Genomic DNA, 56637 nt, shown 5'->3' on the forward strand with positions numbered 1-56637 from the left:
TCGAACTGGCTGACATCGCCGGCAACGTGCGCAAGGGCAAGTCCGCCCATGAGATATCGCCTGTCGCGCTTGAGGCTGTTGCCCGCATTGATGCGCTCTTCGACCTTGAACGCGGCATAAACGGCATGCCTGCCGAGGCGCGGCTCGCAGCGAGACAGCAACATGCTCGTCCACTCGTCGAGGAGCTGCACGATTGGCTCACGGCCCAGCGTGCCCAGATGTCGAAGCACAATCCCGTCGCCAAGGCGATCAACTACATGTTCGAGAAGGACGGACGTTGGGAAGCCTTCACCCGGTTCCTCGACGACGGCAGGCTTTGCCTTTCGAACAATGCCGCCGAACACGCCCTGCGCGGTATTGCTCTGGGAAGAAAGGCATGGCTATTCGCCGGTTCCCAGCGCGGAGGCGAACGTGCTGCCTTCATGTATTCCCTGATCGTCTCGGCAAAGATGAACGATATCGATCCGCAGGCCTGGCTGGCGGACGTGCTCGCCCGCATGCCCAGCCTTCCAGTATCAAGGCTGCCGGAACTATTGCCGTGGAATTGGTCCGCCGGAAGCGCCCGGCAGGTGGCGGCCTGATGGCGCGCCCGACGCATGTCTACACGATCGACTATGTCGCCACGCTGATCGGTGAGAACATTGAACTTCTCCAGCAAATCGCCAGCAACTCGGACAACATCGATTACGGCGAGATGATCCATGCCCATGACGGCACCGAAGAGGGCATCACTACATTCACCGACCGGGGCGTCGAGAGCATGAAGGAGTTCCTCGCCGATATCCGCACCTGGGACGGGGGTGTAAGGCAGTTCCTTGTCGACGAGCAATGTGATCAGGAAAAGATCGAACGCATCATGACGGACGAGCCGAAATCATAACCCCTGCGGTCTACGCCGGATGGATACAAACAATCAGCAGCCTCGATTGAATTAATTCAAATTAAACGGACGTGCATTAAATATGACATGTCAATTTAGGGGGGGGGCTCCTACAGCATCGATACTCGTTGGTGGCGGCCATATGGCGATGCGCCAAGACTGTAACTGTAGGAACCGATTCCCGCAGCACTTGGAGTCGCTATGTCACTCTTCCGCATCTCCACCAGGCTTTATCTGCTGGTTGGACTATCACTGTTCGTCGTCACTCTTGCTATGGCAGTCACGCTGTCGACAACCGCTGACCAATTGCTCGAAGAACGCAAAGATCTTCTGCGAACAGTAGATGAAGTGGCCGTGTCCATCGTCCAGAAACGATTTGCTGACGTACAAAATGGAGCTCTCTCAGAAGATGAAGCACGCGAGGCTGCCTTAGCGGAACTCGCAGCGGTTCGCTACGGAGAGAGTGGGTACCTGTGGGTGAATGACCTTCAACAGGTTGTCCTGATGCATCCCATAAAGCCTGAGCTTAATGGGAAAGACGTCACGGACATGAAGGACCCAGACGGCAAAGCCCTTTGGGTTGAATTCGTCAATGTCGCAAAAGCTGAAAAGAGCGGTTTTGTAGATTATCGCTGGCCGAAGCCGGGCATTGATGAACCTGTTCGCAAACTGTCCCACGTTACTCTGTTCGAGCCATGGGGGTGGGTGATCGGCAATGGCGTTTACGTGGATGATCTGGACGCCAAGGTCTGGGCAAGTGCCAAGAAGACCGCTGCAATAGCAGCTGCAGGCTGCCTGTTTATGGTCATTGGAGCACTGTCTATCATCCGCTCGGTTACCCGTCCCATTCGGCACCTACAAACGGCGATGAACAAGATTGCTGCCGAGGATTTCGCAGCCGCTGTACCGGATGTAAACCGTGGAGACGAGGTCGGAGACATGGCAAGAACGCTTGTTTCACTGCGTGACTCCGTCAATGAGAGAGTTCAGGAGCGGCTTGCTGCGGCCGAACTCCAACGCCAGATAATCGATCGCGAACGCGAAGAGTCGCAGCGCTCCCAGGAACTGCATGCGCAAAATCTAAGCGTGGTCGTGCGAGAGCTTGGTGCCGGATTGAAGCGGCTCGCCGACTGCAATATTCGCATTACGATTGACGAGAAGTTCCCGGCCGACTTCGAGCCTCTCCGCCACGACTTCAACAACTCGATCGCCACCTTCCAGGCCACACTCGAGCAAGTTCTCCAACAGACTCAGGCCCTCCAGAACAACGGGCAAGAAATGCGCGAGGCATCTGACAATCTGGCAAAACGGACTGAGCAGCAGGCTGCAGCACTCGAACAAACCTCCGCGGCACTGGAACAAGTGTCCTCAACCGTTAAACTCTCGTCATCGCGCATGCAGGATACCAGCAAGCTGGTTGTCGACGCGAAGGCTTGCGCATCGGCCTCTGGAGTAGTTGTCCGCGACGCCGTCGAAGCGATGGGCCGCATTCAGGCCGCTTCAGACGAAATCACCCAGATCATTGGCGTAATCGATCAGATTGCTTTCCAGACGAACCTTCTTGCGCTCAATGCCGGCGTAGAGGCCGCTCGAGCTGGTGATGCCGGTAAGGGTTTCGCGGTTGTTGCCCAGGAAGTGCGCGAGCTGGCTCAGCGTTCGGCCGTCGCGGCCCGAGAGATCAAGGAGCTGATCGGCAAATCAGCGGAAGAAGTCGCGTCCGGTGTCCGACTTGTGAATGAAACTGGTACGGCTCTGAGTTCAATTGAGGAGTTCGTCTCTGAAATCAACAGCAACGTTGATGCCATTGCGACTGCAGCTGCCGAACAGGCGCTTGGACTGAGCCAGATCAGCGCTGCAGTCAGCAGTATCGACCAGATGACGCAACAGAATGCTGCGATGGTTGAAGAAACGACAGCCGTTAGCCACACACTGGCCGAGGGATCCAATTTGCTGGCCCATCTGGTGAACCGCTTCAAATTGAATAGAAGGGCCACCATCCGAGAAGGGGACCAGATCGTCGAACACAGGAATTCAGGCGACTTAGGTCTACGTGCCGCTTAGACAAGCAACGATGGGGCCGACAGCTAGAGCATGTCGGCCCATCAAGCTGCCCTAATTCCCGAAAACTTTCCTTCGGACTGAGGGAAGTGCTCAAGATGCGGAGCATGTGCCGCCGCTTTCTCGGTCAGATTCGGTCGACACTCCCGACAGCGCAATCCTCATGCATTCGCGATGTTTTAATCAGCGACTGCTAAAGCTGGTAGTATGCCTCCGGCGAAGGCCGTCTGCCGTGATTAGCTGATTGGCTTTAAGTCCATGCCTTATGTCATACGCTACAATCATTTCCCCCACTGAAGTCTTGTCCGCCGATGACCTTGGCCGTCGTCGGGATTGGTCGGACGAAGAGAAGGTCCGGATCGTCGAGGAAAGCCTGCAGGGTTTTCGGCAGGGTTCGGCGACGGCACGGCGTTATGGATTGTCGCGCTCACTGTTGACGACCTGGCGTCGTCAATACCGAAGCGGGCTTCTGAGCGTCTCCGCGTCAACAGGCTTCGTGCCGCTATCGATTTCGCCGCCGTCGGCGGCATCATCCGAGATGACCTCACCGCCGCAGCCTGAAGACGACAAGACGATCGAGATCGGCCTGCCGAACGGCCGACGGCTCACGATCCCGTCCTCGCTTGACCCAGCCATCCTTGCCCGCCTGTTGCCCGTCGTGGATGCCTCATGATCGCCTTTCCAGCCGGGGTGAAGGTATGGATCGCGGGTGGGGTTACGGACATGCGCTGCGGCATGAACAGCTTGGCGCTGAAGGTTCAGCAAGGCCTTGGCCGCGATCCTCATGGCGGAGAGGTCTTCTGCTTTCGGGGTCGCAAGGGCGATCTGATCAAGGTCCTGTGGCATGACGGGATTGGCATGTCGCTCTACATGAAGCGCCTTGAGGCTGGCAAGTTCATCTGGCCGGTAAGTCAAAATGGCTCCGCCGTGCCCGTATCGTCGGCGCAGTTGGGATATCTCCTGGAGGGGATCGACTGGCGCAATCCACGCTGGACGCAACGGCCTTCCAAGGCAGGCTGATCGCTTAGACTCCACTGTTTTTGTTGGGCTTTCGGCGTGTTCCATGATAGCTTTCGGCCATGGATGATGCTGCTTCGGAGATAGCCAGATTGCGCGCTGCGCTCGCGGCATCGGAAGCGCGTGCCGCCTCCGCCGAGGCCGATCTCGCACAGGTGCGCGCCGTCGTGACGACATCGGAGGCGATGATCCGGCACCTCAAGCTCGAGATCGCCAAGATACGTCGCGAGCAATATGGCCAGAGTTCGGAACGGCGTGCCCGGCTGATCGACCAGATGGAGCTGCAGCTCGAAGAACTCGAAGCCGATGCCACCGAGGACGAGATCGCGGCGGAACGCGTGGCAGCGAAGATCACAAATGTCTCCGCCTTCGAACGCCGCCAACCGACCCGCAAGCCGTTTCCCGAGCACCTGCCGCGCGAGCGCCTGGTCATCGAAGCTCCCACGCAATGCAACTGCTGCGGCTCGGCCCGGATCGTGAAGATGGGCGAAGACATCACCGAGACGTTGGAGATCATTCCGCGCCAGTGGAAGGTGATCCAGACGGTGCGCGAGAAGTTCACCTGCCGGGACTGCGAGAAGATCAGCCAGCCACCGGCTCCCTTCCATGCGACACCGCGCGGATGGGCGGGACCGAACCTGCTGGCGACGATCCTGTTCGAGAAGTTCGGCCAGCATCAACCCTTGAACCGCCAGGCTGAGCGCTACGCCAGGGAAGGCGTCGATCTCAGCCTCTCCACGCTGGCCGACCAGGTCGGGGCCTGCGCGACGGCGCTGCAGCCGATCCATGACCTGATCCGTGCCCATGTGCTGGCAGCCGTTCGGCTGCATGGTGACGACACCACCGTGCCGCTCCTGGCCAGGGGAGCAACACGGCAGGCAAGGTTATGGACCTATGTGCGCGATGATCGTCCGTTTGCAGGCGGCGCGCCGCCTGCGGCGCTCTTCTACTTCTCCCCCGATCGCGAGAAGACCCATCCCAATCGACATCTCGCCGGGTGGCATGGCACCCTCCAAGCCGATGCATACGGCGGCTATAACGATCTCTATCGTGCCGATCGAAGCCCGGGGCCGGTCAAGAGTGCACTCTGCTGGAGCCATGCGCGGCGCAAGTTCTTCGAACTGGCTGACATCGCCGGCAACGTGCGCAAGGGCAAGCCCGCCCATGAGATATCGCCTGTCGCGCTTGAGGCCGTGGCCCGCATTGACGCGCTCTTCGACATCGAGCGCGGAATAAACGGCATGTCCGTCGAGGACCGGCTTGCCGCTCGGCAGGAGCATGCTCGCCCACGCGTCGAGGAATTGCACGACTGGCTCAGGGCACAACAGGCTCAGATGTCGAAGCACAATCCCGTCGCCAAGGCGATCAACTACATGTTCGAGAAGGAGGGACGCTGGGAGGCCTTCACCCGGTTCCTTGATGACGGCAGGCTATGTCTGACCAACAATGCAGCAGAGCGCGCCCTGCGCGGGATCGCTCTCGGAAGAAAGTCCTGGCTATTCGCCGGCTCACAGCGCGGAGGCGAGCGTGCCGCCTTCATGTATTCTCTGATCGTCACCGCCAAGATGAACGACATCGATCCGCAGGCCTGGCTGGCGGACGTGCTCGCTCGCATGCCTGGCATCCCCGTATCGCGGCTGCCGGAGCTGTTGCCGTGGAACTGGTCTTCCCCAGGCCACGTCTGCCAGAAAGCAGCCTGATGGCGCGCCCGACGCATGTCTACACGATCGACTATGTCGCCTCGCTGATCGGCGAGAACATTGAACTCCTCCAGCAAATCGCCAGCAATTCCGACAACATCGATTACGGCGAGATGATCCACGCCCACGACGGAAGCGAAGAGGGCATCACGACATTCACCGACCGGGGCATCGAAAGCTTGAAGGAATTTATCGCCGACATTCGCACCTGGGAAGGCGGGGTCCGGCAATTCCTGATCGACGAGCAATGCGATCCGGAAAAAATCGAGCGCATCATGGCGGACGAGCCGAAATCATAACCCCCGCGGCCCTCGCCGGATGGATACAGCTGGTAGCCGGTCGCTTAGTCGGCAAATCGTCACTGGATCGCAGTTGTAAGTCAGCGCTTCCTGCGTGTCGCAATTGGGTTCGCAAGACCCGCCCTCGTTTCGGCGAGGTGGCCTAGGGACCTAGCTTGGCACGATCTTTGTACGCAAGGGTCGCCCAGCTTTTCTATTTCTCAAGTCGAGCCGGGACGCAGTACAGGCTCGGGCTCGACGAGGAGAAAGGCCTCATCGGATCATGATGATGTAAAACAATTACCGTGAGATTACCACTTACTACGCGTCTGGCCCCTCTTCGCGGCCTCTCTTCCGGATCAGGCGATTTGATGCGCTACGGACTGCGCATGCTCATTAATGGTTCAGGGCGTCCTTCAGGGCCTTCCCGGGCGTGAAGGTCAACTTCTTCGCCGCAGCGACCTTGATTGTCGCACCGGTTGCCGGATTGCGTGCTTCACGTTCCGGAGTGTGTTTCACCTTGAACTTGCCGAAGCCGGGGATGGAGGTTTCCTCTCCTGAGGTCGCCGCTTTCGTCACAGCTGCGAAGACTGCCTCTACGAGAGTTTTTGCCTGAGCACGCGAGAGACCGTGGGTTTCCGCGATGTTGGCTGCAATGTCATTGGTAGTGGTCATATCGTTCCCCTTTGGAATGGCCGCCCAATGTTCAATATATGCGGCCACTTGTCACGCACTCGCAGGGGATGATCGCGCACATCCACAACATCAGCTTGATTGATGGTCCAATGAAAGCGATGCGAGACCACGACGATCAGAGTTCGCTGGCAATCCAGCACTTCAGCTGCGCAATCATCTCCTCGTTCCGCCGGTACAAGATGGTGCTTCCGGCTCTGCGGGATGCAAGCAAACCGGCGCGCTGGAGAATTGCCAGATTCTGAGACGCTGCAGACTGAGAGAGACCCTGCAGCTCAAAACGTCCTGCCGGCACGCTACCTTGAACGTCTGCCGAAGTCAGCCCAAAGTACTGCTCCGGATGTTTCAGCCATTTGAGGAAATCGAGTCGACCCGGGTGTGCCAGTGCCTTCAAAGCTTCATGGATATCAAGTTGCGGTTCCATAAGCGCACGGCCGGTTAGCGCGTCAGCGCTGCGTCGGTCAACAAGCGTATGACGGTGTCATCGCTGCAGTGATAGAACACCGTTTGTCTATCCCTGCGTGAACGGACAATACCTGCCTGACGAAGCTTGCCCAGATGCTGTGAAAGTGCGGACTGGCTAATCTGAAGATCCGACGCCATTTCGTTCACAGACCATTCGCGCTCGATCAGCCGAAGGAGAACACCAAGCCTGACGGTATTGGAGAGGGCCAGGAAGACGAGCGCCGCTTTCTCAAGCGCAGGAGAGTTGGTCTGACGGCGCTGGGGCACGATATTTCTCGACACGACATTCATCCGCCGCCTCCGTCTCCATGAAGTCTGCTAATGTTGAATAGACGAATATGGTAAACGACCCATTAACACCCGGTGCAACTGGGGCTGTTACGCTACACCGTCATACTGGTCAGATCTTCAACGGAAGCCGCCCGCACCTTGTCTCTACCTGCGGCTTTCGCGGAGTAAAGAGCCTGGTCGCAGCTCTTGAGAAGTTGCTGAGGATCACTCATCGATCCGGTCACTGAGGCCAAGCCGATGGAGACGGTGACACGGCCCTTGGAGCTGGACAGATGGGGAATGTCCAACATCCGAACTGCGGCAGCAAGGCGAACAGCTACGTCATGCGCAACCTCTATAGAGGTTGTCGGCAGGATAACGGCGAACTCTTCCCCCCCGTAACGCGCCACCAGATCCAGCTCGCCCCGACAGGCGGACCGAAGGACCGCTGCAATCTGGCGCAGCACTTCGTCACCTGCCGGATGTCCATAGGTGTCATTGTAAGCCTTGAAGTTATCGACGTCGATCATCAGCAGTGAAAGGGATGTGGGGGACGACTGAGCTGTCCTGAAAGCCTCTGCCAGCCGCCGATCAAAGATGCGACGGTTTGCAAGTTCTGTCAGCCCGTCTTTGCTGGCTAGCTGTTCCAACTGTTGAACCGCAGCCTTCTTCTCGCTGACATCGGAATAGAGTGTCACCCACCCCCCGTCACTGAGTGTCCGAGTCGACTTCGAAACCCAGCGCCCGTCACTCAGCCTCAGGTCCGACTGTTGCGCAGATTGGCTGCGCTCCACCTCTTCGTGAACCCAGGAAAGAGGTGATGCGCCCGCCGGAAGCGTTAGGTCGCCGCGTAAAACGCCGGCAGTCAACAGCTCGGCAAGCGTTCTGCCCTGGCACGTTCGCTCGTCGACATAGGGGAAGAGCTCCAGATAGCGCCGGTTCCACATTACAAGACGCCCGTCGGGATCAAACATTGCCAGCCCATCAGCCATCTCTGACATCGCCGTCTCGAGAAGCACCTGTGTCGAAATGAGTTCCGCCTGAAGTGCCTTCTGCGACGTTATATCGGCTGTGTGGCTGACAATGCCTTTCAAGGCCCCCATCTCGAAATAGGGCGCCTTGATCGTGCTGAGCCAGACGGTCTGGCCGTTCCGTTCGAACTGCTGCTCAAGTGTCAGGGGCTTGGGATCCCGGATGAATGCCTGCTCCTGCTCCCAGAACAGCGAGGCTTCGGCCGACGTATAGTAGTCAAAGTCGGTCGTACCGACCATGCCGACGGCATTGGCTGCTCCCATGAGCTTTGCGGTCGCCTCATTGGCTATAAGAAAACGGCCCTGGAGGTCTTTGACGTTCAATGAGTCCGGGAGTGCACTGACAATTTGCCTATGTAGCTCATTCAGCTGCGCATTCTTGCGACGAATTCTGTCGATGCGAACGAAGAAACTTGAGATCAATGTGGCCAGGAAATTCAGCAACAGGAGTATGAGATGAGCATTCAGCTCTGTGAGCTGATCACGAACGTTCGCCGGCAACAAGAAAAGGATCAAGAAGGCTATCCCGGCATTTAGGGCGCTGAAGATCACGACATGGGGCGACCCGTTGAACCCTCGCTTGGCAAACGAGTATCCCAGCGTCGCGACTGCAAAAGCGAGCCCTATTCCGACCAACCCGAGCCAGACGCCGGCGCCGCCCAGCCAGACCCGGACAGCAGACGCGAGAATGGCTGCAACGGCAGCTCCGACCGGACCTGAAATAAGCCCCACAACAGCGATGGGGACAATGCGCAAGTCGAAACGAAACCCGTTGATCAGTTCACCCGGCATATTCATCAACAGCACCGCTGTGGCGCCAAAGAGTGCGCCGCTGGCGAACTTGCGCAGCAGGGTCAGTTCGCCCTGCACTCGGTCTCTTGCAAGCGAACATATCGTCAGCGTAAGGCTGATCACGCCGAGCTGCGCCAGAAACGTGATCAGCAAGCTGTGAGCTTCCATTTATGTTCACTTTGTCATGCGGCGGTTTTTGCTACTGCGATCCCTGACCCCTCGCCGCCGTCTCGCACCCTGGCTCGGCGATTGAGCACAAAGCTGTTCACCAGGGCAGACAGATGCGTCGAGGCGGCCGAGAGCGTATGGCTCAAAGCCGTCGTCTCTTCAACCATGGCGGCATTCTGCTGGGTCATCTGGTCCAACTCGTTGACGGCAATGCTGATCTGCTTCAGACCGGCGGACTGCTCGACTGCCGCAGTCGAGATGGCGTCGATATTCCTGTCGATCGAGGAGACGTACGTGTCGATCCGGGCAAGCGCATGCCCGGTGTCATCAACCAGCTTGACGCCGACATTCACCTGCTGACCTGAATTCGAAACAAGTGACTTGATCTCCTTCGCAGCCACCGCCGATCGCTGCGCCAGTTCGCGGACCTCTTGGGCGACTACGGCGAACCCCTTGCCCGCCTCCCCTGCCCTGGCTGCTTCAACGCCGGCATTTAGCGCCAGCAGGTTCGTCTGGAAAGCGATTTCGTCGATCACACCGATGATCTGGCCGATCTCCGCGGCGGATCGTTCGATGTTCTTCATCGCCTCAATGGCGTTTTGTACTACACGACCTGAATCTTCCGTGCAGACCTTCGCCTCGGCGACGAGCTTGCGGGTCTCAGTGCTGCGCTCAGACGCCTGTGCGACAGTGACAGCGACTTCTTCCAGGGCTGCCGATGTTTCTTCCAGCGCAGCTGCCTGCTGTTCCGTGCGCTTAGCCAAATTGTCGGACGCGGAGCGCATCTCGAGACCATTTTCGTGGATGGCATGGGTGGTATCCAGAACTTGCACGAGCGTCGTCTGGAAGGCCGCAAGCGCGTTGTTGAAATCGTGTCGCAGCGGCTCAAAGTCCGGCATGAAAGGATCGTCGATTGTGTATCGGATATTGCACTCAGCCAAACGAGCCAATCCGGCGCCAAGCGTCTCAACGACGTGTGACAAAGCCTGCGCCTGCTCGGCCATCGCGCTCGCGCGCCGTTGTTGCTCGTCGGCCGCAAGAGCTCGCAGTCCATCCGCCTCTTCACGCATGCGCTGGCGCTCAAGTGCCGCCTGACGGAAGATCTCGACGGACTGGGCCATCTCCCCGATCTCATCCGTCCTGTCGCCGAACGGCACCTCCCTACTAAGGTCACCGCCAGCAAGGTGGGCCATATAGCCGGAAATACTGGCCAGAGGTGCGATTGCTCGGCGACGGAAATACCAAATGCCGGCAATGAACATCAGAACAGACAATCCGCTGCCCACAAAGGCCATGCGCTCCAGCGAAGCAGAGGTAGCCGCTGCCCCCCTCTCCTCTCCCGCCAGATGAGTATTGGCCATCTCGACGAGTTCTCGCACTGCAGCGTCATGAGCCCAGAACTTCTCTCTCAGATCCCGAATTCCCGTTCCTGCAGCCTCCGCGTCACCATATGAAGCAATTTCAGAGAAACGCTCGTTGTAGAGCCTCCAGAACGCGTCACCCTTGATCAACACGTCCTCAGCAAGTTTCTGCTTCAAAGCCGCCGGCAGTTGGGAAGCCTGCCAGTATTGGCGTCGCGTCTGATAGTCCGAAGCCAGTGTGGCAATCTTTACGGAAGCCTGCTCCGCCCTGCTTGGATCGAGAACTGCCTCGCTCGCCAGCATGTAAGCTTCGACCAAATAGAGAGGTGGAGGCAAGATGTCGGCGACCAGATCCTTGCCGTCGATAATGCCGTCATAAACCGGCCCATTCACCTTGAGTTGAGACAATGTGAAACTTTGCAACCCGATGGATGTCACCAGGCCGATTACCACAACGGCGGCAAACGTGAGAAGCAGGCGGGCGATTGTAAGTCTCGGCTTGATTGTCCCCATGAGCCAAAGCGCATATTCGGGATCATTAAAAACAGAATTGTCTAATTTCTCGTTATCTTAAAATATGATAGTCAGCAAAATTCCCTTAGCCTTAGGTCGCATGCGCTCTCTACCATCCCGCTCGCCAGTAGCATATGTTGGCATGCAAGGTTCGAACGGGAGCGGAAAGCTGCCAAGCATACGTTCCCCCCTCAGAAAGGGGCAATTCGAAGGATCGGAATTGACCAGCCAAAACGACAACGTAATGGCACTACTTGCCCTTATAGATCGGACTGAAACCCTCTCGAAGCAGATCTTGGCGCTGGTCAATCTTAACGCTTTGTTGCTCCGGGAGGTAGCTCTCGCTCAGCCCGAGCCGCTGCAGTATTTCGCCAGGTTAGAGGCCGAAATCGGCGGACTGGGTGAAGCAATCGCGATGGGAACCCGCAAGTTCTCAGAGGTTCACGTATCATCGCAAGCCATTACCGAGGTTTTCGAGCAAGTGCTGCGACAAGGGAGCTCGCTCATTGAGAACGCACAGGAGTTTACAAAGTCCTGAGTGGCGCGCATTAGACCTTGACCTGGTCCAGGCGGCCTACAATTGGATTGACAACACGCCGGTCTCGCTCTCCGACTGAGCTGTTCGAATTCCATTGATATTTTGGTTCCCTCTCTTTAGCTATTGCACTGGTTCAGTGACCGAACATCAACGCGAGGGAGATGGGCGGGTGACAACGAGCGCTTCAACCCGATCAGTTTCGAAGATCGCTGCGATTGCCACTGCTGCGGCTCTTGTCGCGCTTCTGTCCATTCTCGGGACCTGGGCCACGCAATCTTACTTTACGACGATCAGTCGGGCTGAAGAGCGCGCTATCGCTTCTGTAAAGATCGTCGCAAGCCACGTGTCCTGGATCCATCAGATGGGAACCCAGACGGTTCGCCGGATCGATGATGCGCTTCGCCTTACGGATCTGAGGTTCGACGGCAACATCCGGGACATGGACGTGGCGACCCAGGGCTTGCCAAGCGGCGTGCAGGCCTATGTTGTCGATGCTGAAGGCCGAACCCTCTACTCCACCGACCCCGAGATCAAACCCGTCGACATCACGGATCGCGACTACTTCACGGCCGTCAGGGATAGTCAGACAGAGTATGTTTCCTCCCTCCTGATCAGCCGTCTCAACGGTGGCCAGATCTTTGTCTTCAGTCGGCGCATCGTGCGGGACGGTCAATTCATGGGCGCCATCATGGTGTCCGTTCCTGCGGAGATCACACGGCCGATCTGGGAAACTGTGGACCTTGGCGGGGACTATGCCGTGAGTTTCGTTCGCGATGACGGCATGCTGGTTGCACGCTACCCGATGCCTGAGACGACTTTGGACATGTCCGGCTACATCCTCTTCACGAAATTTCTGAAGGAAGCGCCGTCAGGGACCTATTTCGCTGAGGCCTCGCCGATGGACGGCGTGAAGCGCCTGGTGGCCTACCGGCGGGTGGAAGGCACCCCCTTCGTCGCCGTGGCCGCCGCAGACTACGACTTCCTCATTCAACCGTTCAGGCAAACGCTGCTGATGCTGGGTGTCGTCGCCATCATGATCATCGGCGGCGCTGCCTTTGCTGGCTGGTGGATCCTGCACCTCCTGAGGGCTCAAGAACAGCAGTCGGCGCAACTCGCCAAGGCGCTCCAAACCAACGAGATGCTGTTGCGAGAGATCCATCACCGGGTGAAGAACAACCTGCAATCCGTGATGTCACTGGTTCGTCTGCAGATGCGTGGCTCAGAGGGCTTTGAATCCCTCACCAGCCGTATCAAATCGATGATCGCGGTGCATGAGCAGATCTATAGAAACGACGCATATGCGCAGATCGATGCAGCAGACTTGATCCGGGCAGTCGTCGGCAGCGCAGTATCCGCCCATGATGCAAAACTTCGCGTAGAGTTCGACCTACAATCTCAACCGGTCTCGGCTGACAAGGCGACAGCACTTGCCTTGCTGGTGAATGAAGTTGTGACGAATGCAATCAAGTACGCTTACCCTGTTGGTGATGAAGGTCGCTTGTCAGTTGCTCTGACGGGACCGGACAGCCTGGGAAAAAGTCGCCTGACCATCAGCGATGAGGGTATAGGCTTCGACGTCGGTGCGGTTAAACCCGGGACTGGAACGCGGCTTGTCGATGGATCGGTGCGCCAATTGGATGGTAGTTATGAGTTCCACTCTCAAGATGGAACGCAGTTCTCGGCGACCGTAGCATTGGTTTGAAGAAGCAATATAGAAAGGAGCCAGGTGTTGGCCCGTCCTTACCCTGTCAACGCCGGTCAAGCAGGCTTCTTGACGCGCTCGTCAGCCAGTCTCTGAAACCCGACGCGGTCTCTACCTGCGTCCTTTGCTTGATAGAGTGCCAGATCGGCCCGTGCAACGAGTTCGGCCGGGTTCGCCACCCTCGAAGCCGAGATCAAGACGGTAGCACCCACGCTGGCCGTCACGATGCCGTACTCGCTGCCTTCGTGCACCATGCCGAGGTCCCTGATCGACGTTCTGATCTTCTCGGCAATCGTGATCGCCGTGTCGCCGTCGGTATCTGGCAGGACAACCGCAAACTCCTCGCCTCCGAACCGCGCCGCGATGTCGCCAGACCGTCTGACCGCAGTCGCGATTGCCGCTGCAACTGATTTCAGGCAAACGTCACCGGCGAGGTGTCCGTAGCGGTCGTTGTATGCCTTGAACCTGTCCACATCAATCAGAAGCACTGACAGGGGCCGACCAGTCCGTTTTGCTGCCTCGAATTCCCGCTGCAGGCCATCATCGAACGATCGACGATTTGCTAGTCCAGTCAGCGCGTCTGTTTCAGCTAGGCCTTTCATTTGCTCGGCAAAGCTCTTGAGGGAAAGCTCTGATTCCTTCATTGCTGTGATATCGGATACGAGTGCCAATACGTGGCGATCCTCTGTCACCCGTGTTCTCAGGGACAACCAGCGACCGTCTGCAAGTGGGATGACTTCGTCCTTGTTGATGAAGAGCGTCTTGGCGGCCGCCTGAATGCTCTCCTCGTCCAGATCGATGGGCAAATCCTTCCGCTCGCCGTTGCGCACAGTAGCTCTCACAATGTCGGTGATGTGCGCACCTTCCTTGCGGGCATAGGCGGATTTCGGGAAGAGCTCTCGGTACTGTTCGTTGCAGAACACGATGTTTCCATCCGGCCCGAACATCGCGAGCCCGTCAGACATTTCGGCCATGGCCTGCGCCATGATGTTTCTGCTGGACCGGAGTTCCTGCTCGATGAGCTTTTTCTCAGTAATGTCGACCGTCACCCCGGCCAACCCGACCATGTCACCTTGTCGGTTTTTTAAAGGTACTTTTGAGGTCGAGTACCATCGCGGCGGCTTGTCCTCTTCGATGAGAAACTCCTCAAAATGGTCCAGCGCCTGGCCGGTTCGCATGACATCGGCCTCGGCTGCCATCAGCTGCTCGGCTCTCTCCTTCGGCGCGAGATCATAATCCGTCAGCCCAACCATTTCAGACGACCGCGTGCGCCCGTTATGGCGAGCAACATTGAGGTTCGCGACAACGAAACGGTGTTTCAGGTCTTTGACATAGTGGTAGTCGGGAGCCTGAGTGAGAGCCGCATACAGAATATCGCGTTCCAGCGTGAACCGGCAGAAATATGCCAGGAAGAAGCCAATAGCGGCTGTCGTTGCACAGTTCAGAACAACAATTGGCATTCCCACCTGGTCAACCGCCCGCTGAAAATCAGCTGCAGGAAGGAGTGCAAGCACTGCAATCGAAAGGCAGCCTGCAAGCATAGCGGCACTCAGGATTGACGGCGCATTGCTCAACGGCTTTCTGCCAGCGAAGAACCAGAGTGCACTTCCAAGGACGAAAACAATAGCGATCGCAGTCAAGCCAGGTGCTACACCTGCCTCACCAAGATAAAAACGGAAGCCCGCAGCCATGATGGCGGTGATCAGCGCAGCTCCCGGCCCGCCGAATACAGCAGCGGACTCGATGATCGCAAGGCGGAGATCAAAGATGACCCCGACATCGAAGCGCACCGAGAGCAGCATTGATGCAATCGCCGCCAGGCCCATGGTGACACCAAGACCCGCACAGCGCAGCTTGGGCGGCAATTGGTAGAAGCGGTAAGAAAGATGTGTCCAGATCGAGACGATCAACGCGACGGAGGCAAGATTGCCAGCAAGAACTTTCCAGACGTCATCCATTCTCAATCACCGTCACGCTACGCCCCGATCACTCAACCAGAAGAGACGACGCTGCGCTTTCGATCGTCCTGGAGGACGCAGTGACAAGCCCAAATCGTCAATAGAGTTCATGCTCAATATCTGGCAAAAACCTAAAGCAGCGGTTTATGATCGGCGATTTACGGCTAAAGTCTCAAATCATCCGTTCATTGTATTCGCCAGCCTGTCCCCAATTCCCCGAAATCAGGCCGCTTGTTGCTCCGGCGCCAGACGGTTAGGGTTGGACTCTCAACCACCAAAGAGGAACACATGGCGACCGGTACTGTAAAATTCTTTGCTCAAGACAAGGGCTTCGGCTTCATCACACCAGATGACGGCGGTCAGGATGTCTTCGTGCACATCTCCGCGGTCGGCTTCGGCGAAGCGTTGAAGGATGGCCAAAAGGTTCGCTACGAAGTAGGCCAGGACCGCAAGACGGGCAAATCGAAGGCCGAAAACGTTTCGGTAATCTGAGCCAGAACATCGAGAATTTTTGCGCGGCGATCCGATGGAACATCAGTCGTCGCGCATGACTATTTTGTTTAAAAAGCAAACAATTCAGTTACTGACAGTCTGACCGCGTAGTTCGCTTGCCGTCCCATCACTTTACAGGCGTAAACAACCAAAAATGGATAAGAAGTTGCCCTACGGATACCTCTGTCCCGTCAGCATCGCCACCAGCTGGAACCTGTTTCGAATTCCACTCTGATATAAATTAATCAGAACCTTGGCGCTCTCTTGTGCCGGCGGCGATGTCTGAGAAATACCGCGCAGTTCGCACACGCGCGCAAAGGCTTTCTCTAGGAGTGCCAGATCTTCAGGTGTCAGGACTGAATTCAGTCTTTTGGCAACGTCGTGGATCATGCGCGTGATTTAGAAGCTCCTGCGCTCCTATCAAGTCTTTTGTTTCAAGCGCCCTGATGGCTCTCGGTTGTCATTACACTGACGTGCGAGGAGGCAAAGCGCGAGCTTTTCTAGGCATTGTGATCTTTGAGAAAGGTACAGCTCCTGGCCATTGCTTTCAGTTCTTCCTCGCTCCGGAAGCCCGACTTGAACAAGGCCACCAGCTCCTTTGCCAGGCCAAGCTGTTCATCCGCATTTGAAGCGCCAGATTGGTCTCGGAATAGTTCTGAGAGCACATTGCGTAACAATGCCAACCCTTGCGGGCCTATCTCCTGTTCGTCATCGAAATAGGTACCCCCCATCAGCCGATCCTCTCCCCAAGCTATGCCTCATCACCTTGTGACATGACATCACGTCCATAAGCTTCGCAACACATTCTCCAAAAAGCTGGACGTCTATCCCGCTTCTTTTCGATTGAGCGGACCGGGGGATCCCTCGTCCCTGCTACGCGGAATGCCAGCCGATATCTGAATCGGCGCCAACGGCTAGGCTCCATTACGGTATACCTCTTGAGACAACCTCGGTGAGACGCCAATCAGTGTATCATTTGGGTTGATTTTGCTTTTATGAGACGCTACTCATTGAAGGTCTAGAACCTATTGAGACGTTTCATGGCTGTTTACGGGTATGCGCGGGTCAGCACGATCGATCAGGATCTTGCTATTCAAGAGGCGGCTCTGAAGGAGGCCGGGTGCACGGTCATCCGGGCGGAAAAGAAATCTGGATCGACCAAACAGGATCGGAAGGAGCTCAATACGCTCCTGGAATTCATGCGCGACGGAGACAGCCTGGTCGTGACGCGGGTCGATCGGTTAGCGCGGTCAGTTGGGGATCTGCAGGACATCGTACGGCTGCTCAAGCAAAAAGGGGTGACGCTAAAAGCGACCGAACAGCCGATCGACACCAGCTCAGCGGCCGGCAAAGCTTTCCTTGATATGCTCGGCGTGTTTGCTGAGTTCGAGACGAACCTTCGCAGAGAGCGACAGATGGAAGGCATCGCTGCTGCCAAGCACAGAGGGGTCTATAAAGGAAGGAAGCCCCACGTCGATGTTGCCGAGATCTGCCGTCTTAGATCCGAAGGAATCGGGCCAACAGATATTGCAAAGAGGCTGAGCATAGGCCGGGCGAGCGTGTATCGTGCGCTTAGAGAAGTCGCATCCTCCTAGTCGAGGGCGACATCGCCCCAGCAAGGCGTCTAATTATGGAACCAAATGCGACTTCATCCATCATGGACCCTAATGCTCTTAAGGAAAAACGCGAGATGACGCCTATATTGTGGATGTGCCATGCGCCGAGAAACTGTACGCACAGTCAGGACAATGACACATACTCGGTGCTAGTGTATTAGGCTGCAAATACCTGATTTGGATCCTGACGAAGTTGTTGACTTGTCCTATTTCAGCCAAGCCTCGGGACATAGCCTGCTGATAACATTCCAGGTCATTGATCAGCGCCCCAAACTGTCCATCAGAGATTCTGGCGCCCTCCACCTTTCCCATCACTTTGATCGCGGCTAGGCCGGAGGTCAGGTGGTCCATGTCGTCCTTGGCAGCAAAGAACCGTTGAGCGCAGTCCTGAATGACACCTAACCTTGATGCCGCATCGTTTAACTGACGATCTCTTAGCTCTTGTAGCCGGCTGATCTCCGCTACAATAGCGTCGCCAGCCCGCTCCTGCGAGAAAACCTCAGCCATCTCTTTCTGGATTTGTGCAGCACAGTCACGGAAGGCACCGAAAGTAATGGCATCTGTCATTCCCTCTACAGCTTCACGGAACAGATCCAGCATTTGCTCGATAGACTGCATAAGGATGCCATAGTTGCGGGAAATGATACTCATCGAGTTCCCCGCATCTCCAAGCCCGCCGGCTTGTATACGCAAATTCATTGGCACGTATCGGTATTCCCATGTGGCTGCGGCAACCGCTTCCGAAGCTGCTACAAGTCCCCCGGTAACGCGCAGGAGGTCTTCCAGAGCGGCAACGTGTTCTGGTGTCTCTCTTCCCAGCAACGCATTGCGGCTACGGCCTCACCAAGCCGCATCACCTGTCGTAAAGCAAAAAGGGCGCCGGATCCACCGGCGCCCCCGCATCTTCCCGCAACCCTCGTCGTCTTGATAGTTGATGTTCTGGCCGGATGGGATTGTTGCCGTGGCCTTTCTCTGTGCGATAGCGGTCGTCTACGCCTTGAAAGGATTTGGACCGCCGACCACGCCGTTCACCTTCGAGATCTTACTAACTGGTAGGAACAAGGTTGGACTTCGCTCGTTCAATGCTGGTCACAAACGATCTGGAACCCGCATGGCCGAGCCTGACAAGAAACTATCGCTGATCGAAGAACAGCTTGTCATCGACAAGCGCGCCGTGAGCGACGGCCGCGTTCGCGTGAGCACCAAAACCGAGTTTGTCACAGAAGCAGCGGAAGCACGCCTCGACAGCGAGAATGTCGAGGTGACGCGTGTGGCAATCGGACGTGAAGTCTCAGAAGCGCCGGGTGTTCGCACGGACGGTGACGTGACCATTGTACCTGTGATGGAGGAGGTTCTCGTTGTCGAGAAGCGTCTGATGCTGGTCGAAGAGATCCATATCCGCCGCGTCGCCACCACCGAGGACGTTTCCATTCCGGTCGAACTGCGCAAGCAACGTGCCAGCATCGAGCGCGACGAGCCCTGAGCTAATTATCAATCCGAGAAAAGGAGAAACTCATGACCGACAGCGAAACCACATCGTCATACGGCGCCTCGTCATCGAACACGGTGACGGCCTTCTTCGAAAACCGCAGCGATGCGGATGCCGCCGTCGAACGCCTTGTCAAAGACGGGATTGCCCGCGACGGCATTCGCGTCGTCGCCGGCAAGGAGTCTACAACCTCGACTGAAGTTGCCTCCGAGCACAAGGGCTTCTGGGAGAAGCTGGAAGACTTCTTCTTTCCCGACGAGGACCGCGCCGTCTATTCCGAAGGTCTTCGCCGCGGTGGCTATCTTGTGACGGTCAGCAACGTCACCGCCGCCTCTTATGACAAGGTTATCGATATCCTCGATGACGAGGGCAGCATCGATCTCGATCAGCGCGCCGAGAGCTGGCGCTCGGAAGGCTGGAACCAGCAGGAGACCGTGAGTTCGTATGGCGCCTCCGCCAATCGTGCCAGCGCAACCGGAACGGCAGCTCTGGACGCCGGCCGTGAAGAGGTTATCCCGGTGGTCGAGGAAAAGCTTCGCGTCGCCAAGCGCGACCTCAACCATGGCCGCGTGCGTGTCCGTTCTTACGTGGTCGAAAATCCTGTCAGTGAACAGGTATCGCTGCGCGACGAGAACGTCAGCATCGAGCGCCGCACGGTCGACCGTCCGGTAACCGAAACGGAGAACGCCTTCGTCGACCGTACGATCGAGGCCGAGGAGCATCATGAGGAGGCGATCGTCTCGAAGGATGCGCGCGTTGTCGAAGAGATTGCTCTGCGCAAAACGGCCGAACAGCGCGAGGAGACCATCAGCGACAGCGTCCGCCGCACGGAGGTGGAAGTCGAAGATGAACGATCCGACCGTATTGTCCGCAAGGACTAATGGAAGGCTCTTCGTTTGATGAAGCTGCAGTTCGAGGCCGGCGATCCCATCGCCGGTCTTTTTTTTCTCTTGTGACACGGGAACCGATCTTCAATTGCGGCGTTAGTGTGGCACTCACGTTCCCGTGATGAAAAGGATGCACCATGACCGAACCTGTCTCCGTCCACGTGTCGCGCGAAGCGGCTTATGTCGACCCCTCCCTTACAGCCACATTGCACAAGGTGTCTTGGGGCGCGATCTTCGCCGGGGTCGTCCTGGCGCTTGCCGTCCAGTTCCTCCTCAATCTTCTGGGAGTGGGCATCGGCGCCGCCGTGATCGATCCCGCAACCTATGATAACCCGAATGCAAGCACCTTTTCCATAGCCGGTGGCGCGTGGTTCGTTGTGGCCGGCATTATTGCTTCCTTCGTCGGCGGTTATGCCGCCAGCCGCCTTTCCGGACGTCCGAGCCGCTCGACCGGCGGGTATCAGGGCGTAACCACCTGGGCTGTCACCACTCTTGTCATCCTCTACCTGCTGACCACGTCGGTCGGTGCCCTCATCGGCGGCGCGTTCAGCGGTCTGTCGAGCATTGTCGGCGGTGTCGGCCAGACGGCCGCGACCGCTGCCACGTCGGCGGCCCCTGCCCTTGCGACTTCTGCAAACCCGATGGCCGGGATCGAGCAACAGATCCGTGACGCGTCTGGCGGCAACGATCCGGCAGCCCTGCGTGATGCAGCCGTTTCGGCGGTCCAGGCCGCGGTGACCGGTGACCAGGCAAAGGCCGCAGATGCCCGCAATCGCGCCGCTGATGCGATCGCCAAGGCACAGAACATCCCGGTCGATCAGGCCCGCACCCAGGTCGAGCAGTACGAGAAGACCTATCGCGACAATGTTGCTGCGGCCAAGCAGCAGGCGCTCGAGGCGGCGCAGACGGCCACCAAGGCAGTGTCGGCCGGCGCGATCCTGGGCTTCTTCGCCCTCCTGCTCGGGGCTGTGGCGGCCTGGTTCGGCGGTTCCTACGGCACGAAGAAGGCGTTGCTTCTGGCGGAAACCACCACTCGCCGCACGATTTAACAAGAAGAAGGCCGCCGGAAACGGCGGCCTTCTTCCTTGCTTGATCTTTCTCCAATGAAGCCTCTCCATCCACCGGGTGGAGAGTCTCTCCCTAATTTATCGGTAGCCTCCATGCAGAATGCCTTTCGGCACTTTTCACTGACCGCCGCTCTAACGCTCTGTTCCCCAGCCTTTGCAGCGCCGATCGACGCACAAACCGTCAATACCACGGCGATCGCGTCCCTTCCGATCGAGGCGCCGGCGGAAAAACAGACCGAGCCCAATCCCGCCATCGTGCATCTGCAGGTCCTGCTCGACCGGGCTGGTTCATCGCCGGGCGTCATCGACGGTTATTTAGGCGACAACCTGACGAAAGCGATTGCCGGTTTCGAGACGCTTCAGGGTCTGCCAGTGGATGGGAAGCTCGATCCCGACGTACTGGGCCGTTTGACCGATGATGCCCCGGCCATCCAGGCCTATGCCATCACGCAAGAAGACGGAGAGGATATCGTCGAGAGCATTCCAAAAGACTATGCCGAGCAGGCGATCATGGAGCATCTCGGCTATACCAGCATTGCCGAGAAGCTGGCCGAACGTTTCCACATGCATATCGCGCTGATCAAGGCCCTCAATCCGACGGCGGCCTTCAAGCCGGGCGAAACGATCGCTGTCGCCATTCCCGGCGCTGCCAGGACCGGATCGGTCAAGCGGATCGAGGTTCATCGCACACTGGCGCAGGTTTTCGCTTTTGCCGAAGACAGCTCGCTGCTCGCGGTCTATCCAGCGACAATTGGCAGTGAGGACAGTCCCTCACCAACCGGTACTCACAAGGTTAAGGGCGTGTCGCGAATGCCGACGTACACCTACAATCCGAAGATCAATTTCCAGCAGGGCAACAACAAGAAGATCCTTGAACTGCCGAGCGGGCCGAATGGTCCTGTCGGGACAGTCTGGATCGACCTGACAGAGCCTACCTACGGCATTCACGGCACGCCAGTACCGGAGCTGATCGGCAAGGTCGGATCGCATGGATGTGTTCGGCTGGCCAACTGGGACGTCGAGGAACTGGCCGGCATGGTCAAGCCGGGCGTCATGGTCGAATTTGTCGAGTAGGGCCGGCTTACCACTATGCCGAACCCACAGAGGGATCGTCCCATGAAACGAACGCCTAAGCCGATACCGCTACCGGAAGGTGTCGAAGATCATGGCCCGTTTTAGCGCCGGTTCTGGCTCGCCCAGCGATGCGCCTGGCTCGCATTCGCTATCATCCTGTTGGCATGCCTGTTTGGGGGCTACGACGAACGCGCCTTACGCGGGTGGTCGCATCATTCGCGAATGGCGTTATCCGAGACCGAGCGGCAATCCAGAATGCCATAACCTCCCAGTGGTCGAACGGCCAGACTGAAGGCCAGATCACCAAGCTCAAGCTCGTAAAGCGTCAGATGTATGGCCGCGGGAAACTTTATCTGCTTGAGGCACGCATCGTCGTCACTGGCTTGATCGAGCCATTCGCTTAGAGACACTGCCTGTAAAGAAACAAGCCAACCAACGTGCACTAAGTAGCATCGCGGCTGTCCACGCGCTCGTTGAACCGGGGAGCCTTGCGCTTGGAGACCGCCGCGAAGGAATTTTGCTCCCGAGCCTGAGGCAGACGGAACCGCGATCTGTCCACCGCGTTAATCGGCGGGGCGACAGCACATCAATTTTTCGCGACGGCCGGGTACATACGCGTGCTGCAGCTCCGGAGCGGATCGAGCGCCCTGACCAAGTCACAGCAGGAGAAATGAATGAGCATCTTCGACCGCATTAAGGACGCAATTTTTGGCGAAGCAAATGCTGCTCCGTCCTCGCAAGGGTCAAGCATGGGCTCCACGGCACCGGCATCTTCAGCCACGCCTGTTTCCCAACCGCCCGCCCAATCAGGGGCTCCCACCCCGGCCGTCAACACTCCCCAAACGTCCGCAGCACAGACTGCAAACCCTGTTCCGCAGATAGAAGGAGGCGCTGGTTACAGCGGAAACTCCCGGACTCCGGTCGACGTCGAATCGATCCTCGACGAAGCGGCAAAGACGTCTGGCCAGAAGCTCGACTGGCGCCACTCAATTGTTGACCTGATGAAGGCTCTCGGCATGGACGCAAGCCTTGGAGAGCGAAAGGAACTGGCGCAGGAACTAGGCTACACCGGCGACGCCGATGGCAGCGCCAAAATGAACTCTTTTCTTCACAAGGCTCTCATGAAGAAGCTGTCGGAAAACGGAGGGAAGGTCCCCGCAGACCTGCTTGACTGAACCAAACTCTTAGACCTGATCCTCATTCACAACGGAGAAATGATATGGCAGCCACCAAGACACTGGACGACCTCTTCCTCGACACTCTCAAAGATATCTACTTCGCAGAGAAGCAGATCTTGAAGGCCCTTCCGAAGATGGCCCGCGCCGCCAATTCGGAAGAAGGAAAGGCAGGCTTCCTGCAGCACCGCGACGAGACCCAGGGCCAGATCGAACGCTTGGAACAGGTCTTCGAACTGCTCGGAAAGGCGGCGCGCGGCAAGACCTGCGAAGCCATTCAGGGCATTATTGCCGAAGGCGAAGAGATCATCGAGGAGTTCAAGGAGTCTCCGGCTCTGGATGCAGGCCTCATCTCATCCGCCCAGGCAGTCGAGCACTACGAGATCGCCCGTTACGGCACGTTGATCGAGTGGGCCAAACAGCTTGGTCTGAAGGACGCCGTACCCTGCTGGAGGCCAACCTCGCCGAGGAGAAGGCGACAGACGAAAAGCTCACGCAGCTTGCAAAGGCCTCTGCGAACGCCAAGGGCAAAAGCAAGACTTCCTGAGGTCCCAGTTCAGTATTCAAGGCCGTCCCACAGGGGCGGCCTTTTTGTATCCAGCCATCACCAAAGGGGAAAAACATGGCAAAGCGAATAAAACGGGCGACCCGCTCGTCCTCTTCCACGGACATTGTCACCATCCATGATCAGCAGCTTCACCGAGGCGCGGGCGGCGAACTCCACCAGATCGCAGAGGACGGTGCCGACGTTTTGACCACGTCGCAAGGCGGACCAATCGCCGACGACCAGAACTCTCTTCGGATCGGCGCCCGCGGTCCGCTGCTGATGGACGACTTCCATTTCCGCGAGAAGATCTTCCACTTCGACCACGAGCGAATTCCGGAACGCGTGGTTCACGCACGTGGCTATGGCGCCCACGGCTTCTTCGAAACCTATGAATCCTTGTCCGACGTCACCCGCGCCGACATCTTTCAGCGCGCAGGCGAGAAAACGCCTGTCTTTGTCCGCTTTTCTACTGTCGCCGGCAACAAAGGTTCTGCGGACCTCGCCCGCGATGTCCGCGGTTTCGCCGTGAAGTTCTATACGCAGGAAGGCAACTGGGATCTCGTCGGCAACAACATCCCTGTCTTCTTCATTCAGGACGCAATCAAGTTTCCGGACTTAGTACATGCCGCAAAGCAGGAGCCGGACCGGGCCTTCCCCCAGGCGCAGACCGCCCACGACAACTTCTGGGACTTCATCAGCCTTACGCCGGAAAGCATGCACATGGTCATGTGGATCATGTCCGACCGCACCATCCCACGATCCTTCCGTTTCATGGAGGGGTTCGGCGTACACACCTTTCGTTTCGTCAATGACAAAGACGAGTCCACGTTCGTCAAGTTCCACTGGAAGCCAAAGCTCGGCCTCCAGTCGGTTGCGTGGAACGAGGCTGTCAAGATCAACGGCGCCGACCCCGACTTCCATCGTCGCGATCTCTGGCAGGCGATCCAATCCGGCAATTTTCCGGAATGGGAACTCTCTGTGCAGCTCTTTGATCAAGAGTTTGCCGACAACTGGGACTTCGACGTCCTCGATCCGACGAAGATTATTCCGGAAGAGTTGTTGCCGGTAAAACCAATCGGCCGTCTCGTGCTCGACCGCATGCCGGACAACTTCTTCGCGGAGACCGAGCAGGTCGCGTTCATGACGCACAACGTTCCGTCGGGGATCGACTTCAGCAACGACCCTCTTCTTCAGGGCAGAAACTTTTCCTACCTCGACACGCAGCTCAAGCGGCTTGGCGGACCGAATTTCACGCACCTTCCCATCAACGCACCAAAGTGTCCCTTCCACAACTTCCAGCAGGACGGGCACATGGCGATGCGCAACCCGGTCGGCAGGGTAAACTACCAGCCGAACTCGTTCGGGGAAGGTCCCCGGCAGGCCCCGTCCCGAGGATACCGCCACTTTCTGGCCGAGGAGAACGGCCAGAAAGTGCGGCTGCGTCCGGAAAGCTTCGCCGACCACTATAGCCAGGCCCGCCAGTTTTTCCTCAGTCAGACGCCGCCCGAGCAGCGGCACATCGCGATGGCACTCACGTTCGAGCTAAGCAAGGTCGAGACCGTCGCTATCCGCGAACGGATGATCTCGCACCTGCTGAACATCGACGAGACGCTCGCCACCACCGTTGCCCAGAAGCTCGGAATCCAGACAATGCCTAAGCCCGCCGACGCTGCCATGCCCACACGTCAGGATCTGGAGCCGTCTCCCGCGCTTAGCATCGTGCAAGGCGGACCGAAGCGGTTTGAGGGCCGCAAACTCGGCGTGCTTGTAACGGATGGCGTCGATGCAAAGCTCCTCAAGAAGCTGATGATGGTGATCGAGAAGGAGAAGGCTTTGGTCGAGCTGATTGCGCCGAAGATCGGAGGCGTGACCGCGTCCGATGGGACCTGGATAGAGGCGCAGCACATGATCGACGGTGGCCCCTCGGTGCTGTTCGACGCCGTAGCCGTCCTCGCGGCTCCGGGCGCAGTTGAGGATTTGGTGAAGGAGGCGACAGCACGGGACTTCGTGGCGGACGCATTCCAGCACTGCAAGTTCATCGGCTACGACGAGAGCGCTTTCCCGCTTCTCGTCAAGGCTGGAATCACCGACGATCTCGACGAAGGCACGATCGCACTTCCCGGTGAAGGGGGGGTTGCCGCTTTTGTATCCGAACTTGGGAAGTTGCGGGTGTGGGGCCGGGAACCTGCTCTTAAGCTCGGCAAAGCCTCGCCTCCGGTCGTTTGAAGTTCAGGCGCGGACCTCATGTCCGCGCCGTTCTCTCTAAACGGTGAGGGACGAGATAGTTGTTTCCAATGTTGGCGTTCCATGGAACGACAAGCACGTATGAAATAACGCACCCGGAGCCCATAAATGAGGAGTGAGTATATAAAGTCCCTGCTGGCCGCGCTTGCTGAGCCGAATAACATCGAGAGCGACGGATGGGGACCCGTCCAAATTGGGGTTGGCGCCGTACCGGCGGGCTGGGAACATTTATTCGGGCCACTATAGGCTTACAATTCCAAGCAACGGTCTCGGCGGCCGGCTAAATGGCTTTTAGCGCACGGATTGCGACAAGGCTGCCAAGGGGGCGCAGCCGGGCTGATCCTTTAAATCGATGAAGAACAGTTGTTTGACGAGCTCAACTAGGACGTGATTGACGAGCCTTTGCGATTTGCGGCATTTGTCGCGTCATCTCGGACTTCCAATGCGCGCGCTTCTAAAGGTCGTGAACTAATTTAATCCGGAAAGGCGGTTTCCGAGCGAAGACAACTAGTTCCAATCATTTGCGGCGCTACGTCGAGCAGCAAGCCCGGATGTGTGCGCCTTTAGGTAGGAGATTAAATGTCCGACCGATAATGATCTCTGCTGCCGGGCGAAGAGACCACAAAGCACCAGCGCTCTGCCGGTAGCTCCGGCACTACACACGGTTTTCGGTTCTACCATGTCGGTTGATGCCGGGTAAGGTTCCCGGCGGCGTCTGCACACGACGCCGCCCAAACGATTTTACTGCTTCACGCTGTTCGCCTTACCATCCGCGCCAGCGCAATTAAGATACATGCGCCGATGAAACCGGCGATAAGGTAGCCGAGCCAGCCTCCGAGAACGATCCCGAACAGTGAAAGGATGAAGTTGGCGACTATCGCACCGACAATGCCGAGAAGGATATTCATGATGACGCCCATGTTGCTCTTCATAAACGTCTCTGCAAGCCACCCTGCAATGCCACCGATGATGATCGCCGCGATCCAGCCGATACCTGCGTCTTCCATATTCAACTTTCCTTCCGGTTTCCTAAAATACATCCGGGGCTCCGGAGGTGACGAGGAAACTCCATGCCGTGGGACTTTGTTCCATCTGGGAAAGGAAGTGGCGTCGTTCTATTATATCTTGGACGAGGTTTAGTTGATGGTTACTGAACCGGTCGACCATGATGCTCTGGGACCAATGGACTTGCTCATAATGCTATGGGCTGAGCAGACGCGGACAGCGCATTTTACACCCGATAAGCGTTGGAGAAGACAATTGTAAAGCGGAGAATTTAAGGTTTGGCCCCGCAGATCTTGTGGAGGCTACTCGTGCCGATGACCGCGCACCTGCCAGATGTTTAGTCTCGTCAATAACTAAGCTCAGAGGTTAGGAGGAGTTGTCACTCGCATACCGTTTGTGCCGTCGACGATTGACGATCTCTGACTTTCCATTCAACTCCCTCACTTGCCCCTCGAAAGTGTGCGAGGGCCCAGGAGATGGTGATTGATCACGCAAGCCACTGTAAGTCTAGGGATAGCTGGCGCATCCACGGGCGGGACGAGCACTCAAACTACACGTGCACCGCTGGCAGCCCAGGGTTTCGCGCAGGTTCGGCCAGTCGGGCAAGCTTATTCGTCTCGCCAGTGGCGCCTGGCGCCTGCGCGCGGGCGCGAGCCGCTCGATGGTATCGGAAATGCTTCGCATGGGTGACCTTCTGAGGTTCCGGAAAGCCAACCGACATCCCTGTTGATAGATGATGTGCCTCGAAAACGTCGAGGACCGGCGTGAGCCGGTCCTCGCATATCAGACTTTAGACAGTGCGAACCCGATAGCGGTCGCGCTCCTGCTCGATTTCGGCGGGGCCGTAAGGATCAGCGGAATGATCGAACTTCGTCCAGCCCTGCTCCGAATAGGCCTGGCGGCGCGCCATCGGATCGACGCGGTTGGACTGCTTGAGGATCATGTCAGCTTCGGTTTCCATGCCGTCATCCACACGAGCGGTGACCAGCGTGCCACCGCGGCGAACACCTTCAGCATAGACATGGGCCTCGTCTTCCGAGACGCCGGAATCCGTCAGTGCGCCGATGAGGCCACCAGCCGCACCACCGGCAACCGCGCCAGCGATGGCGCCAGCGGCAGTGGCGGCAAGCCAGCCGGCTGCAACAACCGGTCCGACGCCGGGAATGGCCATGATGCCGAGGCCAGTCAGAAGACCGCCTGCGCCACCGACGACAGCGCCGATGCCGGCACCGGTGCCAGCGCCTTCTGCGGCACCGTTGTCGTTATCTTCATGCTTGTGGCGGTTGTCAGCATTGTTGGAAACGATGCTGATGTCGTCAGACGGGACGCCACGCGCTTCCAGCGCGCTGACGGCTGCGCTTGCATCATTGTAGTTGTCAAAAAGTCCGGTAACGGTTTTCATGGGAATGACCTTTCTTTGCGTTTCCGCGAAATTATTTGGAGACGACGTTGCCCTGGTAATCCATGGCCACCGGCATGGACTTGCCGTCCTTCATCGCCGTAGCCTGCCAGACGCCCTGGTCGTCGAGCTTGAGGTCGGCAATACCGGTGAAGCCGGCCGCTTCGATGCGCTCACGCGCCTGTTCTTCGGTGAAGGAATTTGCGCCCTCAACGGGGGCTGCCGCATTTGGTGTTTCCGGGGTCGCTACGGCTGGCGTGTCGCCGTCCGTCGCAGGAACAGTGGTGGTCTGGGCATAGGCAGACACTGCCGTGGCGCACACAAGCGCCGCCGCGAAAATCATCTTTTTCATGGGTTTTCCTCTTTGCAGACCTGGTTGCTCGGTCCGGTAGCGAAAATGCGCGCGCCTGGGGAAAGTTCCGCCTTAGACGTTTGTGCGGTATGAACCCAAAGCTGCGGATCGACAGCCTAACGTAAGCCCACGGTGAGGGCCGTCTTGCGAGCTTGATGCGAACATCGGAAGTCCTAGTGCAAACACTAGGAGTAGTCCTATGACGAAGCATCCGATTGAAGTGATCACGTCTGTCGAGCGCCGTCGGCGCTGGTCTCGCGAGGACAAAGAGCGGCTAGTTGCAGCCTGCCTTGAGCCTGGTGCGGTTCTTTCCGAGATTGCCCGTGCGGCCGGCATCCACGTGAGCCAGCTCTTTCGGTGGCGCAAGGAACTCTGCCGAATCGAGGAACCGAGGCCTGATACGGCGAGCACGTTGGTGCCCGTGATCGTGTCGGAGGCCTCGCCGGCAGTCCAGCCCGCCGCCACGGAAACGCCAGTCGCGCCGCAACCCCGTCGGAAGCGTAGCGATGTGACGATTGAGCTGGGCCGCGGTCGCCGTGTCCGTGTGGACAGCGACATCGACACGGAGGCGCTCGGTCGCATTCTCGACTGTGTGCTGGGTCGGCGATGATCCCGGTCCCCGCTGGTGTGAAGGTCTGGCTGGCAACGGGCCATACAGACATGCGCAAGGGTTTCCCTGGTCTGTCACTGATGGTGCAAGAGACGCTGAAGCGCGATCCGATGTGCGGACACCTGTTCGTCTTCCGCGGTCGTGGCGGTGGCCTGATCAAGGTCATCTGGCATGATGGCCAAGGAGCCTGCCTGTTCACGAAGAAGCTGGAACGTGGACGCTTCATATGGCCATCGTCGGCCGATGGGACGGTCGTGATTACCCCTGGGCAACTCGGTTATTTGCTGGAAGGGATCGACTGGCGGATGCCGCAAAAAACCTGGCGACCGACGTCGGCCGGATAAGCAAAAACGCTGGAATCGCTGGATGGAATATGATTCCATCAGGTCATGGACGATGCGGCTGAACAGCTTCCCGACGACCTTGCCGGCGCACTTGCGGCCCTGGCGGCGGAGCGTGCTCTGCGGATTGCGGCCGAGGCAGAGGCCGCGACCGCCAAGGCAGAGGCCGCCAGCGCGAAGGCGCTCGTATCGCATTCCGAGGCGCTAATCGCGCGGTTGAAGCTGGAGATCGAGAAGGTCCGCCGCGAGCTCTACGGCAGCCGCTCCGAGCGCAAAGCGCGGCTTCTCGAACAGATGGAACTGCAGCTCGAGGAGCTGGAGGCTGATGCTGGCGAAGATGAACTGGCGGCGGAGATCGCAGCCAATGCCTCGACCGTCAGGGCCTTCGAGCGCAAGCGACCATCACGGAAACCGTTCCCCGAACATCTGCCGCGCGAGCGCGTCGTCATCGCTGCCCCGACGAGTTGCCCCTGCTGCGGCTCGGCCAAGCTGTCGAAGCTCGGTGAGGACATCACGGAGACCCTGGAGGTCATCCCGCGTCAGTGGAAGGTCATTCAGACCGTGCGGGAGAAGTTCTCCTGCCGCGAATGCGAGAAGATCTCGCAGCCGCCAGCACCCTTCCATGTGACGCCGCGCGGCTTTGCCGGCCCGAACCTTCTGGCGATGATCCTGTTCGAGAAGTTCGCCCAGCATCAGCCGCTCAATCGCCAGAGCGAGCGCTATGCCCGCGAGGGGATCGACCTCAGCATGTCGACGCTGGCCGATCAGGTCGGCGCTTGTGCAGCGGCCCTGAAGCCAATCCATTCGTTAATCGAGGCCCATGTCCTGGCGGCCGAGCGACTGCATGGCGACGACACGACCGTGCCGATCCTGGCGAAGGGAAAGACCGATACGGGCCGCATCTGGACCTATGTCCGGGATGACCGGCCGTTTGGCGGGCTGTCACCGCCTGCGGCTTTGTTCTACGCATCGCGAGACCGGCGACAGGAGCATCCCGAACGCCACCTGAAGACCTTCTCCGGCATTCTGCAGGCGGATGCCTATGGCGGCTACAATCCGCTGTTCAAGGTAGATCGCGATCCCGCGCCTCTGCGCCAAGCACTTTGCTGGGCACATTCACGCCGCAAGTTCTTCGTGCTGGCCGACATCGCCGCGAACGCCAAACGTGGCAGCAAAGCTGCGCCGATCTCGCCAATGGCATTGGAGGCCGTCAAACGGATCGATGCCCTGTTCTATGTCGAACGGGAGATCAACGGTCTTGCCGCCGAGCAGCGTCTGGAGCGCCGCCGCAAAGACAGCCAGCCACTCGCCGAAGAGCTGCATGATTGGCTCCAAACCGAGCGGGCAAAATTGTCGCGCAGTTCTCCCGTCGCCGAGGCGATAGATTACATGCTCAAGCGATGGGATGGCTTCACGTCATTCCTGGAAGACGGCCGGATTTGCCTGACGAACAATGCTGCCGAACGAGCGCTCAGAGGCTTTGCGCTCGGCAGGAAGTCATGGCTGTTTGCCGGATCGGATCGTGGTGCTGAACGTGCGGCGTTCATGGCGACACTGATCATGAGCGCCAAGTTCAATGACATCGACCCGCAGGCCTGGCTTGCCGACGTCCTCGCCAACATTGCGGACACGCCGATCAGCAGGCTCGAGCAATTGCTGCCGTGGAACTGGACACCCAAGACGCTGAGTGCTCAGGCGGCCTGACCTGCGGCCTTCGCCGGATGCTTACAGCCTAACTCAATTTAACCTCAGTGTTTCTTTCCCTAGGCGAGCCAATATAACATCTTTATTAACGTCATTATCTTGTATGATAGATGCCCCCTGTCGAAACCCGGCTTCACATTAGGTCCAAGGGACGGAGTGTTTTGACAAAGTTGGCGAACACTTGAACACGTCATTATGATTTAGGCATGATAACATAAACAGCCGATCTCACATCACGTTCACACGATCCCCCTTTTCTCGAAGGCTAGTTCGCGCGGGCGCATGAGGGCGGGAACAATTTCAAGGGTGGAACATTCCCTGACAGCCGTGCGAGATTATTCGCCGGACATAGGATATGTCCATGCTTCCACGAATTGCGATCATCGGCACGGGTCCAACCGGCCTCTACACGTTCAAACAACTGATCGGCTCGACCGTTCCCCTGTCGATCACCCTTTATGAAGCAGAGGGAGAGCCGGGCAAGGGTACGCCCTATCACCCCGATATGAATGACCCGGCGATGCTCTCCAACATTCCGAGCATCGAGCTTCCGGCTTTCACCGAGACCCTGGTCGAATGGCTGCGGCGGCAGGATGAGGACACGCTGATGCGCCACGGCATCCGCCGCGAGGCGATTGATGAGCGGGAATTCTATCCCCGCCTCGTGCTCGGCGACTACATGCAGGCGCAGTTTGCCCGGATGCAAAATCTGGCCCGCGAACGCGGCCACGAAATCCACGTGCTGGCCCGCCATAAGGTCACCGATATCGAGATACAGGCGGCCGCAGTGCGGCTGAGGGTATCCCGTCCCGACGCAGAGGAGGACGCAGTCTTCGACCACGTCGTGATGGCGACCGGCCACAATTGGCCCGACAGCACCGAAATACGACCCGGCTACTTCGTTTCGCCCTGGCCGGCCACTGTTTTGAAGTCGATCCGCAATGAACCCGTCGGCATTCTTGGCACCTCGCTGAGCGGGATCGACGCCCTGATGACCGTGGCGACGGCCCACGGCATGTTCTACAGCGATGCGGCGGGTGATCTGCAATATCAGCCGGCTGCCGGGACTGAGGATTTTCGCGCGACGCTGATGTCCCGCAAGGGCATCCTACCGGAGGCCGACTTCTACTGCCCGCTGCCCTATGTGACGCCGCTCGTCTGCACGGAAGAGGCCATAGACGCGCTGATCGCGACAGGTCGTCACGACCTGCTCGATGAGGTCTTCGAGCTGTTCCGCGGAGAAATCGTCGCCCGCGACCCGGATTATGCCGCCCGCATCGGCCTTTCGCAGCTGACCGTCGAGACCTTCGCAGCCGCCTACTATGCCGACCGAACCGAAAGCGATCCGTTCGTCTGGGCCGCGAAGAACCTGGCCGAGGCCGAGGACAATAGGGTGAAGCGCTATACCGTGCCGTGGCGCTATGCGATCCTGATCACCCACGAGATTGTCGCGCGCGTCATTCCGCATCTGGACGAGAAAGACCTCAAGCGCTTCCACCGCCACTTCAAGGGCATCTTCATCGACGACTATGCAACCGTGCCGCTGATGTCGATCCGCCGTCTGCTCGCGCTGTCGCGTGTCGGCAAACTGTCCATCCTGCGGCTCGGCGAAGACTATACGATCCGCACGGCCGAGGTCGGTGTGGAGCGGGGCGCAGAGGTCGAGTTGTCAGGCACGGTGCATCGCTTCGGCGCCTTCATCGATGCGACCGGTCAGGAAACCCTCTCGGCGACGGATCTCCCCTTTCCGACGCTTGTCGATCAGGGAGGCGTGCGCGAAGCCGCGACGCCCAAGGTCGAGGCGATCATGTCGCTCGATCGCGATCCCGATATGGTGCGCACCGGCGGCATCGATGTCGATGAATTCTATCGCCCGCGTCTCGGCCTGATGTCGGAAGGCCGGCTCTATTGCGCGGCAATCGCCTTCCTCCTGCACAAGGAGCCCTTCGTTCAGGGCATCACCAGTGCCCGGGATATCGGCGAGACTGTCGGCCGGGCAATCCTCAAGGATATCTCGCAGGCGGAAACGCCGCTCTTTCAGATCTCGGCGTAAACGGCATCGCCGACACTGATGGTCACGCCCTCGGTGGGCGTGGCATAGACGCCGAGATTGCGCTTGTTGTGGCGCATGATCCCGCGCAGCACATCGGGCTCTTCCGCCATGCCGGGCTGTGCGACAAGCGTCATGCCACAGCGGCGCGACGCCTCGGTGACGCGGATATCCGTGTCTCCGATGCGTAACGTATGGTCAACCCACTCGTTTTCGATGAAACCTTCGCCTTCTTCCGTTTCGATCAGCACGGAGGGGCGGAACCGTCTTGCGTCGAGTGGCGGAAGGCCTGTTATCGCGGCAAGCGCCTCCGTCGAAGCGGTCGTCACCAGGTGAAGCGGCGCTGGCTTGTAACGATTGGAGACGACGGGGAAGCGGTAATCGCCAGACCCGACGAGCCCGACCGCGACCGGGAAGCCGAAATGTTCCGCCAGACGGTCCGGCAATGCGCCATCATCGAGCGTATGCTCCGCGCCGTCGGCGAAGCGGAGCACCGGCAATCCGGAAGGCGGTTGCGAGGCGGTGATGAAGAGGGCGGGGCGCCAGCGCGTTTCCTTCTCGGGCGCGGCGGCAAGGCCCGTTTCCGGATCGAACAGGGCAAAACGCCGGTCGCCAGCGATGCCCTCGGGCGAAACGGTGATCGAGGCGAGCGTCTCCCCGCCGAGAGAACTCACCGGATAGCGCCAGACTTCCCGCACTCGACCGATTTTTCGCATAGTTGTTCCTTCATTCACAAATATTCAATATCCACCGAACACGGCTTGATGTTCCAGAAAACTGGGACCCGGGACTAGTTTGCAATCTTTTTGCGAAGATTGATGCAGCAACCTAACGCCTTTCTACAGATCTTGATTCGGACTGCCCAAACGGGGATTTTTGAAGGTTGGCTGACGCCAACTTGTTTGCCAGCGTTCCAAGCCGGTCCACGCGGTTTGGTAGGGCCGATTGTGAGATACCCATTTCAGTTCTCGTCTAGCCACGATTGGCCAGAGAGAGTTCGCAGAGTTCCTAGCTGCGAAGCAGGCGCAGGCGCAGGCAGACATTCTGCTCTTATTGGCCGGACAATTGAAGCGCTCATTCAGTGAGGACCTACATCCGGTCCCTGAACTCTTTCGCACTCATTCCCACCCATGACTTGAAAGTCCTCTGGAAATACGCGCTATCCCGAAAGCCCAGCCTGCTGGCGATTTCGTCGATGGGCAGGTCCCCTGCGGCCAAGAGCAATCGTGCCCTTTCCATTCGACGTCGAAGCACGTGCTGGTATGGGGTCTCTCCAGTGGACGCCTTGAAGGCCCTGCTGAAATGGAACCGACTTAGGCCCGCGAGTGCAGCAAGGCTCGACAGGCTGAGATCTGAGCCAAGGTTCTCCTCGATAAACTCGTCGATCAGAGCCAGGGGCGCTCTGCCAAGGGGCGGCGGCTGTCTCAATGCCGGCATTGTTGCTTTGTGGATCGCCAAGATCGTGATCAGGCCCAATGCTTCTTCGTATAGAGCATCAGAATGATCTCGCTTTAGCAGGCCGGCCCATTGGCGCAGGTATCCCGCGACTTCGTCGCTTCGGTAATAAACCTTTTCATCGACATGTTCGGCGAAGCGAGTGTCCAGCTCCTGCCGGATAGCTGCCGGATCAAAATAGATAGCTGTGAACGAGTTGTTCCGCCTTTGGAGTTCGGACCAGCCAGTGACGCGTGCACCCCGCGGGACATAAGTCAGCGTGTGGCGGAGGTCACGGCGGTTGTCCTCCAATCCATCCCCTGCACGTATGCCCCCATCTTCCAGGACAATGTCATGGTAGGCGCAAAAATGGAGGTCGCTCGTCCAGTCGTAACTGAAAGCAGCACCCAACTCTGGTTGAACGTACTCCACCGTGAAGCCGCTGAGCTTCCTTGCGTGACGTTGCGGCGAATGGGCCAACCCCTGAAGGGCAAGCAACTCATTTCGTTCCATTTTTAGCGTAATCTTGCTTTCCTCATAAAATTATTGCTACCTAGCACTCTATTCAAGTTGACGTGATCGGCGGGATTGGGTGGGACACAGGAACCACACGCTTTGCGACCCCGCTAGCCAATTCCCTTATCCGACGCCGTCACTCTTACGTGATAATATCATCTGACCAAGTATTTAGAGACCTTCTGATGCACAGAAAAACGTCCGCACTGACAGGCAACAAAATGCTAGGTCTGGAGCGAAGCGCTCTTATCGGCGCAGTGACCGCGATCTTCTTTTTCGTCATCAGCACCGCGCTAACCGTTTACACAGTCCAGAACGTCCGAAACAGCAATGCGAGAGTGACGCAAACGCATGGTCTTGTGGTGGCACTCGACCTGCTTTTGATCGACATACAAGATGCAGAAACGGGTTTACGTGGCTTTCTCCTGACCTCTGAGGAGGCCTATCTTGCGCCATATCACCGTGCCCTCCCACAGATTCAGACCCGAATGGACACAATCAGCTCGGCTGCCACAGCCGAGATGCGCGAGCGGGGGAGTGTCGAGGAACTTCGCGCGTTTGTCTCGTCCAAACTCGAAGTGATGGCACAAACACTGGAGGTCTTCGAGACTCGAGGAGAGGCCGAAGCACTGGCTCTGGTGAAAACAGACCGCGGTCGCAGCGATATGGATGGCATCCGCAACGTCATCTCCCAACTGCGCAGCGAGGCTGGTGAAGAGCGGAGCCAGCGCCTGAGCGAGATGGATACGTCTTACATTATCGCCTGGGTGAGCGCGCTAGCTTCGGGGCTGCTGGGTATTATCCTGACCCTCGCAATCTCCGCACTTGTGAGAAAATCTACTCTGGCGCAGAAGCGCGAACAGTGGCTGCGAGACGCACAGGTCGGGCTGGCTGCATCCGTCACCGGTGAGCAGCAGATCGGGAAACTTGGCGAAAACATCCTCGGCTTCCTCACCAACTACCTCGGTGCCGTTGCAGGTGCCATTTATGTAGAAAATGCCGGCCGCTTTCATCGCATGGCCGTGTACGGCGTGCCATCAGACGTGATGCTGCCTACGAGCTTCGGCCCAAACGACAGCCTGTTCGGCCATGTATTGCGGGATCACCGTCCGATCGCGGTTGGCGAGGTTCCGGATGGCTACATCAACTTCGGCTCGGCTCTTGGACAGCAGAAGCCACGTTATCTCGCCTTGGCGCCTGCGATCGTTGAAGGGGACATAAGAGGCGTTTTCGAACTCGGCTTCCTTACTCCGATCAGCGACCAGACTCTGGTGCTTCTTGAACAGGTCTCAGAGCTGATTGCCGTCGCCATCCGTTCGGCGGAATTCACAACCCGCCTCCAGGCTCTTTTGGAAGAGACCCAGCGTCAGTCGGAGGAACTGCAGGTCCAGGGCGAGGAGCTGCGGGTTTCCAACGAGGAGTTGGAAGAACAGGGACGCGCACTTCGCGAACAACAGACCCGACTGGAACAGCAGCAGGCGGAACTCGAACAGACCAACTCGCAGCTTGAGGAGCAAGCGGAAGAACTGGAACGGCAGCGGGACAATCTGGAACGGTCGAAAGACGCCATCGAGGCCAAGGCGAAGGAAGTGGAACTCGCCAGCCGCTACAAATCAGACTTCCTCGCGAACATGTCGCACGAGCTGCGAACACCGCTCAACTCTTCGCTCATCCTCGCCAAACTCCTGGCCGACAATTCCGAAGGCAATCTGACTGCCCAACAGGTCCAGTTCGCCCAAACGATCCAGTCATCAGGCAATGACCTCCTGAACCTGATCAATGACATTCTTGACCTGTCGAAGATCGAGGCGGGCCACGTTGAGATAAATCCGGAAGCGGTATCCATAGAGCGGACCATCAACGGACTGCGCCACATGTTCGAACCGCTTGCGGCAAACAAGGGTCTCAAGCTTGACGTCTCCGTCGCCGCCAGCGTGCCGGCCGTCATCCATACCGATCCGCAGCGCCTCGAGCAGGTGTTGAAGAACCTTTTGGCGAATGCCGTGAAGTTTACGGAGAAGGGCAGTGTGTCGCTCGGGGTCAGCCGTCACGGCGACAATGAAGTGGCCTTTGCGATCAAGGATAGCGGCATCGGGATTGCGGACGAGCAGCAAAAGCGGATCTTCGAGGCCTTCCATCAGGCGGATAGCACCATCAGCCGCAAGTTCGGTGGCACCGGCCTTGGTCTGTCGATTTCTCGCGAACTCGTGCGCTTGCTTGGCGGCCGCTTCCAGCTTCAAAGCCAGCTTGGTCAGGGCAGCACGTTCACCGTCATCATCCCGGCAGAGTTCGACAGTGCACTGGTCCAGGCTCCGAAGCAGGATTTGGCCCCGCCCATCGCGTCTGCTGCAGAACCCGTATTGCGGGCTGAAGCAGAGATCACTGCACAAAAGCCGAAGGCCGTCGCTATCGTCGATGACGACCGCGCAGCATCCGAGGCAACGGCCCGCAAGCTGCTGATTGTCGAGGACGACCAGTCCTTTGCACTCATCCTGCGCGATCTCGCCCGCGAGTTGAAGTTCCAGGCGCTCGTAGCCGGAACCGCTCACGAAGCGCTGGAGCTCGCCCATCAGTATCTGCCGAACGCCATCCTGCTCGATGTCGGTCTTCCGGATCAATCCGGCCTTTCGGTGCTTGACCGCCTGAAGCGTGACGTGCGGACGCGCCATATTCCGATCCACATCCTCTCCGCCGAGGATTATTCCGATCGGGCTCTCTCGTTGGGCGCCGTCGGCTATGCGCTGAAGCCCGTTCAACGCGATCATCTGGTATCTATGATCGAGTCCCTAGGCGCAAAGGCCGAACAAACGCTGCGGCGCGTGCTGATCGTTGAAGACAACGCCGTTCAAAGAGACGCGCTCTCGAAACTTCTGTCGTCGCATGACGTCGAAACGGTGGGGGCCGGGACTGCGGCAGAGTGCATCTCGTTGCTGGCTGAACAGACCTTCGACTGCATGGTGCTGGATCTGTCGTTACCGGACACGTCCGGATTTGCGCTTCTGGAAACGTTGAGCGAAGCGGGCATGCATTCCTTCCCACCTGTCATCGTCTACACCGGACGAGTTCTCTCGTCCGAAGAAGAACAGAGGCTTCGCCGTTACTCGAAATCCATCATCATCAAGGGTGCTAAATCGCCGGAACGGCTGCTCGACGAGGTTACACTCTTCCTGCACCAGGTCGTCTCCGAGCTGCCGGACGAGCAGCAGCAAATGATCCGCAAAGCCCGCAATCGCGATGAACTGCTGGAAGGGCGCCGCATTCTGATCGTCGAGGACGACGTGCGCAACGTCTACGCCCTGACCAACATCCTCGAACCACGCGGGGTGATCGTCGATATCGCCAGAAATGGCGAGGAGGCACTGGAAAAACTAGAACAATCGTTGAGTAAACCGGACGGGCGGATCGATCTGGTTTTGATGGATGTAATGATGCCGGTCATGGATGGCCTCACCGCAACCCGCCACATCCGCAAGAACTCAGCATGGCAGAAGTTGCCGATCATTACCTTGACCGCCAAGGCAATGCCTGACGATCAGAAACGCTGCATTGAAGCCGGCGCCAATGACTATATGGCAAAGCCGCTTGACGTCGAAAAGCTTCTGTCTCTCGTGCGGGTCTGGATGCCGCAATGACGGAGACGTTCGAAAAGGTGGAGGATATTGAGATCCGGCTGCTGCTGGAGGCGCTTTATCATCGCTACCACTATGACTTTCGCAGCTACGCCATGTCGTCGATCCGGCGGCGGTTGCGCCAGGCACGCGAACAGTTGGGCTTTGCGACCATCTCAGCCATGCAGGAGCGCGTCCTTCATCATCCCGAGATGCTTGACGACATGCTCCGCTTCCTTACGGTCCAGGTCAGCGAGATGTTTCGCGACCCGTCCTACTTCGCGGCGATCCGGGAGAAGGTCGTTCCGCATCTTCGCACTTACCCCTCCTTGAAGATCTGGATTGCCGGATGCAGTTCGGGCGAAGAGCTCTATTCCTTTGTCATCCTTTTTCGCGAGGAAGGGCTTGAGGAGCGAACCCTCTTTTATGCGACGGATATTAATCCAGAGGCCCTCGCCCAAGCGGAAGCCGGAATCTATGACATCGAACGGGTCAGATTGTTCACCGAGAACCATCGTGACTCCGGCGGCAAGGGATCTTTGTCTGACTATTACACGACGGGCTACAACCGGTGCATCCTGGACAAAAGCCTGCGGCGCAATGTCGTGTTCTCAGATCATAGTCTTGTGACGGACCAGGTCTTTGGTGAGATGCAATTGGTCTCCTGCCGGAACGTCATGATCTATTTCGACCGGGATCTACAGGACAGGGCTGTCGGTCTTTTCCGGGATGCGCTGCCACGCAACGGCTTTCTCGGGCTGGGCTCGAAGGAAACACTGCGGTTTTCAACGCATGCCGATGGCTTCCGGGAGTTCGTCCGAGATGAGAAGATCTATCAGAGGATCGGCTCGTGAAGGACAATCCGAACGGTGCGATCATCATCGGCGCCTCTGCTGGGGCGCTCGAAGCCCTGTCCGTGCTATTGCCACCACTACCTGCGACTTATCCATATCCCATCTTCGTCGTGGTGCACTTACCGCCAAACAAACGCAGTGTGCTCGCCGCGATTTTTGACCTCAAATGTCAGCTTCGCGCGATTGAGGCGGAAGACAAGGAGCCCGTGGAAGCCGGGTTCATCTACTTCGCGCCCCCTAATTATCATTTGTCGCTCGAGGGGCGAACGCATGTCGCTTTATCCAGCGAAGAAGAGGTCCTCTTCTCGCGGCCCTCGATCGACGTGGCATTCGAGAGCGCGGCAGATGCCTGGGGCAGCCAACTGACAGCGATTATCCTCACGGGCGCCAATCATGACGGTTCCCAAGGCCTTTCGGCCGTCGTTCGTTCTGGCGGAACGGCAATCGTTCAGGATCCGACCGAGGCTTTCACTCGGGCCATGCCCGAAGCTGCTATCCGCGCATGCCCAGGCGCTCATGTTTTGACCTTGTCCAAGATTTCAACCTATTTGCAGAACATCGAAAATGAACACTGACGTCAAATTCCTCTTGGTTGACGACCTTCCAGAGAACCTGCTTTCTCTGGAAGCTCTGCTACAACGCGACGAGCTGATGCTATTGAAGGCGCGGTCCGGCGATGAGGCTCTCGAGCTTCTGCTCCAACATGATGTGGCACTGGCGCTGATTGACGTTCAGATGCCAGGACTGAACGGCTTCGAACTTGCCGAACTTATGCGAGGCAATGAGCGGACACGGCGGGTTCCGATCATTTTCGTGACTGCCGGTACCCATACAGCCGAGCGGCGGTTCCAGGGATATGAAGCGGGCGCCGTCGACTTTATTCAAAAACCGATCGAGCCGGATATTCTGCGCAGCAAGGCAGAGATTTTTGCAGAGCTCTATCGTCAGCGTAAAATGATTTCCGAACAGCGCGACCTTCTCGAGGCGCAGACTCGCGCGCTTCAGCTCGCCGACAAGCGAAAGAACGAGTTCATCGGCGTTCTCGTCCATGAACTGCGCAACCCACTCGCCGCTCTCAATGGCGGGCTGAAAATTCTTTCGAGAAAGCCGGATGCTGGCAAGGTGGAGCAGATCCATGGCCTCATGCACCAACAGATGGACCACATAATCAGGCTCGTTGACGACCTGCTCGATGTGTCACGGATAACGCAGGGCAAAATCAATCTCGTTAAGGCTGACTTTGACTTGAGAGATGCCATTCACTCTGCGCTGGACATGACAGGACAGGCAATCGAGGAGCGAAACCATGCAGTGACCATCAGGGTTCCGGATCAGTCCTGCATGATATCCGCTGACAAGGTTCGGCTGACACAGTGCATTTCAAACCTCGTGAATAATGCCGCAAAATACACGCCAATGGGCGGTCAGATTGAGGTAGCGCTGGAGTTACATCCGCGCACCTATCGCATAAGCGTAACTGACAATGGGCTGGGCCTCACTACCGAGGCCGCTGGCGCAATCTTCAGGATGTTTGAGCAAGTCGAAGAGCATCGGAAGCATGCTCATGGGGGACTTGGGATCGGCCTCGCCCTCGTCAAGCAACTCATGGAGCTACACGGCGGCGATGTTTCGGTATGGAGTGGTGGTCCGGGGTTGGGCAGCGTTTTCACGCTTGAGCTACCGATACAGGCAGCGATAGCTCCATAGTGGAGAATGGCTGCTTCCAGGATGTGTTCTGGCGCTCTCGAATGACGGAAATGACGGCGCGTAGCCGCCTGGCAGCTATCTGTGCCGGAATATATCCTTCGGGCCGGAAGGCGAATTTATTCAGCGCACTGAGAGGGGAGAAAGGCGCTCTGCCCTCTCTCCCCCACAAGCACTAAACCCGTCTCCCCATGCTTCGGCCTGCGGCCTGCAGCACCGGCCGCATTTCCATGAAATACGTCTCGGCCCTCCGGGTGGGTGATCCCCCTCCGGTTTAGCGCTTGTCCCCCTCTCTCCAGCTGTTCCGCACGAGCTCGGGAGCAGGAGCGGGGCTCCTGCCCTCCCCTCGATTTCGGGAGGTCAAGGAGTGATCGCTTGCGCTTGTGGAGAGGGAAAGATGATAGAAAAGCTTGAGCTGCAGCCAGACGAGCCATTGTCCGTGAAGGTCGAACGTCACCGGGCGGCTTACCTGGCAGTCCTCAGCGGCATGGGCGGCGCTGACATGGATCAGGAGGCGGAGGCACGTATGGAAATCATCAGGCACGCGCCGTCAGATCCAGATGAGATAGATCAGAAGCTGCTTTACGTAGCAGGGTATCTGATTGCCTCCAAGGGGAACCTAAGCCCTGAGGAAATGGAGCTTCTTCTTTCAGGCTCCACCTCACTGTCCGGGCATTGATGCTAAACAGGCATCTGGCCCTGAAATCAGTAGTTGGTGGCAACCCATTCGCCGGATGCAGACTTGGCAAATCCAATGACGCGATCGAGAGGAGCTGCGTTCGGATTCCTCTTGATGGCCGCAACGCATGATACGCCTGGACCGCTGGCGTTCTCGTCGCACTCTCCCAAAGCAAGGGCTACATCGGCTTCACCGCGGCCGGTCCTCAGAGGATTGCGGGCATAAGCCTTGCGGTATGCGGCCAGAGCTTCCTCTTCTGTCGGTATTTCAAGCACAGGGGCCGGAGGTTCGGCAATTAGGGAGGGATTGGCTGCAATAAGGGCCGCGATCTCCGCATCAGTAGGGGCCCGAACAACCGGCTCTGGCTCCGGCATGACGAGATAAGTACCTCCAGCACCGGCGAGAATGCCGATACCTGCGGCTGCTACGATGAGAATGCGGATTCCGGTCTGAAGCCGGCCGGCATTCCGATTAATTACCGGCCACCGTTCCGATTTGAAGCCGGCCACTATTCCAATCAATTACCGGCCGGTTCTCGGCTCTAACGATACCCCTTGGGTCAGCAACTTTGGCATCAAACCTCCCGGTACACGAGGAGAGTTTGATGCCGGCAAAGAGAAGGCTGACCATGAGACAATTACGACAGATGCTCCGGCTTGCCGGAAGCGGAACAAGCAGCCGCGAGATCGCGGTGGTGCTGGGCGTTGCTCGCAGCACGGTGCAGGATAATCTGAAGCGGGCGGCGCTGGCGGGTTTGACCTGGCCCTTGCCCGGAGAGCTGACCGACGATGCGCTTGAACATCGTCTTTTCGCCCGCGCTGGGGTCAAGCAGGGGCAGCGGCGAAGGAAGGAGCCTGACTGGGCTGAGCTTTCGATCGAGCTGAAGAAGCCAGGCGTGACACTGCTGATCCTTTGGGAAGAATACCGTAGCGACCATCCCGACGGTTACGGCTACAGCCGCTTCTGTGAACTGTTCCGCGGCTTCGAGCAGCGCCTGTCGCCGACGATGCGCCAAGAGCATGCCGCCGGCGACAAGGTCTTCGTGGACTATTCCGGAAAGAAGGTGCCGATCGTCGATCGCAAGACCGGCGAGGTCCGTGAGGCGGAACTGTTCGTCGGCGTACTCGGCGCATCGAGCTACACCTTTGCCGAGGCCACGTGGACCCAGACCTTGCCGGACTGGATTGGCTCGCATGTACGCATGTTCGCCTTTTTTGGTGGCGTGCCACGGCTTGTGGTGCCTGACAACCTGAAGTCCGGCGTCAACCGTGCCAGCTTCCATGATCCTGAGATCAACCGCAGCTACGGCATGATGGCATCCCACTACGGTATCGGTGTCCTTCCGGCTCGGCCGCGACGCCCGAAGGATAAGGCCAAGGTCGAGAACGCCGTGCGCTTTGCTCAAAGCTGCATCCTCGGCCGCCTGCGCAAACAGACATTCTTCTCGCTTGCCGAGGCGAATGCCGCGATCACTGATATGCTCGCACGTATCAACGATCATGTCATGCGCCGGCTCGGTGTCAGCCGCCGCCATCTCTTCGAGACGGTCGAACGCCCAGCACTCGCAACCCTTCCTGCCGAGGACTACGAGTTCGCTGAATGGCGCTTGGCCCGGGTCTCGACGGATTATCATGTCGAGTTCAAGAGCTTCTTCTATTCGGTCCCGCACGGCCTAATCCGGAGCCAGGTCGATATCCGCGCCACCGCCCGGATGATCGAGATATTCCATCGTGGGAAGCGCGTCGCAGTGCATCAGCGCCGCTATGGGGGGCCGCGCTTTGGCACCGACCCCGATCATATGCCGAGCGCGCATCGTCGATACGCCGAATGGACACCGGATCGCTTCCGGCGCTGGGCTGCATCGATCGGCCCCGAGACGGAGGGGCTGATCACTGCCATCCTTGCCAGCCGACCGCATCCCGAACAGGGCTTCAGAACATGCCTCGGCATCCTGCGCCTCTATCGTGATCTTCCCCGGGAGCGCGCCGAGACTGTGTCGGCGCGTGCCGTCGAGATCGGTGGGCTGACCTGCAAGACCATCACCGCGCTCATCGCCACCCACAAATCCAACAGACATTCCACCGAACCCGCCGCCGTCATGGAGCACGCCAACCTGCGCGGCCCCGGCTACTTTCATTGAGGACCAAGACCATGCTGACCAATCCCACCATCGACATGCTGCGCGAACTCGGCCTCTCCGGCATGGCAAGCGCCTATCACGAGCTCGAGGCCCAGCCGGAGGTAAGGAGCCTCGAGCATGGTGAATGGCTCGCTCTTCTTCTGGAACGTGAGGCGACCATGCGCCGCCAGAAGCGTTTCGAGGCGAGAGCCCGTGCGGCAAGGCTGCGCCATGACGCTCAGGTCGAGAACATCGACTTCCGCGCTGCCCGTGGCCTTGACCGCAATCTGTTCCTGAAGCTCGCCGGCTGCGACTGGATCAGGCAACATCACAGTCTCCTGCTCATCGGACCCGCCGGCGTCGGCAAGAGCTGGTTGGCCTGCGCACTCGGACACAAGGCATGCCGCGAGGACTTCTCCGTCGCCTATCATCGCCTGCCGAGGCTGTTCGCCACTCTTGCACTCGCGCGCGGCGACGGCCGCTATCCCAAGGTCCTCAAGGCGCTCGCCAGAACAGACCTGCTCATCCTCGACGACTGGGGCCCCGAGAAGCTCAGCGACGAGCAGCGCCGTGATCTTCTGGAGATCGTTGAGGATCGCTATGAGAGGCGATCCACCATCGTCACAAGCCAGGTGCCCGTCGATCACTGGTACGACATGATCGGCAATCCGACGCTCGCTGACGCCATCCTCGATCGCTTGGTCCACAATGCCTACCGCATCGAACTCACCGGCGAGAGCTTGCGAAAGCAGCGTCCGCGACCATCCGACGCTTGACCCCACGACAATCCAGAGCCATTCAAAACAACGACCCAAGGGAGCATCGACTGGCCGGCTTCAAATCGGAATGCTGGCCGGAATGAAATCGGAATGGGTGGCCGGCTTCGTTTCGGAATCAATGGCCGGCTTCAGCGGAATACGCAATGAGAATGTTGCTGTTCATGTCATCCACTCAGTCATTCAGGTTGAACCAAGCGCGCTGCTTGACGCCCCTATCGTTCGGAATGTCGAAATAATAAGGGTCTGCGCGGCGAGGGCGGGGCTGAGTGATCTGCACCATGCACCCATTGTCTCGGTTGAAAACATCATTGTCGTTGTTCTGGTTGATCTGCCGGATCGTGACACCCTTGCGCTCGTTTTCTTGGCTGTCACCAAATTGGGTACGGAAGGCGGCACGGTTGCTGCACTGGTTGACGGTCTTCGTGCACTGATCCTTGTCGTCTCGGCCCAAGAACGGCCGGTCCCCATCGGTGCGGGAGGAAACGGCGGTCATGCCGGCAGGGCATTCCTCGTAAGGTTCATAGCCCGGTTTTCCGGCTTTTGCTTCATGGCAGATCGGCCAGGAGAAGCCGGGCTTCGCCATAGCTGATATGAGCCTTTTCATCGGGGGAACGCAGTAGGGGACGCCATGCCAAGACGGGCTTTGTGAGGCTGCGCACAAGAGGATCTGGCAACCCCATGAGGCATCCTCGGCTTTGGCAGATGCTGGAGAGATGGCAAGAGCCGCGAGACCGGCTGCGGCAAAAAACACTGGTTTCATATCAGGTGTCCCTCTTGATCAATGCTGCTGAAATTGCCGGCTCGGAAAAAGGTCTTTCGAGCGGAGTCCTGTGTTGGATGCGTTCGCCTGCAGCGTAGATGAGGGCCGAGATCAGCGCGAAGCACGCAAACCAGGAAATGCCGATGCGATAGAGCAGTGGCTGATTGGGAATGTCCCGAGAAACCGCGGCGAAGGCGAAGAGCCCGACCAAGTAGCTGTCGAAGGACAAGTGGCGTTTGTCGTGGAAAGCCAGCGACAGGATGAGAAGGAAGGCCGCTAGTAGCGCGTGGATCCACCAGAGTCTCTGCGCCAGGATTATGAGGGCGATCGAGAGGGAGATGGCAAGCAGCAAGCCAGCCAAGGGATCCGTTGCGAGAGAGGTCGCAATATGTGCGAGGTCTGGCAACTATCGCTCTGTCCTCTTCGGCTTGTTTCGCGCATCAGCAAAAGGAGGAGAGATCTCGCTTTTCCGCTCGGCCAATAGATTGAAGTCGGCGATCGGATGCCGATCTAGCGTCTTGTCGACAGCTTTGCGGCGCCATTCGTTCATGTCCAACACGTAGGTTCCCCACATCCCATACCGGGCGGCCATCGCGTTGGTCTGATAAGCGTAATATTGGGCGTTGATGTAGGGGGAATCGAGGCGGGCCCAACCGACGCGCAGCATTTCGGCGGCGAGATCCACACCGTTAGTCGTGCATTGTGCGACGGGTATCCCATCGTTCGCGTAGGCCAGACCGACGCAACTCGTGGGTCTGTTTCCGACAGTCCTTTTCAGCCAGGCCTTGGCGAAGGGACCGCATGGAACGGGGGTTGGAGCCTGTTGCTTTTCCCGGTTGGTCCACTTTGGGTTCAAAGCCCATTGAGGAAGCTCACAGGTGTCGATGCCAGCCAACCTTACTTTATAGCCATTGCCAAGCGTGCCGAACCATAGCGTGCGGCCGTCGAGAACGGTTACCGGGCCTTTGAACGTCGGCAACCGAACAGCAGCAGCAACGGGAGGCGCAGCCTGACCGCGTAGGGCGTGCCAGTTCTGATAGATCGGATCGGCGGCAAACACCGGCAGCGCCAAAGAGCTTGCGGCAATAGCAAGGATAAGGCGGTTTCTCATGGCTGGGCGCTCCTCGATCGCTGGTTCGCCTCACGACTAAGCAGGATGGAAGGATGCTGAACGTCGGAGAATTGCCAAAGGCCGGCCTTCTTTTGCTGAGCAAGCTGCTCGGCTATGGCGTAGGGGGCATGATAAGGGAGACCATCGGTCTTCAAGGCGGCGAATGCATAGCCGCTTGTCACCATGATCTGCGCGAGGTCGAGCCTTTGGCTGCCAACCGTGGCGTAACAAACGACATATGAGATGCCGTTAAGCTTCGCCACGGGGGCACAGATCGGTTTGGTGTCCTTGATGTAGGCAGCCAACATCGCAAGCGATGCCTCGCCGCAATCTTGTCTATTGCCCTGACCATCCGTGTAGGCAGTGCCGCGCAAGCAGGACTGGATGCCATAGAGACGAAACCGTTCTCCGTTCGAGATCCAGGTGTCCCCCGTTTCCAAGGTAATGCCGGGAGCAAGATCGAAGTACCCTTCAGGCGCGGCATTGGCGGCAAAGGGCAGTAGAATCGCGACGAGTGCAGCAGCAAGCTTCATTGCGCCTTCACCCGAGGATCTGCCCACATGCCGTAGGAACCCTTCTGGCCGATTTCCTGAGCTTCCGTGAGATCAGGACGTTCGAATGAACCATCGGCTTTCTTAGTCAGGCGAACCGCTCCCAACGACAGAAGCTGCTCCTCAAGATTATCAACCGTGTCCATTGCTCCAGGATAGTTATAGTAGCCGTAGCACGTGACATCCTGAACGGGGGCAGTCTGCTCGCTGATGAAGGCCCTGCAGAACAGAACCTTGGGGCTTTGCAGCATCGTTTGCAGCTGCTGCGTACCAAACTCCTCGCAAGTCCCGGAATAGTCCTCCGCGCGATTGACCAGATCGCCGTTGCAGGGCTGAACGCCATACAGATGCAACGTTGTCGATTCATCGACGCGAAACTCAGTCGCCGAAATAGCCTTGAAGCCATTGGCCGTGGCGTAACCTTTGCGATCAGCGACTTTGCCGGTCCCGTCGTAATACTCGACGACAAGAACCGTCTTGCCCGGCGCCGCCAGCGACCTGATGTAGTCCTTGTTCACCGCAGGAGCGGCAAGCGCTTGTGTTGCCAATGCGCAACTTAGAAGCGCGGGAATGATGGCCTGTTTCATAATCTAGCCCTAACCATCCTGAGTCTGATTGTTGACCCTGCAAAATAGGGTTTAACACCGATCAGAAAACTTGTAAGAGTGCATCAAATCGGTATCATGTGTGCATTAACTCTAGTCGGTTTTCGTGGCGATCACAACACCGTTTGACGGGCGGGTGCGATGGATAAAAACACTGTCTATGCAGGGTATCTAGGCCCGCGAACCCTGACTAGCGCAGCTTTATCCGTGCTGCTCGCGGCCAATACTGCTGCGTCACAAGACCTAGCCACAACAGGGCGTATTTCCAGCGATTACAACGGTTCTGTGACAATCAACGAGGAATCTCTTGTCACGAACTTCGAAGATCGCTGGAGCGGTGTCGAGACATCAGAGAAGGAATTTGTCCTTGGTGCAAACGGTGTTGTCACGAAGGGCGGAGCTGAAGTATTGGGCGCAACGACGTCGAAAGATGTGGGCGCCAAAGGGAATCAAATTGATGCGTCTGTCAGCGCATATTTTGATGTCTCGGAGCGCGCCACCGGCCGCATAGAGCCTGTCCAAACTCCCACTCTAGATACTACATCTAGTGATACCCCCGAAAATCTAGGGGCAGGAACTCCCGTTGGAGAGTGCGGGCCGTCGCCCCTGTCACCTGATGAGATTAAATCGCTGGTTGCATCCACTGCGCGCCGATACAGCGTCGATGAGGGCTTCGCGGTTGCGATTGCCTGGGCCGAAAGTCGCTTCGATGAGATCCGCAATTCACCGAAAGGCGCACGCGGACCTATGCAGCTTATCCCCGAAACGGCGGCTCGCTTCGGTGTTCAGGACATTTGCGATCCCGCTCAAAACATCGAGGGCGGGATGAAGTACCTCCGCTTCCTGCTCGATGAGTTTCAGAACCCGCTTCTGGTCGCAGCCGCTTACAACAGCGGGGAGGGGCGCATCTACGAATATGGCGGCGTTCCGCCATTCCAAGAAACCGTCGGCTATGTCGCAAAGGTCGTGAATTTCCAGCTTGGCCTACCGATGCCAACCGGCAAGCGGAAGGCGAGCGGGATCGTCCGAGACATGGCGGCAAAGAACACCAGCGATGCCGGAGTCATCGCTGTGGAGAAGACCGGCAAGTTCGTCGGCGGCGTGATGCATTTTTAAGGAGAGAACTATGAAGAACGTCGTTTCCCGGCATTCCGGGGCATTGAAGGCAGTAGCGGTCATTGGCTTGGTGGCAGCCCTGCAGGTTGCAGGCGCTGATCAAGCGCTTGCACAGGCTAGCGGTGGCGGCGGCGGTGCATTCGCCCCCCTTCAGACAGCCGTGCAGATGATCGTTGACTTCATCACCGGCCCCTTCGGACGTCTGATGGCAATCATCGCCGTGATCGGCCTCGGCTTCCTTGCATTTGCCGGCAGGCTTTCGTGGTTCACGGCCGGAGCCGTCGTCATTGGCATCGGTCTCGTGTTCGGCGCCCCTGCCATCGTTGACCAGATGATTTCGTCGGTAGGCGGCGGCTGATGAGCGATTTTCAGGACGAGAAGCCAGCTTTGACGCCGTTGGTGATCGGCTTGACCCGTTCTCCGACGCTATGGGGCGTGCCCTACATGGCGGTCGTCCTGATCATCGGCGTGACAATCATTGGGTGGCTGGTGACGAACCATCTGGCGGCACTGCTGATCGCGCCAGCCGCCTACCTTGTGCTTTTCTCGCTTTGTGCCTGGGACAGCAAGATTCTCGACGTCCTGCAGGTCACGTCCCGCAAGACGCCAAGGACCCCCAACAAGCGCTTTTGGGGCACCAACTCATACGGACCATAGTAGATGCTGAAAGTCGTCAAGGAAGAGCTTGGGTTTGGGAAGGTCGCCGGCAACGAGCGGCCTATGTCCGTTCACATCCCCTATATGCGGCATGTGTCTGACACGGTCATCGGGCTCGAGAATGGAACCCTGATCAGCGTCATCAAGCTTGATGGACTGTTCTTCCAGACGGAGGACCAGGCCGAATTGAACATGCGTTCTGTTGTGCAGAACACCATGATCCGAGCTCTAGGTTCGAGCCGCTATTCTCTTTGGTCGACTGTAATCCGTCGTGAGGTCGAGACCGAAATCGGCGGTTCGTTCGATTCCTCCTTCTGCGAGATCCTAAACGATCGCTATATGGACCAACTTCGCAAGAAGCGGATGTTCACGAACGAAATCTACCTGACGATCGTGCGTTCGGGCATGAAAGGGGCGCTTGGCCTCGGCGACTCGCTGAAGCGGATCTTTGAACGCTCGAACAAGGAGGCCAGGGCCCAAGCGACCCGTGAAGACGTGACCGACCTCGAAGAGCTGGTTGGGAACATCGTGAAAGAGTTGCACAAGTACGGCGCAAAGCCGCTTGGCATCACGTATCGCAAGAAATCGGACGATACTGCGAAAAAGGACATCGATGGAGAAGACGCTAAGGGCGATCCGTATTCGGAGCCCTGCGAGTTCTTCAACACGATCCTGACCTGCGGTGTGCCGCGAAAGATGCGGCTACCGCGCATGGGAATTCGCAATTACGTCGGCACTTCACGGCTTCACTTTTCAAAGCGGACGATGCAGGCACAAGCGGCGGTGGAAGAAGACAGCCGCTATGCCGCTCTACTCTCGATCAAAGAATATCCCCCATTCACTGGTCCCGGCATGTTGGACGGGTTGCTGCAGGTGAACCACGAGTTCATCCTGACGCAGTCCTTCACCCTTGCAGACAAGCCGATTGCACAAGAGCGGATCAGTCGCCTTCAACGCCAAATCAAGGCCTCCGACGAAGCAGGTAGCTCGGTCGAATCCGACATCGACTATGCTTTGAACAGCCTCCTCAATCAGGAGGCTGTATTCGGCTTCCATCATTTTTCGCTTCTGTGCATTTCGCGGGACCTCGACGGATTGAGCCGTTGCGTGTCGGAACTTGGCGCTTGCCTCACCGACATGAACATCAACTGGCTCAGGGAGGATCTCAATCTTGAAGCGGCGTTCTGGGCGCAGCTGCCGGGAAACCGCTCCTACATCTCCCGCATCGCCATGCTGTCGAGCGCCAACTTCTCCGGCCTTTCCTCGATGCATAATTTCGCGACTGGACAGGCGGATCGCACCCATTGGGGCCTGCCGATCACCATTCTGGAAACGACCTCACAAACCCCCTACTGGTTCAACTTCCACCGTCGCGATATCGGGCACTTCACGGTGACTGGTCCGACAGGATCCGGCAAGACCGTAGGTTTGACCTTCCTGCTGGCTCAGGCGATGCGGGTTTCACCCACGCCTCACGCCGTGTTCTTCGACAAGGACCGGGGGGCTGAGATCTTCGTCAGGGCGATTGGCGGAGCCTACGAGGTTCTGTCTCCAGGAACACCCACGGGCTTTAACCCGCTGCAACTGGAAAACACCGGCGAGAACCGGGAATTTCTGGTCCGTCTGCTCAAGGCCATGCTGCGCGGCGACCGTCGCACCGACTTCACGCAAGAGGACGAGGACACGCTGGAAAAGGCAATCGTCCGGATCATGCAGGAGCCGGCAGCTCAGCGGAACCTCCCGAATCTTGCCGGCCTCTTGATGGGGCGGTCCAAGGCCGATGCCAACGATCTATACTCGCGGCTTCGCCCTTGGATCGAAGGCGAAAAAGCCTGGCTGTTCAACGCGCCCCATGACGTCCTGTCCTTCTCGGGTCACAGCGTCTTTGGCTTTGATATGACCAACATCCTCGGAAACGAGGAGCTAAGAACCCCTGCGCTGATGTATCTTTACCATCGGCTGGATGAGCTGCTGGACGGTAACCCCGTCATGTTCTTCATGGATGAAGGCTGGCAGCTGTTGATGGATGACACTTTCAGCGCCTTCATCGTCGACAAGATGAAGACGATCCGAAAGCTCAACGGCATCGTGGGCTTTGGTACGCAGTCGGCTGCTGACATTACCAAATCCAAAGCGTCGCACACGCTCATTGAGCAATCGGCGACCAACATCCACTTCCCGAACCCACGGGCTGACGAAGAGAGCTACATCAAGCGCTTCGGCCTGACGGTGAAGGAGTTCAAGTTCATCAAGAACACGCCTCCTGAAAAGAGAACCTTCCTGATTAAGCATGGCAACGACTCTGTCATTGCGCGTCTCGATCTGTCGACAATGCCGGATCTCGTGAAGGTGCTTTCAGGACGCAAGGATACGATCGAGGAGTGCGCGGCACTTCGCGAGCAGTACGGAGACGAACCCGAAAACTGGTTGGCGAAATTCTGCGGATGGGAGAAGGCCGAATGAGGAACAGTCGGACTCTAACGCTGCTAGTTGCAGCCTTGGCTTGGGGAACAGCGCCCCCCGCCTCCTCGCAGGTTCCTGTTACGGATGGCGCCCTCACTTCAACAGATGCAGTGCGCAATGAAACGACGAAGCAGATCGAAGAAACAGACAGTCGCCGGCACTCCGTGAGCAAGAGCGTCACCTGCTCGATGTACCGGCCGGGGCGCGGAGGTGACGCCCCCTCGGCAGCACAAGCCAATCCGGAGATTGTCGGGCTCGTGAAGCGAGTGGCGCGTGAGGAAGGGGTAGACGAAACCCTCTTCATGTCTCTCGTCTACCAGGAGAGCCGGTTCAATCCCTGCGCAAAGTCGCCTGTCGGCGCTATGGGCTTGTCGCAGCTGATGCCGGGCACAGCCAAGGATCTTGGCGTGAATCCTCACGATATCGAGGATAACCTTCGCGGCGGCGCACGCTACCTGAAGCAGCAGCTCCGCACCTTCAACGGCAATACCAACCTTGCGCTCGCCGCGTACAACGCGGGGCCAGGCAACGTCCGCAAGTATGGCGGCATCCCTCCGTTCAAGGAGACGCAGGGCTATGTCGCCGCGATCAAAGGCAAATGGATGCCTCAGTTTGGAGGCTCTGATGTTTCGAACATCCCCGAAAACTTCGGCGGAGGCACGTCGGGCTTTTCAGGTGCGAGAGGCGCAACGATCAACTCAATGGCAACCAGCCAGTCGATTTCCGAAAACAGCGGGAACGTCGCGTCATGGCTTCAGCAACTCGGCCAGATGGAAAGCGGCACGATCCAAGACAGCTGGGACCACAATTCCGGCGCACGCAATGCGAACCTCGAAATGATGAACCAGGTCATCCGCCTCGGAACAACGATGGCGGAGCTTATGAATTCTCAAAATGCACTTGATCTGGGCGGGCTCTCGGGGTCTTCGCGGTCCAGCGACTACAAGCGAGACGAGAAGGAAGACGATCGCGAGGTAGCTGACCTCTGCGACAAGGAACTGCAGCTTGAGTGGAATCCGGAGGAGCAGGCCTGCGTTCGAAAACTCGAACCAGAGGCTGACATGAAGCTGATGTTGAGCGCCGAATGACAAGGAGAACGGCCATGAAAAGAGCATTTCTGACTGCGTTTTCGCTAGCGATGGCGTCTACTGCGCATGCACAGGTTCCCGTGATCGACAGCGCCAACCTGAAGATTGCAAGGGAAACCTCTCAGACGACCGATCAGATCCTGGATACGAACAAGGAGGTTCTGAAGACGGTAGAAGAGACGCTTAAAGCCGTCACGGGGGATCGCGGGAGCGTTTCAAATCCCATGCAGAACCTCGCCGTTGGTCAAGGGTTCAGCGTTTCTCAGATGCCGTCACTCGACAGCCTCATGCAGGGCGGAGTCCCGAACTTCGGCAGCATGGGCGGTGACATCGGCCAGATTGCCACCACCTTCATCAACGGTCTTCAGCTAGTAAAAAACTTGTCTGGCAAGGCGGACAGCACGTTCTCCGGCGACAAGTCCTACGAAGAGATGATGAAGACCGTCCTTGGAGTTGCTGCCCTAGTCACCGGCTCGCAACAGGCTGTTCAGTCGCGAACACAGGCATTCCAGCAGGCAGGTCAGCAGATCGGCCAGGCTCAAGACATCAAAGGGTCCATCGATCAGAACACGCAGCTGCAGGTTCAAACCGGCCTGACGATCAACGAAATGATTGGCGTGATGAATGGGGCGGTCGGCTCCCTGCAGGCTCAAAACCAGCGCCGCCTTGTCGACATCTCCAATACCAAGAAGGCGCTGACCTACGGTGACTAAGACATTTCGAGTGAAAGGCTTTGTGCTCCTCTCCGTTCTGGTTGCTGCCGGCGTAACTGGCTGCGCCGGTGCTCCGAAAGAGAAGACTGCACCATGCAAGAGGCCGGCAAACCTCACATCCTACGCCGAGGATCCGCGACAGGAATGTGGCCCAATGACCAGCGTGAATGGCAACCCATCGGAAGCGCTGGCGGCGATCGACGCTTTCGCTGCAAGCGGAGAGCAGTGACCCCATGAACTTTCTAGGCGGCCTGCTTGAGGCTCTTGAAGATGCAGGGCGGAATTTCTCCCAACGGGCTTATGAGGTCGTTGGCGACGAGATCATGCCCTTGCTGACGATCATGCTTATTGCCTACGTCGCCTATTACGGACTTCAACTCGTCATGGGGACCGCGCGAGTGAGCGTCGGCGAGATCGTCGGCCGGGTCGTGCGGATGATACTTATCGTCGCCTTTATTGATCAGTGGGGCAACTTCCAACTCTTCTTTTACGACTGGCTGAACAACACGCCTGAAGACGTGGGGCGGGCGCTCTTGACGGCTAGCAGTACCGGGATAACTGAGCCGACAGACGGCCTCTCCATGATTTGGGAGACGGCAAATGAGGCAGCAGCAGCATTCGCGGAGCAGTCGGGCTACTTCGCCATTCTCCCGGGCCTTGTAGGGTTCCTGATCATGCTGGCGGTTGGGCTGTTCATTGCAGTTGCGCTTGCCATCCTAGTGCTTGCGAAGGTGATGATGTGGGTGCTGCTTGGCACTGCACCGATCTTTATCGCCTGCCTATTGTTTGATTCCACACGCCAGTACGGAATGGCTTGGTTCCAGCAGGTTTTGACGTACGCAATCATTCCGCTCTTCGTTTACGTCGTCGCCGCCTTTCTCATCACGACCATGGACGCTGAACTGCAGAAGGTCGCAGCGGCAGCATCCGCAAACGAGATCCAGTTAGACGATATCTCGGCTTTCGTCCTGATCTGTGCGGCTGGCGCTTTTGTCCTCTTCAACATTCAAACTCTTGCCCAGGGAATTACCGGGGGCGTGGCAACGGGCGTTGGGCAGATCGCTCGATCGGTTGGCTACGCGACCGGTGTTGCACTGCCGGCACGAGCTTTGACCGCGATACGTTCTGTAGCCGGCAGGGCTGGAGAATTAGGAATGGCCGCACGCGCCAGAACCCATGCCGGCATGAGGGAAAACATCCAAAACGCCGGTGCAGCAGAAGCGATGCAAAACAGAATTACCAACAACAGTCTGCCCAACTAGGCAACTGGTGGCGGGAATTAAGGGCTAGGATAGATGGCAGAGAATAACGATGCTCTCCGGAGCTATTTTCAGGATGGGGACCGTTGGGAACAAGAGATCGTAAAAAAGGCCAAACGGTCCAAGGCGTTCGCTTGGCTGATTACGCTGATCTTCGGCGGCATCACGATCCTGTCGCTCTCCGCATTGGTGATGCTCGTGCCCCTCAAGAGCTTCGAGCCGTACATTGTCGAGGTCGACAAGAACACTGGCTATATTGAGGTCAAGACAGGGCTGACCCGAACATCGAACATCACCGATCAGCAGGCGGTCACTCAGGCGAATGTCGTCCGTTACATTCGATCCCGCGAGGGCTATGATCCTTTTGCCATTGAGCAGAACTTTGGAATTGCAGCTTTGCTCTCCACCGGGGACGCAGCGCGCGACCTCCAGGCCCAATGGAGTGCCGCGAACCCTGACAATCCAGCTCGCCGGCTCGGCAAAAATAAGTCGATCACCGTCGACATAAAGTCTGTCACCTTCCCGAACACGACAACGGCGCTCGTCCGGTTCTCGACGCATGAGCGCTCTGATGCAGACGTCATCACGCGCCATTTCATCTCTATCGTTCGCTATCGCTACACCGATACGCCAGAGCGCAACGAATGGCGCTTCGAAAACCCGTTGGGCTTCCAAGTTTATGACTACCGCCGTGATCAGGAAACGGTGACCTCGGGAGGCCAGCAGTGAAATATGGCTTCCTACTAGCGGCGTCGATCGCCGCTCTCACGATGACTCACGCCTATGCGGCGCAACAGCCCCGCCCTGGCAGTCTGGATGCGCGTGTGACCAGTGTCGTCTATCAGCCGAACAACGTCGTGAAGGTGTCTGCAACCTACGGCATCTCAACGATGATCATCTTCGACGAAGATGAGAAGTTTGAGACGATCTCGCTTGGCGACACCGACAGTTGGCAGGTTGCCCCGTCCGAAAAGGGCAACATCCTTTTCGTCAAGCCGATAGCCAAGGACGTTTCCACAAACATGAACGTGGTGACCTCAAAGAGGATCTACTTCCTTGAGCTGAACGACTATGCACCGGAAGCAGGGAAAAAGGTCTTCGGCATTCGCTTCGTTTATCCCGAGAAGAACCTGAACGAGTCTCTG

The 56637-nt window shown here is 58.0% G+C and carries 57 protein-coding genes and 2 pseudogenes (1 of these 59 only partly in view); 40 read left to right on the forward strand and 19 right to left on the reverse strand.

What is annotated here, in order from left to right; genetic code table 11:
- From J5N58_RS20100 to J5N58_RS20130, 7 genes are all read left to right on the forward strand, one after another.
- A partial coding sequence (locus tag J5N58_RS20100; protein WP_244712576.1) for an IS66 family transposase occupies positions 1 to 581 on the forward strand: 581 nt, incomplete at its 5' end.
- Positions 581 to 880 (forward strand): hypothetical protein, encoded by a 300-nt coding sequence (locus J5N58_RS20105; RefSeq protein ID WP_147182150.1) that lies wholly within the window; start codon positions 581 to 583, stop codon positions 878 to 880. The genes J5N58_RS20100 and J5N58_RS20105, both read left to right, overlap by 1 nt.
- A gap of 201 nt (positions 881 to 1081) precedes the next feature.
- Positions 1082 to 2941, forward strand: coding sequence for a methyl-accepting chemotaxis protein (locus tag J5N58_RS20110; protein WP_244712578.1), 1860 nt, complete (start codon positions 1082 to 1084; stop codon positions 2939 to 2941).
- Positions 2942 to 3239: 298 nt separating this feature from the next.
- Positions 3240 to 3611 (forward strand): IS66-like element accessory protein TnpA, encoded by a 372-nt coding sequence (gene tnpA / locus J5N58_RS20115; protein WP_244712580.1) that lies wholly within the window; start codon positions 3240 to 3242, stop codon positions 3609 to 3611.
- Entirely contained in the window at positions 3608 to 3958 is a 351-nt protein-coding gene (gene tnpB / locus J5N58_RS20120) for an IS66 family insertion sequence element accessory protein TnpB (protein WP_112831771.1), read from the forward strand. Before tnpA (J5N58_RS20115) ends, tnpB (J5N58_RS20120) begins: the two co-directional genes overlap by 4 nt.
- Positions 3959 to 4017: 59 nt before the next feature.
- Positions 4018 to 5655, forward strand: a complete 1638-nt coding sequence (gene tnpC / locus J5N58_RS20125) for an IS66 family transposase (protein WP_112831773.1) — start codon at positions 4018 to 4020, stop codon at positions 5653 to 5655.
- A complete protein-coding gene (locus J5N58_RS20130; protein WP_112831775.1) occupies positions 5655 to 5954 on the forward strand; it encodes a hypothetical protein in 300 nt (99 codons plus the stop codon). The genes tnpC (J5N58_RS20125) and J5N58_RS20130 overlap by 1 nt, the downstream gene beginning before the upstream one ends.
- 375 nt (positions 5955 to 6329) lie before the next feature.
- Here the strand turns inward: J5N58_RS20130 and J5N58_RS20135 are convergent, their stop codons facing one another.
- The 5 genes from J5N58_RS20135 to J5N58_RS20155 form a co-directional block, all read right to left on the reverse strand.
- Positions 6330 to 6608, reverse strand: coding sequence for an HU family DNA-binding protein (locus tag J5N58_RS20135; RefSeq protein WP_147182152.1), 279 nt, complete (start codon positions 6606 to 6608; stop codon positions 6330 to 6332).
- A gap of 136 nt (positions 6609 to 6744) precedes the next feature.
- Positions 6745 to 7050, reverse strand: coding sequence for an ArsR/SmtB family transcription factor (locus J5N58_RS20140; RefSeq protein ID WP_147182153.1), 306 nt, complete (start codon positions 7048 to 7050; stop codon positions 6745 to 6747).
- 14 nt (positions 7051 to 7064) lie between these two features.
- Complete coding sequence (locus J5N58_RS20145; protein WP_147182154.1) at positions 7065 to 7382, reverse strand: ArsR/SmtB family transcription factor; 318 nt, start codon at positions 7380 to 7382, stop codon at positions 7065 to 7067.
- 92 nt (positions 7383 to 7474) lie between these two features.
- Positions 7475 to 9337 carry a diguanylate cyclase gene (locus tag J5N58_RS20150; protein ID WP_244712582.1) on the reverse strand — a complete coding sequence of 621 codons (1863 nt, stop codon included), beginning with the start codon at positions 9335 to 9337 and terminating at the stop codon, positions 7475 to 7477.
- Between the two features lie 29 nt (positions 9338 to 9366).
- Positions 9367 to 11226 carry a methyl-accepting chemotaxis protein gene (locus J5N58_RS20155; protein ID WP_244712584.1) on the reverse strand — a complete coding sequence of 620 codons (1860 nt, stop codon included), beginning with the start codon at positions 11224 to 11226 and terminating at the stop codon, positions 9367 to 9369.
- Between the two features lie 244 nt (positions 11227 to 11470).
- Here J5N58_RS20155 and J5N58_RS20160 point away from each other — a divergent pair, with 244 nt between their 5' ends.
- Both J5N58_RS20160 and J5N58_RS20165 read left to right on the forward strand, forming a co-directional pair.
- Positions 11471 to 11764 carry a hypothetical protein gene (locus J5N58_RS20160; protein ID WP_244712586.1) on the forward strand — a complete coding sequence of 98 codons (294 nt, stop codon included), beginning with the start codon at positions 11471 to 11473 and terminating at the stop codon, positions 11762 to 11764.
- Between the two features lie 169 nt (positions 11765 to 11933).
- A complete protein-coding gene (locus tag J5N58_RS20165) occupies positions 11934 to 13466 on the forward strand; it encodes a sensor histidine kinase (RefSeq protein WP_147182158.1) in 1533 nt (510 codons plus the stop codon).
- A gap of 56 nt (positions 13467 to 13522) precedes the next feature.
- On the opposite strand, the gene J5N58_RS20170 is transcribed toward J5N58_RS20165, so the two are convergent.
- Positions 13523 to 15424, reverse strand: a complete 1902-nt coding sequence (locus J5N58_RS20170; RefSeq protein WP_244712588.1) for a diguanylate cyclase — start codon at positions 15422 to 15424, stop codon at positions 13523 to 13525.
- Positions 15425 to 15712: 288 nt separating this feature from the next.
- On the opposite strand from J5N58_RS20170, the gene J5N58_RS20175 reads away from it, so the two are divergent.
- A complete protein-coding gene (locus J5N58_RS20175) occupies positions 15713 to 15916 on the forward strand; it encodes a cold-shock protein (RefSeq protein WP_035227053.1) in 204 nt (67 codons plus the stop codon).
- Positions 15917 to 16416: 500 nt separating this feature from the next.
- Here J5N58_RS20175 and J5N58_RS20180 read toward each other — a convergent pair whose 3' ends face one another.
- A complete protein-coding gene (locus J5N58_RS20180) occupies positions 16417 to 16647 on the reverse strand; it encodes a hypothetical protein (protein WP_244712591.1) in 231 nt (76 codons plus the stop codon).
- A 309-nt stretch (positions 16648 to 16956) separates the two neighbouring features.
- Between J5N58_RS20180 and J5N58_RS20185 the strand changes: the two genes are divergently transcribed.
- Positions 16957 to 17511 (forward strand): recombinase family protein, encoded by a 555-nt coding sequence (locus J5N58_RS20185; protein WP_092938736.1) that lies wholly within the window; start codon positions 16957 to 16959, stop codon positions 17509 to 17511.
- Between the two features lie 102 nt (positions 17512 to 17613).
- On the opposite strand, the gene J5N58_RS20190 is transcribed toward J5N58_RS20185, so the two are convergent.
- A complete protein-coding gene (locus J5N58_RS20190) occupies positions 17614 to 18183 on the reverse strand; it encodes a hypothetical protein (RefSeq protein ID WP_244712593.1) in 570 nt (189 codons plus the stop codon).
- A 460-nt stretch (positions 18184 to 18643) separates the two neighbouring features.
- On the opposite strand from J5N58_RS20190, the gene J5N58_RS20195 reads away from it, so the two are divergent.
- From J5N58_RS20195 to katE, 8 genes and pseudogenes are all read left to right on the forward strand, one after another.
- The gene (locus tag J5N58_RS20195; RefSeq protein WP_092938732.1) at positions 18644 to 19015 is read left to right on the forward strand and encodes a YsnF/AvaK domain-containing protein; all 372 of its coding nucleotides are present in this window, start codon (positions 18644 to 18646) and stop codon (positions 19013 to 19015) included.
- Positions 19016 to 19047: 32 nt separating this feature from the next.
- Positions 19048 to 19902 (forward strand): YsnF/AvaK domain-containing protein, encoded by an 855-nt coding sequence (locus J5N58_RS20200; RefSeq protein ID WP_244712603.1) that lies wholly within the window; start codon positions 19048 to 19050, stop codon positions 19900 to 19902.
- A gap of 143 nt (positions 19903 to 20045) precedes the next feature.
- Positions 20046 to 20957 carry a PhnA-like protein gene (locus J5N58_RS20205; RefSeq protein WP_138787459.1) on the forward strand — a complete coding sequence of 304 codons (912 nt, stop codon included), beginning with the start codon at positions 20046 to 20048 and terminating at the stop codon, positions 20955 to 20957.
- 111 nt (positions 20958 to 21068) lie between these two features.
- A complete protein-coding gene (locus J5N58_RS20210; protein ID WP_244712605.1) occupies positions 21069 to 22049 on the forward strand; it encodes a L,D-transpeptidase family protein in 981 nt (326 codons plus the stop codon).
- Positions 22050 to 22228: 179 nt separating this feature from the next.
- Positions 22229 to 22453: pseudogene (locus J5N58_RS20215) on the forward strand (transposase); the annotation flags it as partial.
- A 270-nt stretch (positions 22454 to 22723) separates the two neighbouring features.
- Entirely contained in the window at positions 22724 to 23224 is a 501-nt protein-coding gene (locus J5N58_RS20220) for a DUF3597 domain-containing protein (RefSeq protein ID WP_244712608.1), read from the forward strand.
- Positions 23225 to 23268: 44 nt separating this feature from the next.
- A pseudogene (locus J5N58_RS20225) lies at positions 23269 to 23771 on the forward strand (YciE/YciF ferroxidase family protein).
- 75 nt (positions 23772 to 23846) lie between these two features.
- The gene (gene katE, locus J5N58_RS20230) at positions 23847 to 25997 is read left to right on the forward strand and encodes a catalase (protein ID WP_244712610.1); all 2151 of its coding nucleotides are present in this window, start codon (positions 23847 to 23849) and stop codon (positions 25995 to 25997) included.
- 767 nt (positions 25998 to 26764) lie between these two features.
- Here katE and J5N58_RS20235 read toward each other — a convergent pair.
- The 3 genes from J5N58_RS20235 to J5N58_RS20245 form a co-directional block, all read right to left on the reverse strand.
- The gene (locus J5N58_RS20235; protein WP_097143482.1) at positions 26765 to 27022 is read right to left on the reverse strand and encodes a GlsB/YeaQ/YmgE family stress response membrane protein; all 258 of its coding nucleotides are present in this window, start codon (positions 27020 to 27022) and stop codon (positions 26765 to 26767) included.
- A gap of 788 nt (positions 27023 to 27810) precedes the next feature.
- Positions 27811 to 28422 carry a general stress protein gene (locus J5N58_RS20240; RefSeq protein WP_183368339.1) on the reverse strand — a complete coding sequence of 204 codons (612 nt, stop codon included), beginning with the start codon at positions 28420 to 28422 and terminating at the stop codon, positions 27811 to 27813.
- 31 nt (positions 28423 to 28453) lie between these two features.
- A complete protein-coding gene (locus tag J5N58_RS20245) occupies positions 28454 to 28771 on the reverse strand; it encodes a PepSY domain-containing protein (protein WP_244712613.1) in 318 nt (105 codons plus the stop codon).
- Between the two features lie 199 nt (positions 28772 to 28970).
- On the opposite strand from J5N58_RS20245, the gene tnpA (J5N58_RS20250) reads away from it, so the two are divergent.
- The 4 genes from tnpA (J5N58_RS20250) to J5N58_RS20265 all read left to right on the forward strand — a co-directional run bounded on the left by tnpA (J5N58_RS20250) (position 28971) and on the right by J5N58_RS20265 (position 33479).
- Positions 28971 to 29381, forward strand: coding sequence for an IS66-like element accessory protein TnpA (gene tnpA, locus J5N58_RS20250; protein WP_080842790.1), 411 nt, complete (start codon positions 28971 to 28973; stop codon positions 29379 to 29381).
- Complete coding sequence (gene tnpB, locus J5N58_RS20255; protein ID WP_080842789.1) at positions 29378 to 29725, forward strand: IS66 family insertion sequence element accessory protein TnpB; 348 nt, start codon at positions 29378 to 29380, stop codon at positions 29723 to 29725. Before tnpA (J5N58_RS20250) ends, tnpB (J5N58_RS20255) begins: the two co-directional genes overlap by 4 nt.
- Before the next feature lie 45 nt (positions 29726 to 29770).
- Positions 29771 to 31426 (forward strand): IS66 family transposase, encoded by a 1656-nt coding sequence (tnpC, locus tag J5N58_RS20260; RefSeq protein ID WP_244712615.1) that lies wholly within the window; start codon positions 29771 to 29773, stop codon positions 31424 to 31426.
- 361 nt (positions 31427 to 31787) lie between these two features.
- Entirely contained in the window at positions 31788 to 33479 is a 1692-nt protein-coding gene (locus tag J5N58_RS20265; protein WP_244712617.1) for an FAD/NAD(P)-binding protein, read from the forward strand.
- Here J5N58_RS20265 and J5N58_RS20270 read toward each other — a convergent pair.
- A complete protein-coding gene (locus tag J5N58_RS20270) occupies positions 33464 to 34192 on the reverse strand; it encodes an MOSC domain-containing protein (protein ID WP_244712619.1) in 729 nt (242 codons plus the stop codon). The two genes, J5N58_RS20265 and J5N58_RS20270, sit on opposite strands and share 16 nt — an antisense overlap.
- A gap of 373 nt (positions 34193 to 34565) precedes the next feature.
- Positions 34566 to 35423 (reverse strand): helix-turn-helix transcriptional regulator, encoded by an 858-nt coding sequence (locus J5N58_RS20275; protein ID WP_244712621.1) that lies wholly within the window; start codon positions 35421 to 35423, stop codon positions 34566 to 34568.
- 260 nt (positions 35424 to 35683) lie between these two features.
- Between J5N58_RS20275 and J5N58_RS20280 the strand changes: the two genes are divergently transcribed.
- From J5N58_RS20280 to J5N58_RS20300, 5 genes are all read left to right on the forward strand, one after another.
- Positions 35684 to 39058, forward strand: a complete 3375-nt coding sequence (locus J5N58_RS20280) for a response regulator (protein ID WP_244712623.1) — start codon at positions 35684 to 35686, stop codon at positions 39056 to 39058.
- Positions 39055 to 39888 carry a CheR family methyltransferase gene (locus J5N58_RS20285; protein WP_244712625.1) on the forward strand — a complete coding sequence of 278 codons (834 nt, stop codon included), beginning with the start codon at positions 39055 to 39057 and terminating at the stop codon, positions 39886 to 39888. The genes J5N58_RS20280 and J5N58_RS20285 overlap by 4 nt, the downstream gene beginning before the upstream one ends.
- Positions 39885 to 40463, forward strand: coding sequence for a chemotaxis protein CheB (locus J5N58_RS20290; protein ID WP_244712627.1), 579 nt, complete (start codon positions 39885 to 39887; stop codon positions 40461 to 40463). Before J5N58_RS20285 ends, J5N58_RS20290 begins: the two co-directional genes overlap by 4 nt.
- The gene (locus tag J5N58_RS20295; RefSeq protein ID WP_244712638.1) at positions 40453 to 41595 is read left to right on the forward strand and encodes a hybrid sensor histidine kinase/response regulator; all 1143 of its coding nucleotides are present in this window, start codon (positions 40453 to 40455) and stop codon (positions 41593 to 41595) included. Before J5N58_RS20290 ends, J5N58_RS20295 begins: the two co-directional genes overlap by 11 nt.
- A 394-nt stretch (positions 41596 to 41989) precedes the next feature.
- The gene (locus J5N58_RS20300) at positions 41990 to 42271 is read left to right on the forward strand and encodes a hypothetical protein (RefSeq protein ID WP_244712640.1); all 282 of its coding nucleotides are present in this window, start codon (positions 41990 to 41992) and stop codon (positions 42269 to 42271) included.
- 26 nt (positions 42272 to 42297) lie between these two features.
- Here J5N58_RS20300 and J5N58_RS20305 read toward each other — a convergent pair whose 3' ends face one another.
- Positions 42298 to 42780 (reverse strand): hypothetical protein, encoded by a 483-nt coding sequence (locus J5N58_RS20305; protein WP_244712642.1) that lies wholly within the window; start codon positions 42778 to 42780, stop codon positions 42298 to 42300.
- A gap of 119 nt (positions 42781 to 42899) precedes the next feature.
- On the opposite strand from J5N58_RS20305, the gene istA reads away from it, so the two are divergent.
- Positions 42900 to 44411, forward strand: a complete 1512-nt coding sequence (gene istA, locus J5N58_RS20310) for an IS21 family transposase (RefSeq protein WP_244712815.1) — start codon at positions 42900 to 42902, stop codon at positions 44409 to 44411.
- Between the two features lie 11 nt (positions 44412 to 44422).
- The gene (gene istB, locus J5N58_RS20315; RefSeq protein WP_244712644.1) at positions 44423 to 45166 is read left to right on the forward strand and encodes an IS21-like element helper ATPase IstB; all 744 of its coding nucleotides are present in this window, start codon (positions 44423 to 44425) and stop codon (positions 45164 to 45166) included.
- Positions 45167 to 45341: 175 nt separating this feature from the next.
- Here istB and J5N58_RS20320 read toward each other — a convergent pair whose 3' ends face one another.
- From J5N58_RS20320 to J5N58_RS20340, 5 genes are read right to left on the reverse strand one after another with little or no spacing between them, the layout of a single operon-like run.
- Positions 45342 to 45929 (reverse strand): hypothetical protein, encoded by a 588-nt coding sequence (locus J5N58_RS20320; protein ID WP_244712646.1) that lies wholly within the window; start codon positions 45927 to 45929, stop codon positions 45342 to 45344.
- A 1-nt stretch (position 45930) separates the two neighbouring features.
- Positions 45931 to 46335, reverse strand: a complete 405-nt coding sequence (locus tag J5N58_RS20325) for a hypothetical protein (protein WP_244712648.1) — start codon at positions 46333 to 46335, stop codon at positions 45931 to 45933.
- Positions 46336 to 47040 (reverse strand): thermonuclease family protein, encoded by a 705-nt coding sequence (locus J5N58_RS20330; protein WP_244712650.1) that lies wholly within the window; start codon positions 47038 to 47040, stop codon positions 46336 to 46338.
- The gene (locus J5N58_RS20335; RefSeq protein WP_244712652.1) at positions 47037 to 47573 is read right to left on the reverse strand and encodes a thermonuclease family protein; all 537 of its coding nucleotides are present in this window, start codon (positions 47571 to 47573) and stop codon (positions 47037 to 47039) included. Before J5N58_RS20335 ends, J5N58_RS20330 begins: the two co-directional genes overlap by 4 nt.
- Complete coding sequence (locus tag J5N58_RS20340) at positions 47570 to 48178, reverse strand: hypothetical protein (protein ID WP_115672744.1); 609 nt, start codon at positions 48176 to 48178, stop codon at positions 47570 to 47572. Before J5N58_RS20340 ends, J5N58_RS20335 begins: the two co-directional genes overlap by 4 nt.
- 159 nt (positions 48179 to 48337) lie before the next feature.
- On the opposite strand from J5N58_RS20340, the gene J5N58_RS20345 reads away from it, so the two are divergent.
- The 10 genes in view from J5N58_RS20345 to virB9 are tightly spaced (at most 33 nt apart) and all read left to right on the forward strand, a layout consistent with a single transcriptional unit that may run on beyond the window.
- Positions 48338 to 49312, forward strand: coding sequence for a lytic transglycosylase domain-containing protein (locus tag J5N58_RS20345; protein ID WP_244712655.1), 975 nt, complete (start codon positions 48338 to 48340; stop codon positions 49310 to 49312).
- Between the two features lie 10 nt (positions 49313 to 49322).
- On the forward strand, positions 49323 to 49670 hold the full coding sequence (locus J5N58_RS20350) for a TrbC/VirB2 family type IV secretion system protein (RefSeq protein WP_052642572.1): 348 nt from the start codon (positions 49323 to 49325) through the stop codon (positions 49668 to 49670).
- Entirely contained in the window at positions 49670 to 49969 is a 300-nt protein-coding gene (locus J5N58_RS20355) for a VirB3 family type IV secretion system protein (RefSeq protein ID WP_081950740.1), read from the forward strand. Before J5N58_RS20350 ends, J5N58_RS20355 begins: the two co-directional genes overlap by 1 nt.
- 3 nt (positions 49970 to 49972) lie before the next feature.
- Positions 49973 to 52432, forward strand: coding sequence for a VirB4 family type IV secretion/conjugal transfer ATPase (locus J5N58_RS20360; protein WP_244712657.1), 2460 nt, complete (start codon positions 49973 to 49975; stop codon positions 52430 to 52432).
- Positions 52429 to 53520: a lytic transglycosylase domain-containing protein gene (locus tag J5N58_RS20365; protein ID WP_244712659.1), complete on the forward strand. Its 1092-nt coding sequence runs from the start codon at positions 52429 to 52431 to the stop codon at positions 53518 to 53520. The genes J5N58_RS20360 and J5N58_RS20365 overlap by 4 nt, the downstream gene beginning before the upstream one ends.
- Before the next feature lie 14 nt (positions 53521 to 53534).
- Entirely contained in the window at positions 53535 to 54233 is a 699-nt protein-coding gene (locus tag J5N58_RS20370; RefSeq protein ID WP_244712661.1) for a type IV secretion system protein, read from the forward strand.
- The gene (locus J5N58_RS20375; protein ID WP_037093750.1) at positions 54226 to 54462 is read left to right on the forward strand and encodes a hypothetical protein; all 237 of its coding nucleotides are present in this window, start codon (positions 54226 to 54228) and stop codon (positions 54460 to 54462) included. Before J5N58_RS20370 ends, J5N58_RS20375 begins: the two co-directional genes overlap by 8 nt.
- Before the next feature lie 4 nt (positions 54463 to 54466).
- The gene (locus J5N58_RS20380; RefSeq protein ID WP_244712663.1) at positions 54467 to 55495 is read left to right on the forward strand and encodes a TrbL/VirB6 family protein; all 1029 of its coding nucleotides are present in this window, start codon (positions 54467 to 54469) and stop codon (positions 55493 to 55495) included.
- A gap of 33 nt (positions 55496 to 55528) precedes the next feature.
- A complete protein-coding gene (locus J5N58_RS20385; protein ID WP_203021034.1) occupies positions 55529 to 56221 on the forward strand; it encodes a VirB8 family type IV secretion system protein in 693 nt (230 codons plus the stop codon).
- Positions 56218 to 56637, forward strand: partial view of a P-type conjugative transfer protein VirB9 gene (gene virB9, locus J5N58_RS20390; RefSeq protein ID WP_203021036.1) — the 5' portion only. Its footprint extends 393 nt past the window's final position; 420 of the gene's 813 nt are visible here — the first part of the coding sequence; its start codon is at positions 56218 to 56220; the stop codon falls past the right edge of the window. The genes J5N58_RS20385 and virB9 overlap by 4 nt, the downstream gene beginning before the upstream one ends.

The sequence above is a fragment of the Paenirhizobium cremeum genome, from assembly GCF_022884085.1.
Lineage (GTDB): Bacteria > Pseudomonadota > Alphaproteobacteria > Rhizobiales > Rhizobiaceae > Allorhizobium > Allorhizobium cremeum.

Excerpts from the sequence above, each read along its gene's own strand:
- J5N58_RS20185 (WP_092938736.1), top strand. The coding sequence starts at position 16,957 with ATGGCTGTTTACGGGTATGCGCGGGTCAGCACGATCGATCAGGATCTT.
- J5N58_RS20220 (WP_244712608.1), top strand. The coding sequence starts at position 22,724 with ATGAGCATCTTCGACCGCATTAAGGACGCAATTTTTGGCGAAGCAAAT.
- J5N58_RS20195 (WP_092938732.1), top strand. The coding sequence starts at position 18,644 with ATGGCCGAGCCTGACAAGAAACTATCGCTGATCGAAGAACAGCTTGTC.
- J5N58_RS20245 (WP_244712613.1), bottom strand. The coding sequence starts at position 28,771 with ATGAAAAAGATGATTTTCGCGGCGGCGCTTGTGTGCGCCACGGCAGTG.
- J5N58_RS20295 (WP_244712638.1), top strand. The coding sequence starts at position 40,453 with ATGAACACTGACGTCAAATTCCTCTTGGTTGACGACCTTCCAGAGAAC.
- J5N58_RS20135 (WP_147182152.1), bottom strand. The coding sequence starts at position 6,608 with ATGACCACTACCAATGACATTGCAGCCAACATCGCGGAAACCCACGGT.
- J5N58_RS20170 (WP_244712588.1), bottom strand. The coding sequence starts at position 15,424 with ATGGATGACGTCTGGAAAGTTCTTGCTGGCAATCTTGCCTCCGTCGCG.
- istA (WP_244712815.1), top strand. The coding sequence starts at position 42,900 with ATGAGACAATTACGACAGATGCTCCGGCTTGCCGGAAGCGGAACAAGC.
- J5N58_RS20270 (WP_244712619.1), bottom strand. The coding sequence starts at position 34,192 with ATGCGAAAAATCGGTCGAGTGCGGGAAGTCTGGCGCTATCCGGTGAGT.
- J5N58_RS20275 (WP_244712621.1), bottom strand. The coding sequence starts at position 35,423 with ATGGAACGAAATGAGTTGCTTGCCCTTCAGGGGTTGGCCCATTCGCCG.
- J5N58_RS20140 (WP_147182153.1), bottom strand. The coding sequence starts at position 7,050 with ATGGAACCGCAACTTGATATCCATGAAGCTTTGAAGGCACTGGCACAC.
- J5N58_RS20145 (WP_147182154.1), bottom strand. The coding sequence starts at position 7,382 with ATGAATGTCGTGTCGAGAAATATCGTGCCCCAGCGCCGTCAGACCAAC.
- istB (WP_244712644.1), top strand. The coding sequence starts at position 44,423 with ATGCTGACCAATCCCACCATCGACATGCTGCGCGAACTCGGCCTCTCC.
- J5N58_RS20110 (WP_244712578.1), top strand. The coding sequence starts at position 1,082 with ATGTCACTCTTCCGCATCTCCACCAGGCTTTATCTGCTGGTTGGACTA.
- J5N58_RS20285 (WP_244712625.1), top strand. The coding sequence starts at position 39,055 with ATGACGGAGACGTTCGAAAAGGTGGAGGATATTGAGATCCGGCTGCTG.
- J5N58_RS20190 (WP_244712593.1), bottom strand. The coding sequence starts at position 18,183 with ATGAGTATCATTTCCCGCAACTATGGCATCCTTATGCAGTCTATCGAG.
- katE (WP_244712610.1), top strand. The coding sequence starts at position 23,847 with ATGGCAAAGCGAATAAAACGGGCGACCCGCTCGTCCTCTTCCACGGAC.
- J5N58_RS20385 (WP_203021034.1), top strand. The coding sequence starts at position 55,529 with ATGGCAGAGAATAACGATGCTCTCCGGAGCTATTTTCAGGATGGGGAC.
- J5N58_RS20265 (WP_244712617.1), top strand. The coding sequence starts at position 31,788 with ATGCTTCCACGAATTGCGATCATCGGCACGGGTCCAACCGGCCTCTAC.
- tnpB (WP_112831771.1), top strand. The coding sequence starts at position 3,608 with ATGATCGCCTTTCCAGCCGGGGTGAAGGTATGGATCGCGGGTGGGGTT.
- tnpC (WP_244712615.1), top strand. The coding sequence starts at position 29,771 with ATGGACGATGCGGCTGAACAGCTTCCCGACGACCTTGCCGGCGCACTT.
- J5N58_RS20205 (WP_138787459.1), top strand. The coding sequence starts at position 20,046 with ATGACCGAACCTGTCTCCGTCCACGTGTCGCGCGAAGCGGCTTATGTC.
- J5N58_RS20320 (WP_244712646.1), bottom strand. The coding sequence starts at position 45,929 with ATGAAACCAGTGTTTTTTGCCGCAGCCGGTCTCGCGGCTCTTGCCATC.
- J5N58_RS20365 (WP_244712659.1), top strand. The coding sequence starts at position 52,429 with ATGAGGAACAGTCGGACTCTAACGCTGCTAGTTGCAGCCTTGGCTTGG.
- J5N58_RS20180 (WP_244712591.1), bottom strand. The coding sequence starts at position 16,647 with ATGGGGGGTACCTATTTCGATGACGAACAGGAGATAGGCCCGCAAGGG.
- tnpA (WP_080842790.1), top strand. The coding sequence starts at position 28,971 with ATGACGAAGCATCCGATTGAAGTGATCACGTCTGTCGAGCGCCGTCGG.
- J5N58_RS20330 (WP_244712650.1), bottom strand. The coding sequence starts at position 47,040 with ATGAGAAACCGCCTTATCCTTGCTATTGCCGCAAGCTCTTTGGCGCTG.
- J5N58_RS20105 (WP_147182150.1), top strand. The coding sequence starts at position 581 with ATGGCGCGCCCGACGCATGTCTACACGATCGACTATGTCGCCACGCTG.
- J5N58_RS20370 (WP_244712661.1), top strand. The coding sequence starts at position 53,535 with ATGAAAAGAGCATTTCTGACTGCGTTTTCGCTAGCGATGGCGTCTACT.
- J5N58_RS20155 (WP_244712584.1), bottom strand. The coding sequence starts at position 11,226 with ATGGGGACAATCAAGCCGAGACTTACAATCGCCCGCCTGCTTCTCACG.
- J5N58_RS20380 (WP_244712663.1), top strand. The coding sequence starts at position 54,467 with ATGAACTTTCTAGGCGGCCTGCTTGAGGCTCTTGAAGATGCAGGGCGG.
- tnpC (WP_112831773.1), top strand. The coding sequence starts at position 4,018 with ATGGATGATGCTGCTTCGGAGATAGCCAGATTGCGCGCTGCGCTCGCG.
- J5N58_RS20175 (WP_035227053.1), top strand. The coding sequence starts at position 15,713 with ATGGCGACCGGTACTGTAAAATTCTTTGCTCAAGACAAGGGCTTCGGC.
- J5N58_RS20345 (WP_244712655.1), top strand. The coding sequence starts at position 48,338 with ATGGATAAAAACACTGTCTATGCAGGGTATCTAGGCCCGCGAACCCTG.
- J5N58_RS20240 (WP_183368339.1), bottom strand. The coding sequence starts at position 28,422 with ATGAAAACCGTTACCGGACTTTTTGACAACTACAATGATGCAAGCGCA.
- J5N58_RS20235 (WP_097143482.1), bottom strand. The coding sequence starts at position 27,022 with ATGGAAGACGCAGGTATCGGCTGGATCGCGGCGATCATCATCGGTGGC.
- J5N58_RS20360 (WP_244712657.1), top strand. The coding sequence starts at position 49,973 with ATGCTGAAAGTCGTCAAGGAAGAGCTTGGGTTTGGGAAGGTCGCCGGC.
- J5N58_RS20350 (WP_052642572.1), top strand. The coding sequence starts at position 49,323 with ATGAAGAACGTCGTTTCCCGGCATTCCGGGGCATTGAAGGCAGTAGCG.
- J5N58_RS20130 (WP_112831775.1), top strand. The coding sequence starts at position 5,655 with ATGGCGCGCCCGACGCATGTCTACACGATCGACTATGTCGCCTCGCTG.
- J5N58_RS20355 (WP_081950740.1), top strand. The coding sequence starts at position 49,670 with ATGAGCGATTTTCAGGACGAGAAGCCAGCTTTGACGCCGTTGGTGATC.
- tnpB (WP_080842789.1), top strand. The coding sequence starts at position 29,378 with ATGATCCCGGTCCCCGCTGGTGTGAAGGTCTGGCTGGCAACGGGCCAT.
- J5N58_RS20340 (WP_115672744.1), bottom strand. The coding sequence starts at position 48,178 with ATGAAACAGGCCATCATTCCCGCGCTTCTAAGTTGCGCATTGGCAACA.
- J5N58_RS20210 (WP_244712605.1), top strand. The coding sequence starts at position 21,069 with ATGCAGAATGCCTTTCGGCACTTTTCACTGACCGCCGCTCTAACGCTC.
- J5N58_RS20160 (WP_244712586.1), top strand. The coding sequence starts at position 11,471 with ATGGCACTACTTGCCCTTATAGATCGGACTGAAACCCTCTCGAAGCAG.
- J5N58_RS20300 (WP_244712640.1), top strand. The coding sequence starts at position 41,990 with ATGATAGAAAAGCTTGAGCTGCAGCCAGACGAGCCATTGTCCGTGAAG.
- J5N58_RS20335 (WP_244712652.1), bottom strand. The coding sequence starts at position 47,573 with ATGAAGCTTGCTGCTGCACTCGTCGCGATTCTACTGCCCTTTGCCGCC.
- J5N58_RS20200 (WP_244712603.1), top strand. The coding sequence starts at position 19,048 with ATGACCGACAGCGAAACCACATCGTCATACGGCGCCTCGTCATCGAAC.